This window comes from Herpetosiphonaceae bacterium, assembly GCA_036374795.1.
Lineage (GTDB): Bacteria > Chloroflexota > Chloroflexia > Chloroflexales > Kallotenuaceae > LB3-1.
Genome location: DASUTC010000094.1, coordinates 1 through 53827, shown reverse-complemented (window position 1 = coordinate 53827; position 53827 = coordinate 1). Strand labels below are relative to the sequence as shown.

General features: G+C 63.8%; 47 protein-coding genes, 3 tRNA genes and 1 riboswitch. Of the genes, 25 read left to right on the top strand and 25 right to left on the bottom strand.

What is annotated here, in order from left to right; genetic code table 11:
- The 7 genes from VFZ66_06965 to VFZ66_06935 all read left to right on the top strand — a co-directional run.
- The coding region (locus VFZ66_06965; protein HEX6288912.1) for a molybdopterin cofactor-binding domain-containing protein at positions 1-1904 on the top strand (1904 nt) is incomplete at its 5' end.
- A 1-nt stretch (position 1905) separates the two neighbouring features.
- Entirely contained in the window at positions 1906-3303 is a 1398-nt protein-coding gene (locus VFZ66_06960; protein HEX6288911.1) for an amidase, read from the top strand.
- Positions 3304-3356: 53 nt separating this feature from the next.
- Entirely contained in the window at positions 3357-3887 is a 531-nt protein-coding gene (gene tpx, locus VFZ66_06955) for a thiol peroxidase (GenBank protein ID HEX6288910.1), read from the top strand.
- Between the two features lie 14 nt (positions 3888-3901).
- Positions 3902-4798 (top strand): DUF2877 domain-containing protein, encoded by an 897-nt coding sequence (locus VFZ66_06950; protein ID HEX6288909.1) that lies wholly within the window; start codon positions 3902-3904, stop codon positions 4796-4798.
- A 5-nt stretch (positions 4799-4803) separates the two neighbouring features.
- Complete coding sequence (gene fdrA, locus VFZ66_06945) at positions 4804-6261, top strand: acyl-CoA synthetase FdrA (protein ID HEX6288908.1); 1458 nt, start codon at positions 4804-4806, stop codon at positions 6259-6261.
- Positions 6258-7649 (top strand): DUF1116 domain-containing protein, encoded by a 1392-nt coding sequence (locus VFZ66_06940; protein ID HEX6288907.1) that lies wholly within the window; start codon positions 6258-6260, stop codon positions 7647-7649. The genes fdrA and VFZ66_06940 overlap by 4 nt, the downstream gene beginning before the upstream one ends.
- Before the next feature lie 100 nt (positions 7650-7749).
- Positions 7750-8520, top strand: a complete 771-nt coding sequence (locus VFZ66_06935) for a cyclase family protein (GenBank protein ID HEX6288906.1) — start codon at positions 7750-7752, stop codon at positions 8518-8520.
- 288 nt (positions 8521-8808) lie between these two features.
- Here the strand turns inward: VFZ66_06935 and VFZ66_06930 are convergent, their stop codons facing one another.
- From VFZ66_06930 to VFZ66_06920, 3 genes are all read right to left on the bottom strand, one after another.
- Complete coding sequence (locus tag VFZ66_06930) at positions 8809-9564, bottom strand: succinate dehydrogenase/fumarate reductase iron-sulfur subunit (GenBank protein HEX6288905.1); 756 nt, start codon at positions 9562-9564, stop codon at positions 8809-8811.
- Between the two features lie 185 nt (positions 9565-9749).
- Complete coding sequence (locus VFZ66_06925) at positions 9750-11732, bottom strand: fumarate reductase/succinate dehydrogenase flavoprotein subunit (GenBank protein HEX6288904.1); 1983 nt, start codon at positions 11730-11732, stop codon at positions 9750-9752.
- 18 nt (positions 11733-11750) lie between these two features.
- On the bottom strand, positions 11751-12455 hold the full coding sequence (locus VFZ66_06920; protein HEX6288903.1) for a succinate dehydrogenase cytochrome b subunit: 705 nt from the start codon (positions 12453-12455) through the stop codon (positions 11751-11753).
- A 992-nt stretch (positions 12456-13447) separates the two neighbouring features.
- Here VFZ66_06920 and VFZ66_06915 point away from each other — a divergent pair.
- Together VFZ66_06915 and VFZ66_06910 are read left to right on the top strand one after the other, a co-directional pair.
- Entirely contained in the window at positions 13448-16102 is a 2655-nt protein-coding gene (locus VFZ66_06915) for a tetratricopeptide repeat protein (protein ID HEX6288902.1), read from the top strand.
- Between the two features lie 74 nt (positions 16103-16176).
- Complete coding sequence (locus tag VFZ66_06910; protein ID HEX6288901.1) at positions 16177-16359, top strand: mersacidin/lichenicidin family type 2 lantibiotic; 183 nt, start codon at positions 16177-16179, stop codon at positions 16357-16359.
- A 223-nt stretch (positions 16360-16582) separates the two neighbouring features.
- Here VFZ66_06910 and VFZ66_06905 read toward each other — a convergent pair whose 3' ends face one another.
- From VFZ66_06905 to VFZ66_06865, 9 genes are all read right to left on the bottom strand, one after another.
- The gene (locus tag VFZ66_06905) at positions 16583-17677 is read right to left on the bottom strand and encodes a DUF917 domain-containing protein (protein ID HEX6288900.1); all 1095 of its coding nucleotides are present in this window, start codon (positions 17675-17677) and stop codon (positions 16583-16585) included.
- On the bottom strand, positions 17668-19245 hold the full coding sequence (locus VFZ66_06900) for a hydantoinase/oxoprolinase family protein (protein ID HEX6288899.1): 1578 nt from the start codon (positions 19243-19245) through the stop codon (positions 17668-17670). Before VFZ66_06900 ends, VFZ66_06905 begins: the two co-directional genes overlap by 10 nt.
- A gap of 128 nt (positions 19246-19373) precedes the next feature.
- Complete coding sequence (locus VFZ66_06895; GenBank protein HEX6288898.1) at positions 19374-20378, bottom strand: oligopeptide/dipeptide ABC transporter ATP-binding protein; 1005 nt, start codon at positions 20376-20378, stop codon at positions 19374-19376.
- The gene (locus VFZ66_06890; protein ID HEX6288897.1) at positions 20375-21406 is read right to left on the bottom strand and encodes an ABC transporter ATP-binding protein; all 1032 of its coding nucleotides are present in this window, start codon (positions 21404-21406) and stop codon (positions 20375-20377) included. Before VFZ66_06890 ends, VFZ66_06895 begins: the two co-directional genes overlap by 4 nt.
- 6 nt (positions 21407-21412) lie before the next feature.
- A complete protein-coding gene (locus VFZ66_06885) occupies positions 21413-22318 on the bottom strand; it encodes an ABC transporter permease (GenBank protein HEX6288896.1) in 906 nt (301 codons plus the stop codon).
- The gene (locus VFZ66_06880; protein HEX6288895.1) at positions 22315-23334 is read right to left on the bottom strand and encodes an ABC transporter permease; all 1020 of its coding nucleotides are present in this window, start codon (positions 23332-23334) and stop codon (positions 22315-22317) included. Before VFZ66_06880 ends, VFZ66_06885 begins: the two co-directional genes overlap by 4 nt.
- A gap of 11 nt (positions 23335-23345) precedes the next feature.
- Positions 23346-24863 (bottom strand): ABC transporter substrate-binding protein, encoded by a 1518-nt coding sequence (locus VFZ66_06875; protein HEX6288894.1) that lies wholly within the window; start codon positions 24861-24863, stop codon positions 23346-23348.
- Between the two features lie 663 nt (positions 24864-25526).
- A tRNA-Ala gene (locus VFZ66_06870) sits at positions 25527-25602 on the bottom strand.
- 27 nt (positions 25603-25629) lie between these two features.
- A tRNA-Ala gene (locus VFZ66_06865) sits at positions 25630-25705 on the bottom strand.
- 196 nt (positions 25706-25901) lie between these two features.
- Here VFZ66_06865 and VFZ66_06860 point away from each other — a divergent pair.
- The 6 genes from VFZ66_06860 to VFZ66_06835 all read left to right on the top strand — a co-directional run bounded on the left by VFZ66_06860 (position 25902) and on the right by VFZ66_06835 (position 31993).
- Positions 25902-27287: a hypothetical protein gene (locus VFZ66_06860; protein HEX6288893.1), complete on the top strand. Its 1386-nt coding sequence runs from the start codon at positions 25902-25904 to the stop codon at positions 27285-27287.
- A gap of 4 nt (positions 27288-27291) precedes the next feature.
- Positions 27292-28575 carry a glycosyltransferase family 4 protein gene (locus VFZ66_06855; protein ID HEX6288892.1) on the top strand — a complete coding sequence of 428 codons (1284 nt, stop codon included), beginning with the start codon at positions 27292-27294 and terminating at the stop codon, positions 28573-28575.
- Positions 28572-29873 (top strand): hypothetical protein, encoded by a 1302-nt coding sequence (locus VFZ66_06850; GenBank protein ID HEX6288891.1) that lies wholly within the window; start codon positions 28572-28574, stop codon positions 29871-29873. Before VFZ66_06855 ends, VFZ66_06850 begins: the two co-directional genes overlap by 4 nt.
- Positions 29874-29980: 107 nt before the next feature.
- A complete protein-coding gene (locus tag VFZ66_06845) occupies positions 29981-30367 on the top strand; it encodes a DUF1801 domain-containing protein (protein ID HEX6288890.1) in 387 nt (128 codons plus the stop codon).
- A 124-nt stretch (positions 30368-30491) separates the two neighbouring features.
- A complete protein-coding gene (locus tag VFZ66_06840; GenBank protein HEX6288889.1) occupies positions 30492-30728 on the top strand; it encodes a hypothetical protein in 237 nt (78 codons plus the stop codon).
- An 8-nt stretch (positions 30729-30736) separates the two neighbouring features.
- A complete protein-coding gene (locus VFZ66_06835; protein ID HEX6288888.1) occupies positions 30737-31993 on the top strand; it encodes a hypothetical protein in 1257 nt (418 codons plus the stop codon).
- A 65-nt stretch (positions 31994-32058) separates the two neighbouring features.
- Here the strand turns inward: VFZ66_06835 and VFZ66_06830 are convergent, their stop codons facing one another.
- Together VFZ66_06830 and VFZ66_06825 are read right to left on the bottom strand one after the other, a co-directional pair.
- The gene (locus VFZ66_06830) at positions 32059-32346 is read right to left on the bottom strand and encodes a putative quinol monooxygenase (protein ID HEX6288887.1); all 288 of its coding nucleotides are present in this window, start codon (positions 32344-32346) and stop codon (positions 32059-32061) included.
- An 8-nt stretch (positions 32347-32354) separates the two neighbouring features.
- Entirely contained in the window at positions 32355-33131 is a 777-nt protein-coding gene (locus tag VFZ66_06825) for an MBL fold metallo-hydrolase (protein ID HEX6288886.1), read from the bottom strand.
- Between the two features lie 212 nt (positions 33132-33343).
- Here VFZ66_06825 and larC point away from each other — a divergent pair, with 212 nt between their 5' ends.
- From larC to VFZ66_06810, 3 genes are all read left to right on the top strand, one after another.
- The gene (larC, locus tag VFZ66_06820; protein HEX6288885.1) at positions 33344-34537 is read left to right on the top strand and encodes a nickel pincer cofactor biosynthesis protein LarC; all 1194 of its coding nucleotides are present in this window, start codon (positions 33344-33346) and stop codon (positions 34535-34537) included.
- Positions 34530-35330, top strand: a complete 801-nt coding sequence (gene otsB, locus VFZ66_06815; GenBank protein HEX6288884.1) for a trehalose-phosphatase — start codon at positions 34530-34532, stop codon at positions 35328-35330. Before larC ends, otsB begins: the two co-directional genes overlap by 8 nt.
- A 773-nt stretch (positions 35331-36103) precedes the next feature.
- On the top strand, positions 36104-36850 hold the full coding sequence (locus VFZ66_06810) for an STAS domain-containing protein (protein HEX6288883.1): 747 nt from the start codon (positions 36104-36106) through the stop codon (positions 36848-36850).
- A 121-nt stretch (positions 36851-36971) separates the two neighbouring features.
- On the opposite strand, the gene VFZ66_06805 is transcribed toward VFZ66_06810, so the two are convergent.
- From VFZ66_06805 to VFZ66_06785, 5 genes are all read right to left on the bottom strand, one after another.
- Positions 36972-37355, bottom strand: a complete 384-nt coding sequence (locus VFZ66_06805; protein HEX6288882.1) for a response regulator — start codon at positions 37353-37355, stop codon at positions 36972-36974.
- A gap of 17 nt (positions 37356-37372) precedes the next feature.
- Positions 37373-37750 carry a hypothetical protein gene (locus VFZ66_06800; protein ID HEX6288881.1) on the bottom strand — a complete coding sequence of 126 codons (378 nt, stop codon included), beginning with the start codon at positions 37748-37750 and terminating at the stop codon, positions 37373-37375.
- 169 nt (positions 37751-37919) lie between these two features.
- Positions 37920-38669, bottom strand: coding sequence for a C39 family peptidase (locus tag VFZ66_06795; GenBank protein HEX6288880.1), 750 nt, complete (start codon positions 38667-38669; stop codon positions 37920-37922).
- Positions 38670-38712: 43 nt separating this feature from the next.
- Positions 38713-39369, bottom strand: a complete 657-nt coding sequence (locus VFZ66_06790; protein HEX6288879.1) for a histidine phosphatase family protein — start codon at positions 39367-39369, stop codon at positions 38713-38715.
- A gap of 78 nt (positions 39370-39447) precedes the next feature.
- Entirely contained in the window at positions 39448-40413 is a 966-nt protein-coding gene (locus tag VFZ66_06785) for an A/G-specific adenine glycosylase (GenBank protein HEX6288878.1), read from the bottom strand.
- Between the two features lie 115 nt (positions 40414-40528).
- Here VFZ66_06785 and VFZ66_06780 point away from each other — a divergent pair, with 115 nt between their 5' ends.
- On the top strand, positions 40529-40753 hold the full coding sequence (locus VFZ66_06780) for a ChaB family protein (protein HEX6288877.1): 225 nt from the start codon (positions 40529-40531) through the stop codon (positions 40751-40753).
- A gap of 92 nt (positions 40754-40845) precedes the next feature.
- On the opposite strand, the gene VFZ66_06775 is transcribed toward VFZ66_06780, so the two are convergent.
- From VFZ66_06775 to VFZ66_06765, 3 genes are all read right to left on the bottom strand, one after another.
- On the bottom strand, positions 40846-41601 hold the full coding sequence (locus VFZ66_06775; GenBank protein ID HEX6288876.1) for a hypothetical protein: 756 nt from the start codon (positions 41599-41601) through the stop codon (positions 40846-40848).
- Between the two features lie 140 nt (positions 41602-41741).
- A complete protein-coding gene (locus VFZ66_06770) occupies positions 41742-43454 on the bottom strand; it encodes an iron ABC transporter permease (GenBank protein ID HEX6288875.1) in 1713 nt (570 codons plus the stop codon).
- Positions 43455-43616: 162 nt separating this feature from the next.
- On the bottom strand, positions 43617-44774 hold the full coding sequence (locus VFZ66_06765) for a thiamine ABC transporter substrate-binding protein (GenBank protein ID HEX6288874.1): 1158 nt from the start codon (positions 44772-44774) through the stop codon (positions 43617-43619).
- Between the two features lie 55 nt (positions 44775-44829).
- Positions 44830-44942: riboswitch (TPP riboswitch) on the bottom strand.
- A 115-nt stretch (positions 44943-45057) separates the two neighbouring features.
- Between VFZ66_06765 and VFZ66_06760 the strand changes: the two genes are divergently transcribed.
- The 4 genes from VFZ66_06760 (at position 45058) to VFZ66_06745 (ending at position 47907) form a co-directional block, all read left to right on the top strand.
- Positions 45058-45372: a helix-turn-helix transcriptional regulator gene (locus tag VFZ66_06760; GenBank protein HEX6288873.1), complete on the top strand. Its 315-nt coding sequence runs from the start codon at positions 45058-45060 to the stop codon at positions 45370-45372.
- A 212-nt stretch (positions 45373-45584) separates the two neighbouring features.
- Positions 45585-45661, top strand: a tRNA-Arg gene (locus VFZ66_06755).
- Between the two features lie 183 nt (positions 45662-45844).
- Entirely contained in the window at positions 45845-46690 is an 846-nt protein-coding gene (locus VFZ66_06750; GenBank protein ID HEX6288872.1) for an LLM class flavin-dependent oxidoreductase, read from the top strand.
- A gap of 425 nt (positions 46691-47115) precedes the next feature.
- Entirely contained in the window at positions 47116-47907 is a 792-nt protein-coding gene (locus VFZ66_06745; protein ID HEX6288871.1) for an STAS domain-containing protein, read from the top strand.
- Between the two features lie 49 nt (positions 47908-47956).
- On the opposite strand, the gene VFZ66_06740 is transcribed toward VFZ66_06745, so the two are convergent.
- The 3 genes from VFZ66_06740 to VFZ66_06730 are packed head-to-tail and all read right to left on the bottom strand — an operon-like array spanning position 47957 to position 50063.
- Positions 47957-48775 carry a carbon-nitrogen family hydrolase gene (locus VFZ66_06740; protein HEX6288870.1) on the bottom strand — a complete coding sequence of 273 codons (819 nt, stop codon included), beginning with the start codon at positions 48773-48775 and terminating at the stop codon, positions 47957-47959.
- A gap of 50 nt (positions 48776-48825) precedes the next feature.
- Positions 48826-49608 (bottom strand): serine hydrolase, encoded by a 783-nt coding sequence (locus VFZ66_06735; GenBank protein ID HEX6288869.1) that lies wholly within the window; start codon positions 49606-49608, stop codon positions 48826-48828.
- Positions 49605-50063, bottom strand: a complete 459-nt coding sequence (locus VFZ66_06730; GenBank protein ID HEX6288868.1) for an NUDIX domain-containing protein — start codon at positions 50061-50063, stop codon at positions 49605-49607. The genes VFZ66_06735 and VFZ66_06730 overlap by 4 nt, the downstream gene beginning before the upstream one ends.
- Before the next feature lie 287 nt (positions 50064-50350).
- Between VFZ66_06730 and VFZ66_06725 the strand changes: the two genes are divergently transcribed.
- Entirely contained in the window at positions 50351-52645 is a 2295-nt protein-coding gene (locus tag VFZ66_06725; protein ID HEX6288867.1) for an ATP-dependent helicase, read from the top strand.
- A 699-nt stretch (positions 52646-53344) separates the two neighbouring features.
- On the top strand, positions 53345-53827 hold a 483-nt coding region (locus VFZ66_06720), incomplete at its 3' end, for a hypothetical protein (GenBank protein ID HEX6288866.1).

The following is a 53827-nucleotide window of genomic DNA, read 5'->3' as shown; positions in this document are numbered from 1 at the left end:
CCGACAGCACGCTGGTGCACCAGGATCTTGGCTCGAACGTCGCGGCGCATGTGATCCAGACCAAGGGTGACTACGCCGCCGCCCGCGCGCAGGCCGATCTGATCGTCGCGCGGCGCATGCTCTACGATCGCGGCACGGCAGCGCCGATGGAAGGCCGGGGCGTCGTCGCGCACTACGAGCCGCTGGCGCGCCAGCTTACCGTGTGGGATTCGACCCAGGCTCCGATTCCGATTCGCAATGGGCTGGCGCGGATGCTGGGCCTCTCGGAGCGGCAGGTGCGGGTGATCGCCCGCTTTGTCGGCGGCGGCTTCGGACCCAAGATCATGATGTTCTACCCTGAGGAGACGCTGGTGCCGTGGGCCGCGATGCGCCTTGAGCGTCCGATCAAATGGATCGAGGACCGGCTGGAGAATTTTCTCGCCATGACCCACGAGCGCGGCCAGGTCCACGACGCCGAGATCGCGCTGACCCGCGACGGCAAGATCCTGGGCGTCAAAGATGTGTTTCTTCACGACACCGGCGCGTACGATCCCTACGGCCTGACCGTGCCGCTCAACACGCAGTGTACGCTGCTGGGGCCGTACGTCGTGCCGCACTACTACACCGAGTTCAAGGCGATCTTTACCAACAAAATGATCGTGACGCCCTATCGCGGCGCTGGCCGCCAGCATGGCGTGTTCGTGATCGAGCGGCTGCTGGACATCGCCGCCAGAGAGCTGGGCATCGATCCGCTTGAGCTGCGCCGCCGCAACCTGATCCCGCCCGACCAGTTTCCGTGGTGCAATGAGATTATCTTTCAGGACTTTACCAAGCTGACCTACGACAGCGGCAACTATGAGCCGGTGCTCGACAAAGCGAAGCAGATGATCGGCTGGGACGAGTTTCGCCGGAGCGAAGGGCCGCGCCTGCGCGCCGAGGGCAGGCTGGTCGGGATCGGGCTGGTGCTCTACGTCGAGGGCACCGGCATCGGGCCGTACGAGGGCGCGCGCGTGCAGGTCGAGGCGACCGGCAAGATCACGGTGGCGACGGGAGTCGGGACGCAGGGGCAGGGTCACTACACGGTCTTCGCGCAGATCGCCGCCGACGCGCTGGGCGTGCCGATCGAGCAGGTGCTCGTCTCGACGGGCGATACCGCGCAGTTCAACTGGGGCACTGGCACCTTCGCCAGCCGGGGCGCGACCGTCGCGGGCGCTGCGGTTCATGCTGCCGCCCAGCAGGTGCGCCAGAAAGCGCTGCGGCTGGCGGCGGAGGAGCTGGAGGCGGCGGCGGAGGACATCGAGCTGGTGGACGGCTACGCCCAGGTGCGCGGCGCTCCCGAAGCGCGGATCAGCCTCGCCACGCTGGCGGCGCGGGCCAACCCACTGCGCGGCGCGGTCCAGCCCGGCACCGAGCCCGGCCTGGAGGCCACGGCCTACTTCGGCCCGCCAATGGGCGCGACCGCCAGCGGCGCGCACGCGATGATCGTCGAGGTCGATCCCGACAGCTTCAACCTGAAGATCCATCGCTATGTGGTCGTCCACGACTGTGGCACGGTGATCAACCCGCTGATCCTTGAGGGCCAGGTTCACGGCGGCGTCGCGCAGGGCATCGGCAACGCCTTCTACGAGCAGTTGCTCTACGACGAGAGCGGTCAACTGCTCAACGCCTCGTTCATGGACTACCTGCTGCCGACCGCAACGGACGTGCCGCGTATCGACATCGGACACGAGGAAACGCCATCGCCGCTCAACCCGCTGGGCGTCAAAGGCGCGGGCGAGGCAGGCGCGATTCCGGTCGGGCCGCTCTACGCGCAGGCGCTGGAAGACGCGCTGGCCGGTAGCGGCATCGAGATTCTGGAGATTCCGCTCAGTCCCAGCAAGCTGTGGGAGCTGGTGCAGCAGGCTCGTCAGCAGGTGGGAGCGTGAGATGGATCTGACCGCGCTGACGCTGAAGCAGGCCGCCGATCTGATTGCCCGCCGCGCCGTCTCGCCCGTGGAGCTGACGGAGGCGCATCTCGATCGGATCGCGCGGCTCGATCCCCAGGTGCACAGCTTTATCACCGTCACGGGCGAGGCAGCGCTTGAGCAGGCGCGGCAGGCCCAGGCCGAGATCGGGCGCGGCGCGTATCGCGGGCCGCTGCATGGCCTGCCGCTGGCGATCAAAGATCTCTTCGAGACGCGCGGCGTGCGCACTACCGCCGGATCGAAGCATCTGGCCGCGTACATCTCCACCGCCGATAGCGCCGTAGTGGAGCGGCTGCGCGCCGCCGGGGCGATCCTGCTCGGCAAGCTGAATATGCACGAGTGGGCGATGAGCGTGACCTCGATTAATCCGCACTGGGGTACCTGCCGCAATCCGTGGAGCCGCGAGCATATCGCGGGCGGCTCGTCGGGCGGATCGGGCGCGGCGCTGAGCGCGCGGCTCTGCCTGGGCGCGCTCGGCAGCGATACCGGCGGCTCGATCCGCATTCCCGCCTCCTTCTGCGGCGTGGTCGGCCTCAAGCCAACCTTTGGGCGCGTCAGCATGCGCGGCGGGCTGCCGCTAAGCTGGAACCTGGACCACGCCGGGCCGATGGGGCGGCGGGTGCGTGACGTGGCGCTGCTGCTCCAGACGCTCGCGGGTGACGATCCCGGCGATCCGGCTTCGCTCGATATGCCCGCCGAGGACTACACGGCGCGGCTTGAGGCGGGCGTCCGGGGCTGGCGCGTGGCGCTGGCGCTGGATGGCTTTACCTCGGCCTCAAAGCCCGTCGATCCCGCTGTGGCCCAGGCGGTACGGCGCGCGGCTCAGGTCTTCGAGCAGCTTGGCGCGCAGGTACGCGAGATCGCGCTGCCGGAGGCGCAGGCCGCCACCCGGTCGACGCTCAACATGATCGTGGGCGACGCAGCGGCCTACCATCGGGAGCGCTTGCAGGAGCAGCCCGACGACTTCGGCGCGGATGTGCTTGAGGCGCTCCAGAGCGGCGCGAAGCTCACGGCGGTCGAGTATGCGCTTGCGCGGCGGATGCAGGCCACGTTTCGCCGGGAGATCGAGCGTCTCTTTGCCGACTACGAGATCCTGCTGACGCCGACGACGCCGGTCGCTGCGCCGTTGATTCACGAGTCGGAGGAGGCTAAATCGACGCGGCCTTCGCTGGTGAGCTTTACCGCGCCATTCAACCTGGCGGGCGTGCCCGCGCTCTCGCTGCCGTGCGGCTTCACCGGCGACAATCTGCCGATCGGCTTGCAGATCGTCGGGCGGGCGTGGGCCGAGGCTGCGGTGCTGCGAGCGGGCGCGGCCTTCGAGCAGGCGACGGAGTGGCATGAGCGGCAGCCGCCGATCTGAGCGTACGAGGCCAATGAACCTGATTAACAGCGCGCCAATCAAGGAGGATGGTCATGGAGGAGCGAACCAACGCCGCGTTTGAACTCAACGAGCACCTGACGGTCGTCGGCAGCAAGCTCAAGCCCGGCGATACCGCGCCCGACTTCACGCTGGAGCGCTTCGATCCTCAGGATGGGGTGATGCAGAGCGTGCGCCTCTCGGACTCGCCGGGAAAGGTCCGGCTGCTCAACGTGGTCAACTCGCTTGACACGCCGGTCTGCCATGTCGAAACGCGCCGCTGGGAAGAGCTGCGTGCCAATCTGCCCGCCGATGTGGTCGTCTATACGATCAGCATGGATCTGCCGTTCGCGCAGGCCCGCTGGCACATCGCCGAGAACGTCAACCATCAGTCGCTTTCGGCGCACAAGAGCGAGAAGTTCGGGCAGGACTACGGCGTGCTGATCAAGGAGTGGCGGCTGCTGCAACGGGCTGTCTTCGTGATCGACCGCGAGAATCGGATTGTGTACGCCGATTATGTCGTGGACCAGATGCGCGAGCCGGACTACGAAGCGGCGTGTGCTGCGGCGCGCGATGCTGCCGACTGATCCGGGCGGCAATAATGTCGGTAGGGACCGTGCGTGCGGTGTCGATCGATGCGCGGCTGGATGCGGCACGAGATCCCGGCAGGGTGATCGCGACACACCGCCGCACCTGCACACTCGAAACCGAGGCGGGCACGCTGATCACGCTTGCCGCGCCGGAGCTGGGCAACGGCCCGAACGCGGTGCTCGTCGCGCCGCGTCCGTGGCCGGTCGGCACGCGCTTCACGCCGCTCGATCATGGCCTGCGCTTCGCGGCAGGGCCGTCGCTCGATTGGAGCAAGGCGCGGCGCTGGTCTGCCGCCGACTCCGCCCCTTCCGCCCCGCCGACGATCGACAATGCTGCGGCGCTGGCGACGGCCCTGGAGCGCTATCCGATCGAGCATGGGCTGCTGCCGATCGTGCTTGGCAAAGCGCCGACATCGCCGATGCAGCGCGCGCTGGCCGCACAGGCTGGGCCGTCGATCGCCGCGCTGCCCGCTCCTGATGCGGCGCGCAGCCTGATCGGCCTTGGCCCCGGCGCGACTCCGGCAGGCGACGATCTGCTCGTCGGGCTGCTGCTGACGCTGCACTACGCGCGGCATCCGCAGGCTCAGGCGCTCCGCGAGCTTGCCCGAAGCGCCTACACAACCCGGCTCGGTCGTGCCTTGCTGCACTGGGCTGCGGACGGCCTGGCGCGCGAGCCTACGCTGCTGCTGCTGCGCGACCTTTTTACTCAGCCCGCGCCCGCCTGGCTGGACCGGATCGAAACCGTGCTACACTACGGCGCAAGCTCCGGAGCGGACACGCTCGCCGGGATCATGATCGGGCTGCGTCTGGTGGGCATGGGCGAAGCCGGAAGCGAGCACGGGGGTGTGGGGTGTCCCCCATCGATCTTTTCCTTCCCTAGAGGTTTTGTTAGGAACACTCAAGGATAGCCAGGATGGAGCAACACCTGCTGATCAAGCCCCACTCGTACTACGACTCGGTGACGCTGATGCGCATCAGCCAGCAGATTTCCGCGCTGCGCGGCGTCGAGCAGGCCGTGGTGGTGATGGGCACCGACCACAACAAGGCGCTGCTGGCAGGCGTTGGATTGCTCGCCGACGAGGCCAGCGCCGCGCAGCCCGACGACCTGATCGTCGCGATCCAGGCGCAGGACGCGGCGGCACTCCAGGCGGCGCTCGCAGCCGTCGAGACAACGCTCAGCCGCAGCAATGCGACGAGCAACGAATCCGGCGCACAGCCAGCGCCGCGCACGATTACTGCCGCGCTCAGGCAGTTGCCGGACGCCGATCTCGCGATTATCTCGGTGCCCGGCCCGTTCGCCAAACGCGAGGCGCTGCAAGCGCTGCGCAGCGGCCTGCACGTGATGCTCTTCTCCGATAACGTCGCGCTCGAAGACGAGATCGAGCTAAAGCAGCTTGCGCGCGCTAGCGGCCTGCTCTGCATGGGGCCGGACTGTGGCACGGCGATGCTTGGCGGCGCTGGGCTGTGCTTCGCCAATGTCGTGCGGCGCGGCTCGATCGGCATCGTCAGCGCCTCCGGCACGGGCGCGCAGGAGGTCAGCACGCTGATCGACCGCTACGGCGGCGGCGTGAGCCAGATCATCGGCACCGGCGGGCGCGATCTCTGGCCTGAGGTCGGCGGGCTGATGATGCGCGCGGGCATTGAGCTGCTGGCGCGCGACGACGAAACCGAGACGATCCTGCTGATCTCGAAGCCGCCCCATCCCGATGTGGCGGCGGCGGTGCTCGACGAGCTGCGCGGCTCCGGCAAGCGCGGGCTGGCCTGCTTCCTGGGCTACCGGGGCGACGCGCCCGCTGGCGTCGAGCTGGCGACCAATCTGCGCGATGCGGCGGCGCTGGCCGTTGGACAGGCCGCCATGCCTCAGGATGACACCGCGCTCGGCGAGGTAGCTGTGGCGCTGGCGGCGCAGATTCCGGCCACCGGCACGCGGCTGCGCGGCCTCTTTTCGGGCGGCACGCTCTGCGACGAGGCCAGGCTTGAGCTTGCGCAGATGGGCCTTACCGAGCAGGCCGAGCTGATCGACTATGGCGACGACCAGTACACCGTGGGCCGTCCCCACCCGATGATCGATTTCACGCTGCGGCTGCACAAGCTGCGCGAGGCCGCCGCCGATCCAAGCACGGCGGCTCTGCTGCTGGATGTGGTGCTGGGCCACGGCGCGCATCCCGATCCGGCAGCCGCGCTGGCTCCCGCGCTCAGCGAGATCGCGCAGCCGGTCGTGGTCTACGTCTGCGGCACCGACGCCGATCCGCAGCATCGCAGCCGCCAGGTCGCGCAGTTGCAGGCGGCAGGCGCGGTCGTCGCCGAGTCGAATCTTGAGGCCGCCGGACTGGCCGGGTTGATTTTGAAAGCCAGGGAGGCCACCAGATGATCGCCGAGCCGCGCATTCTGAACATCGGGACATCGCTGTTTGCCGACGCGCTCGCCGCTCAGGGCGCGACCGTCCTGCATGTCGATTGGCAGCCGCCGGGCGGCGGCAATCCCCGGCTGGCAGCGGCGCTGGCGGCGCTGGAGCGGCCCGACGTGGAGCAGGCCAACCGGCAGGCGATCGAGCGGCTGCTTCAGGCCAGGCCGGTGCTCGTCGGGATGGGCATCGCGGGCGAGATCATTCCCGGCATGACGCAGACGACGGTGCTGCACGCGGGACCGCCTATCCAGTGGGATCAGATGTCGGGGCCGCTGCGCGGCGCGGTGATCGGCGGGCTGATCTACGAGGGCCTGGCTCAGTCCGAGGAGGACGCGACGGCGCTGGCGGCGTCGGGGGCGATTCGCTTCGTGCCCTGTCACGAGCGCGCCGCTGTCGGGCCGATGGCCGGGGTGATCACCGCCTCGATGCCGGTCTTTATCGTCGAGAATCGCGCGGCGGGCAATCGCGCCTATGCCACGGTCAACGAGGGCCTGGGCAAGGTGCTGCGCTACGGCGCGTACGCTCCCGACGTGATCGAGAAGCTCAAGTGGATCGCCGAGCGCTTCTACCCGGCGCTGCGCGAGGCGATCGAGCGCTCCGGCGGGCTCGACCTTCAGGCGCTCATCGCGCAGGCGCTACATATGGGCGACGAGTGCCACAATCGCAACCGGGCCGGAACCTCGCTCTTTATCCGCGCGATCACGCCGCATCTGCTGGCAGGCTCCGCCGACCGCGAGACGGTGGCGCGGGCGTTCGCGTTCATCAGCGGCAACGATCATTTCTTCCTCAATCTGTCGATGCCCGCGATGAAGTGCAGCCTCGACGCGGCTCACAATATCCCCCGCTCGACGCTGGTGACGACGATGGCGCGCAACGGCACCGAGTTCGGCATTCGCGTGAGCGGCACCGGCGACCGCTGGTTTACCGCGCCCGCCCAGACGATCAGGGGCCTGTTCTTCCCCGGCTTCACCGAGGCCGACGCCAACCCCGACATCGGCGACTCGGCGATCACCGAGACGGGCGGCATCGGCGGCCTCTGCATGGGCAACGCTCCGGCGATCGTCGGCTTCGTGGGCGGCACGGCGGCGGACGCGCTGCGCTACACGCTGTCGATGTACGAGCTGACGCTGGCGGAGAATCCGGCCTTTACGCTGCCCGCGCTCAACTTCCGGGGCGCTCCCACCGGCATCGACGTGCGGCGCGTGGTCGAGACGGGCATCCTGCCAATCATCAATACCGGCATCGCCCATCGCGAGCCAGGCATCGGGATGGTCGGCGCTGGTCTGGTGCATCCGCCCCGCGAGTGCTTCGAGCAGGCGCTGCTGGCGCTGGTAGAAGAGCAAAGGCCGTGAGGCCGGGGCGGGTAGCCCCACCGTCTCCTTCTCCTCCTCTCTCACTGTGGTAAGAGAGAGGGGTGAGGGCTTGCAAAACTCAAACCAAGGAGCTGATAGCATGGCGCTGAAACTGTACGATCTGAGCATTCCAACCGGGATCGCCACGCCGGCCTGGCCGAGCTACGAGCCGCTGCAAGTCCACTACTTCAAGCGGCTGAGCTTCAACGGCGCGAACGGGCAGATCATCCGCTCCTCGAACCACGTCGGCACGCACCTCGACGGCCAGTGCCACTTCGTCACCGGAGGCCAGGACATCGCCTCGATCTCGCTGGAGCGGCTCTACGGCCCCGGCGTGATCGTCGATCTCTCCGATATGGCCGAGGACTACGGGATCTACACGTCGAAAGACATCGAGGCGCGCGTCGAGGTGCGCGAGGACGATATTCTCTTCATCTACACCGGCTACTCGCGCTACGGCTGGGATCAGCCCGACGCCGACGAGCAGCGCTATATGCTGCGCCATCCCGGCCCGACCCGCGAGTTCTGGGAGTGGTGCCTGAAGAAGCGGCTCAAGCTGCTGGGCGTCGACTGTGGCTCGCAGGATCATCCGTTCAACACCAAGATCCGCGACTGGCGGCCCGATGAGGCGCGCAAAGCCGATGCCTACCTGCGCGAGAAGCACGGCAGGAGCCTGGAAGAGATCTTCCCGACCGAGGATTACCAGGGCATGCACTTCAAGCTCTTCCCGTCGGGGATCATCCATGTAGAGTGCCTGGGCGGCGAGATCGGCAGGCTGCTCAACCAGCGCACCACGATCGGCGTGTTTCCGTGGAAGTTCAAGGACGGCGAGGCTGCCTTCTGCCGGGTGGTCGCGTTTCACGAGGAATAGGCCACGCGCCGATGTCCGGTCAAGCAAGGAGCCGCACCCTGATGACGGGTGCGGCTCGCCGTGTGGAGGATGAGGAGAACTGTTAATTGAACAATGGCAGAGAACACATAAACAGCGCCTCCCTCACCTATATAAGCGCAGTACGGATCGTAAAGGTTACGGCCTGCACCAAAATCATGTCAAAATCCGATTAACTTCGTCGGGGCGCATGCAATGATACGCCCCGACAAGCGATCGAAGCGCTTGATTGCTGGCACGGCCACGGCTGCGGCAACCCCGGCCCGACACCTAGCGCTTCTTGCGGCTCGCCAGCGACGCCTTGAGCAGATCGCGGTTGAGCATGGCGATAAAGTCCATGCTGATCTCCTTGGGACAGACCGACGAGCACTCGCCGATGTTGGTGCAGCCGCCGAAGCCCTCGGAGTCCATTCGCTCCACCATGTTCAGCACGCGGCTGTGACGCTCCGGCTGGCCCTGCGGCAGCAGGTTGAGATGGGCCACCTTGGCGGCGGTGAAGAGCATCGCCGAGGCGTTGGGACAGGCCGCCACACACGCGCCGCATGCGATACACGCGGCGGCATCCATCGCCAGATCCGCATTCTCCTTGGGCACCGGGATCGAGTTCCCTTCGGGCGCGCTGCCGGTCGAGACTGAGATATACCCGCCCGACTCGATGATCCGGTCGAACGAGCCGCGATCGACGACCAGATCTTTGATCACCGGGAAGGGCCTGGCCCGCCACGGCTCGATGTAGATCGTATCGCCGTCCTTGAAGTGCCGCATATGAAGCTGGCAGGTCGTCGTCGCCCGCTCCGGGCCGTGCGCCACGCCGTTGATCATCAGGCCGCACATGCCGCAGATCCCCTCGCGGCAATCGTGATCGAACGCGATCGGCTCCTCGCCTTTGGCGATCAACTCCTCGTTGATCACGTCCAACATCTCAAGGAACGACATGTCCGGGCTAATATCGCGCGCATCGTACTTGACGAAGCGGCCCTCGGACTTTGCGTTCTTTTGACGCCATACATGTAGTGTCAGGTTCATCTATTTCGCTCCCGCGAACGAGTTCAAAGTTCAAGGTTTTGAGTTCAAAGTTCAAAGTTCAAGGTTTCCCTTTGTGCGCCGGGTGCCATGCCCAGAGGGCACCCGCATGGCACCCGGTTCTTTGTTCTTTGTTTGGTTCTCGCCCCTTTGTTCCTTTGTTCCCTTGATCCCTTGTTCTTTGTTCGTTACTTATAGCTCCGCTGCGCCAGATGGACGTACTCGAAGTTAAGCGGCTCGCGGTGCAGCACGGGCGCTTTGCCAACGCCGTTGAACTCCCAGGCCGCGACGTAGGAGAAGTGCTCGTCGTCGCGCAGCGCCTCACCTTCGGGCGTCTGGCTTTCCTCGCGGAAGTGCCCGCCGCACGACTCGGTCCGATGGAGCGCGTCCAGACACATCAGCTCGGCCAGCTCCATGAAGTCGGCCACCCGTCCGGCCTTCTCCAGCGATTGGTTTAGCTCGTTGCCGTCGCCGGGCACCTTGACGTTCTCCCAGAACTCGGCCCGAATTTCCGGGATCTTCGCCAGCGCCTCGCGCAAGCCCTGATCGTTGCGCGCCATGCCGCACTTATCCCACATCAGTTGACCTAGCTCACGGTGAAACGAGTCGACGGTGCGCTTGCCGTTGATGCTCAGCAGCCGCTCGGTCCGGCTTGTCACATCGTGGAGCACCTCGTTGAACGCGGGATGCGTCGCGCTGATCTGGCCGGGCGTCACCTTCGTCAGATAATCGCCGATGGTGTAGGGCAGCACAAAGTAGCCGTCGGCCAGGCCCTGCATCAGCGCGCTCGCGCCCAGCCGATTCGCGCCGTGGTCGGAGAAGTTGGCCTCGCCGATCACGAACAGGCCGGGGATCGTGCTCATCAGGTTGTAGTCTACCCACAGGCCGCCCATCGTGTAGTGGATCGCGGGATAGATGCGCATCGGCACCTCGTACGGATTCTCGGCGGTGATGCGCTCGTACATATCGAACAGGTTGCCGTAGCGCTCGCGGATCACGCTTGTGCCCAGGCGCTTGATCGCGTCGCCGAAGTCGAGATAGACGCCGAGGCCGCCCGGCCCCACGCCCCGCCCTTCGTCGCAGACGGCCTTGGCATTGCGCGAGGCCACGTCGCGCGGCACCAGATTGCCGAAGCTGGGATACCTGCGCTCCAGGTAGTAGTCGCGCTCCTCCTCCGGGATCTGCTCCGGCGGACGCTGATCGCCCGCCTGCTTGGGCACCCAGATCCGCCCGTCGTTCCGCAGCGACTCGCTCATCAGCGTGAGCTTGGACTGGTACTCGCCATGCACCGGGATACACGTCGGGTGGATCTGCGTGAAGCACGGATTGCCGAAGAACGCGCCTTTGCGATGCGCGCGCCAGATCGCCGTCGTATTACAGCCCTTGGCGTTGGTCGAAAGATAGAACACATTGCCGTAGCCGCCGGTCGCCAGCACCACCGCGTCGCCGACATGCGTCTCGATCGTGCCCGTCACCATGTCGCGGGTGACAATCCCCTGCGCGCGGCCATCGACCACGACCAGATCAAGCATCTCGGTGCGCGGAAACATCTTGACCTTGCCCGCCTCGATCTGACGGCAGAGCGCCTGGTACGCGCCCAGCAAAAGCTGCTGGCCGGTCTGGCCGCGCGCGTAGAACGTGCGCGAAACCTGTGCGCCGCCAAACGAGCGGTTGTCGAGGTAGCCGCTGTACTCGCGGGCAAAGGGCACGCCCTGCGCCACACACTGATCGATGATGTTGACGCTGATCTGCGCCAGACGATAGACGTTCGCCTCACGCGAGCGGTAGTCTCCGCCCTTGACGGTATCGTAGAACAGCCGATAGATGCTATCGCCGTCGTTTCGGTAGTTTTTCGCGGCGTTGATGCCGCCCTGCGCCGCGATACTGTGCGCGCGGCGCGGGCTATCCTGGTAGCAGAAGCTCTTGACGTTGTAGCCCAGCTCGGCCAGCGACGCCGCGGCGGATGCGCCCGCAAGGCCGGTGCCCACGACGATCACGGTGTACTTGCGCTTGTTGGCCGGATTGACCAGCTTCATCTCGAAGCGATGCGTATCCCATTTCTCGGCGATCGGCCCCGCCGGAATGCGCGCGTTCAGCACGCTCTCGCCGAACGGCTGCCCGCGCCGAGTCCCGGTATCGACAGCCGGAGCCGTTGTTGTATCGATTGCCATGACTATCCTTCTCCCAAGCTAGCGCAGAATGCCGGTCAGCACGGCGATCGGGATCGAAATATTGCCCAGAACGACCGCCAGCGCCGTGACCATCGCCAGACCGCGCAGCAGGCTGTTAAACTTGACGCTGTTCAGGCCTAGCGTCTGGAACATGCTCCACACGCCGTGGTACAGGTGCAGCCCGACCGCGCCCATCGCGACGATGTAAAAGAGCGATACCAGCGGATTCCGAAATCCGTTCACGACGTTGGCATAGACCTGAAAGCCGTTGTTGGGATCTTCGTGAAGATACTGGCCCGCGGCAAAGCCCACCTGGCCCAGCGTGAGGTGCAGAATATGGTAGATGATGAACAGCAGCACGATGACGCCGCCCCAGCGCATTGTGCGCGATGCATACGTGGCCTGCACAGGCTTGTGGACGGCGTAGCGCTGCGGACGGCTGGCCCGATCCTGTATCGTCAGTTGGGTTGCCGCCGTAATATGCAGCACAACCGAAACCAGCAGCACGATGCGAGCGACCCAGAGCAGCGCCTCGCGCGGGAAGAGCGGCTCGCCGACATCGCGCAGAAAGCCAGCATAGGCATTGATCGCCTCAGCGCCCAGAAACACCTTGAGATTGCCGACCATATGCGCGACGACAAAGCCGACCAGAATGATTCCTGTGACGGCCATCACAACTTTTTTGCCAATCGACGTTCGATATAGCGTGAGTGCCGAAACCATCGTTTCTTCCTTTGTACTAGGCGAACGAACAAGACCCACCATGCCGATGAATCGATACCGGCGCAGCGGCGCATGCACGTCGCTGGTAGCACTATACTATGTGAATCGTGATCACAGATTGTCGGGAACACAGGGCGAGCGGCTGCGCTATCCGTTCTGGTGTGGTGGCCGATCCAGCAGCGCGTGGCCCGCATTCTTAGCCACAATCACTTATGTGAAGTTGAACGGCACATCGATAATTATACTCCACTGCTCCACAGCGAACAAACCGCACAGCGCCCTAAGGTATACGCTGTAGATGGCAAAATGCGCTCTCCGATGGTAACGCCAGCGAGTAACAAATCAGTTCGTTGATGAAGCAGAACACAGGACAAAGAACAGAGGGGAGAGCCAGTAGGAGAGGGGCCGGAGGCTAAGGCCGCAATGCCACACGCGAAACTTAAAAAAACGATGGAACGTCTCCGTGCTAGACGTTCCATCACATCATCTTTTTAGTTCTCATTGTGGAGCGTCTCCGTGCCAGACACTCCGGCGTAGAACTCCTCCTGTTGGTGTGCGAGAAACTGATGATGGGTTTCTCACAGCGCTAAACATGCATCATCCACGTAATCGCCCTGGCGGACTCTTCCGATCAACCGCCACGATCACCGGATCGCTGATCCGCTCCTGAGTCTCGATGCTGCAACCGACGATGCGCTTGCTCGCATCTTCCTCATCCAGGTAACACAGACCAAAGATGGGGGGTGATCTTGCTGTCTTGGGTGTCGCGTATGCTCAGTAGACCTCCTGCAAGACTGTAAGTGCCTACTCAAACCGACATCTGTATTAAAGCAAAGATCCCGTGTCAGGGTAAGGTTTAAGCGGTACAATAGAGCGATACAGTAGCGATACATCTTTACCATGCGACCGATCACAGCGTAGACAGAAGCTTGAACCTGAAGCACCCGTGAACTTCCCTCGCAGGGTGTCACCCCTATCAGCGCGGAGGCGCGATGCAAGGGCCAATCTCATTCGGTCGCTGGCTGAAACAGCGGCGCAAAGCTCTTGAACTTACCCAGGATGACCTGGCCCGGCTGGTGAACTGCTCCGGGATTACGATCCGCAAAATCGAGGCGAACGAGCGGCGACCATCCAGGCAGATCGCCGAGCTGCTCGCGGATCGCCTGGAGATTGCGCCGAGCGACCGTGCGGCATTTCTCCAGTTTGCGCGCGGCGAGGCCGACGAGCAACGCCACGCCGAGCAGCCAGCGGACCAGCAGCGGCATCCTGCTCAGTGGCGCGCATCGCAGCGTCCGACGAATCTTGCCCGCCCGCTTCACCCGCTGATCGCTCGTGCCCAGGAGATCGCAGCGCTACGCCAGCTCTTGCTGCATGGCGATGCGCGCCTGCTGACGATCACCGGGCCGGGCGGCATCGGGAAGACCCGTCTGGCGCAAGAGGTGGCCTACCATCTGCTCGACGATTTCACTGACGGCGTGTTCCTGGTCGCCCTGGAAACCCTGAGCGATCCCTCCCAGGTCGCCGCGACCATCGCGCAAACCCTGGGCATGGTCGACGCCAGCCCGCAGCCCGCCCGCGCGCGGCTGCTCGATCACCTCTGCGACAAACACCTGCTGCTCGTGCTGGATAACTTTGAGCATCTGCTCGCCGCCGCGCCCCTGGTAACAGACCTCTTGACAACATGCCCGTGGTTGCATATCCTGACTACAAGCCGAGCGCCGCTGCACCTGCGCGGCGAGCGCCAGTTTAGCGTACCACCGCTGCCGTTGCCGGAGCCGCAGCAGACCGTAGACTTCGAGGCGTTGGAGCACTTCGGCGCTGTTGCGCTTTTTAGCGCACGGGCGCAGGCCGCGCGTCCCGGCTGGACGCTCACCGAGCAGAACGCGCCCGCAGTTGTGGCGCTGTGCGCCCACCTCGACGGCCTGCCGCTGGCGATCGAGCTGGCAGCCGCCCATACGCGGCTGCTCTCGCCGCACGAGATGCTGGAGCAAATCCGTGGCAAGCCAGCCATGCTGAGCGGCGGCTTCCGCGATCTGCCAACTCGCCAGCAGGCGCTCCGCAGCACGATCGACTGGAGCTACAACCTCCTCGATCAGCAGACCCGGCATATCTTTGCGCGGCTGGCGGTTTTCAACGGCGGGTGTACCCTTCAGGCGGCGCTGGCCGTCTGCGACGACGGAGCGCAGGCTATACACAACCTGCTCGACCAGCTTTCGATTCTGGTCGACCAAAACCTGTTGCAGCGCGAAGAAATGCCCGATGGCACGTCGCGCTTCGTGATGCTCAACACGATCCGCGAGTATGCCCGCGAGAAGCTGGCGGCGGACAACCAGGCGCACGATATGCAGGAGCGCCATCTTCAGTACTTCTTGAGCGTCGCCGAAAGCGCCGAGCTATGCCTGCGCGGGACGGAGCAGGTGGCGTGTGTTGCGCTGCTTGAGCACGAGCATAACAACTTCCAGGCGGCGCTTGAGTGGTGCCGCGCAGCGCCGGAGCGGGCCGAGGCCGGGCTACGCCTGGCGGGCGCGCTGGGCGAGTTCTGGGCCATTCACAGCTACCTCTCGCTGGGACGAAGCTGGCTCGAAGCCTTCCTGACAGGGGATCGTGGTGCGCCGGACGTCGTGCGGGCTAAGGCGCTGCGCTATGCAGGCATCCTGGCAAGCATGCAGGGCGACTCCGCTCAGGCGATGGTCTGGGACCAGGAGACGCTGCATCTGTGTCGCCAACTGGGCGATACCTGGGGCATGTGCTACTCGCTGGCCGATCTGGGCTGGGTCCAGGTCTGGCATGATTGCGAGCCAGAGCAGGGCCGCGTGCTGTTGGAGGAGAGCCTGGCGCTGAGCCGTCAGGTGGGCGATCCCTGGCTGATCGCGCGGGTTGCCTGGCGCGTGGGCATGTACTGCTACTACTTCGGCCACGACCCGCAGCAGGCCCGTGCGCTGTTGGAGGAGAGCCTGGCGCTGTCGCGGATGGTCGGAGACACGTGGAATATAAGCAACGTGCTCGTCCATCTCAGCAACGCACTGTGGTCGCAGCAGCAAGATCGGCGGGCCATCCAGTTGGCCGAAGAAGCGCTGACGCTCGCTCAAATGGTCGGAAACCAGCGCAGCATCGCCAGCGCCTACAATATGCTGGGCACCGTCGCGCTGGCCGATGGCGATTACGAGCAGGCGCACGCCTACCACGCCAAAAGCTTGCAGCTTGCCCAGGCGCTCGGTCTGCCGCTTCAAATCATCACAGCCCGCTACCTGCTGGGACGTGTCGCGCTCAGCCAGCGCAATTTTCCTGAGGCTCAGGTATACTTCATGCAGTGCGTCGGCGCGTGCCAGGAGCTAAACGATAAGCTACGGGTGGCGATGTGCCTGATCGCCTTAGCTGGCGTGGCGCAGGGGATGGCGCAGACCCGGCGTGCCGTCCGCCTCCTGGGCGCGACGATCACCGTGCTGGAGCTGATCGATGCCCGCCTGGAGGGTGCCGACCGCAAGGACTACGAGCGCTATCTGGCCGCAACCCGCGCACAGTTGGACCATACCAGTTGGGCAGATGCCTGGGCCGAGGGCCGGGCGATGTCGTTCGATCAGGCGATCGTCTATGCGCTGGAAGATACCAGCGAATCGATCGCCGCCGCGCTGCTAGAGCTGGATTGAGCCCCTACACACGCTACGCTTCATCTCCGAGAGCAGGAGATTCAGATTCCATTCATTATCCACGGAGGACAGCTATGTCGGCAATCAACGTTATTCGGGCCTGGAAAGACGAAGACTATCGGATGAGCTTGAGCGAGGAGCAGCTGGGGCTGCTGCCCGCCAGCCCTGTCGGCACGATCGATCTGTCGGATGAGGATCTGGATGCTATCGGCGCGCCATACACCACCATGAGCACCGCGCCGATGGGCGATCTCTAGCTCCGCACGGCACCCTAATCAGCTAGTCACCTGCACCCGCCATTCTGAACGAGAGCAGCCCGACTCCTGACGATCACCAGCACGCGGCGAGTGAGCGCGAGATCGCCGCGTGGCTGAACCTCAGCCCTCGATCCACGGATCGGACCCGCCTTTCGTTCTACAATCCCGCCTCTGCTCTCGATGACGTAGCCTTCGCGGTAGCTAATCCTACCGCGAAGGATTTTTATTGCCCGCGCCGCGCGGCAACGCGGTCCTCAAGCGGCACGTACGCAAAATCGTAGCCGAAGTACTGCGGCCCGACCAGCTCCAGGCCCCTGGGCGTGCGCCAGCGTCGGTCGCAGGGAATGCCCAGCACGTCTACCCGAAAGCCGTAGCGCAGCGCCTCGGTGGTGATCGGCTCGCCCGTCTCCGCGTCCAGAATCGTGATCAGATCGGGCGACGACGCCAGCACATCCGTCGCGGTGCGCGCCACCAGATACTCATTCTGGAACTGGATCTGGCACTCCTGCTCTGCGTAGCCCTCGCCGCCGGTGATCAGCGCGTCGCCGCGCGTAAAGCCGCGCACCGTGCGCCGCTGGATGTCGGCGATCTTGCCCCGAAACAGGCGATACCCGCCGGTCACGCCCAGCACGGCATCGATCGGATTGTGCTTGCGCTGGTGCGCCTCGCGGATCGCGCGTCCAATCCGCTGGCAGAGCGAGATCGTGCCCGGCACCGCCGATTGCTTCAGTTGCCGACCGGTCATCGGGAAGCAGGCCAGCATCGCCGAGCAGCCCATCTCGATCGACGCCGTGCGCGCGAAGCGCTCGGTCCAGTGGTTATCGCTGGTGTTGATCACCAGGGTATTGCCCTTTTCGTCGGCCAGCGTGAACGGCGACGCCGAGATACCGTCGATGCCCAGCGTCACCATCGGAATTTCGGGAAACGCCCGGCCCATGCCGTCGGCGTCGACCAGCGGCAGGCCAAGTGCCGCCGCCAGGCTGAACGGCGTGGTCGAGTTCAGGCCCCCGGCCTCGATCGACATCGTCGCCGTGATCTTACGCCCCAGGAAGTGCTCCATGGTCTGAAACGCATGGATGATCTCATCGCCGCGCGGTATCTTCTCCACCATCACCGAGGGCGCGCCCATCATCGCGGTCGGCACGATCAGATCGTCGTCATCCAGCGCATCGACATCGAGCAGCCTGACCGGGCCGTGCCGCCGGATCGCCTCGATCGCCAGCAGCTTGCCGATGTAGGGATCGCCGCCGCCGCCCGTGCCGAGCACCGCCGCGCCCAGCGCGATCTCTTCCAGATCCGCTGCCGTAATCATTCGCATGATGAGACTCCTTCGCGCACAATCGCCAGATCGCCGGCGGCTTTGACCCGAATGCGGGTGGCGTTGGATGGAAGATAGGCCAGCGGCACGTCCTCGACATCGACGATCTGCACCGAATTGGCGTAGGCTCCGGCGGCCACAGCGCGGCTGATCGCCTCGGCTTTGGCCTGCGCCAGCGCGGCCTCGCGGGAGAGCGTGTCGAGGCTAAAGATCCGATCGACCTCGCCTGAGATCTGGCCGATTGCCGCGCCGACCGCGTTGGCCGCCTCGAAGTGCTCCGGCTTGATCGTCTGCGACACGCCCTTGAGCGGGCGGTCGATCAGCACCGAGCCGCCGCCGACCAGCACCACCGGCAGATCGTCGGCGACGACCTTCATCCGATCGATCGCGTCCTCGGTCATGACATGAATCCGCTCCACCGCAGCCGCCACCAGCTTTCGATTGAGCGCAGCCAGCTTCGAGCGCGCGCCGTCCATTGTCGGCAGGTCGAAGTAGCCCGCAGCCACCGCAATATCGGTCGCCGTCAGCACCTCGCCGCCGAAGCTCAGCGCCTGTTGCAGCAGCTCGTAGCCCACCGATTGCGGCCCGATCGCCAGCGGCTTTGCCCGCACGATGCTGCCGCCGCCCAGCCCGATCGACAGCACATCCGGCATCCGAAAGTTGGTGCGCACCCCGCCGACGCGCACCGCAACCGAGGCCTCGCGCGGAAAGCCCTGGATCAGCGCGCCGACATCCGTGGTCGTGCCGCCAATGTCGACCACCATCGCATCTTTAAGGCCCGACAGAAACGCCGCGCCGCGCATCGAGTTGGTCGGGCCAGACGAAAAGGTCAGCACCGGATAGCTCGCCGCGTACTCCGCGCTCATCAGCGTCCCGTCGTTCTGGGTGATGTAGAGCGGCGCGCGAATCCCAACCTCGACCAGCGCTCCCCGGAACGCGCCGATGGTGGTCGCGGCCAGATCCTGCAAGCAGGCATTGAGGATCGCCGCATTTTCGCGCTCAAGCAGCCCCATCCGCCCGATCTCATGCGACAGGCTGATCGCAGCATCGGGCAGCACCTCGCGGATCAGCTCCGCCGCCTGCTGCTCCGCTGCGCTGTTGACCGTGGAGAAGACCGCCGAGATCGCTACCGAGCGAATGCCGCGCCGCATGATCTCGCGAGCAACCTCGCGAATCTCATCGGCCTGAACCTCCGCGAGAGGCCGCCCGTCGTACTCGTGGCCGCCCCGCACCAGAAAGCGATGATCGCCGAGCGCCGCGCACAGATCTGTCGGCCAATCGACCATCGGCGGCAGCGCTGCCGTGGCGGGTAATGCCACCCGCACCACGGCTGTCGGCTGGAGCCGACGCCGCTCAATGATCGCGTTGGTAAAGTGCGTCGTGCCGATCATCACCGCGCTCATGCGGTCCAGCGCAGCAGGCTCGCGCTCGATCAAAAATCGCAGCGCCGTGACGATCCCGGTCATCACATCGGGCGTCGTCGGCGTTTTGATCTTCGCCAGTACATGATTGCCTTGCATCAAAACGGCGTCGGTGTTCGTGCCACCAACGTCAATACCAATTCGCATGTATCTTGCTCCTTTGGGAACGGCGTATAGCGGATCTGTGTGTTCTTGGCAGATGACCGGGATCATCGGCGGCATAGAGCGGCGATGTCACTTCGCTATGGATCGCTGGAGGGATCCAATCGAATGAGCTATGGCAGCTCACCTGCCAGCGCGCGGTGGCATGCAACCAGATGCTCGGCCTCAATTGGGCGGAGCGGCTGAGGCAGCTCGCGGCATGCGCTCGTCGCGTACGGGCAGCGGGAAGCAAGGCGGCAGCCCTGGGGTGGGTTGATCGCCGAAGGGATCTCACCTGCCAGCACGATCCGCTGGCGCGGCTGCTCCGGTGTCTCGCTCGGCAGCGCCGACATAAGCGCTTGCGTGTAGGGGTGGCGGGGGGTGGCAAACAATGCATTACGAGTACCAATTTCTACAATCTGGCCCAGATACAAGACCGCAACGCGGGCAGCCAGATAGTTGACGACAGCCAGATCGTGAGAGATGAACAGATAGCTCAGGCCAAGATCGGCCTGAAGCTGGCCCAGCAGATTGAGCAGCTTCGCCTGCACCGAAACATCCAGCGCCGAGGTCGGCTCGTCCAGCACCAGCAGGCGCGGCCCGGTCGCCAGCGCCCGCGCGATGCCGACGCGCTGGTTCTGCCCGCCCGAAAGCTGGTGCGGGTAGCGATTGAGGTAGACCTGCTTCAGGCCAACTTTGGCGAGCAGATCTTTAGCGCGCTCGCTGGCCTCGCGGCGGGAGCAGAGCTTATGCAGCAGCAGCGGCTCCGTCACCAGCTCGCTCACGGTCATGCGCGGGTTGAGCGCGTCGTAGGGATCTTGAAAGACGATCTGCGCATGACGGCGCATCGCCCGGAGCGCTCGTGGCGCGAGGCCCGTCACCTCCTGGCCCGCAAACCAGATGCGGCCCGCCGTCGGCTCCTCCAGCCGCAGGATGCAGCGCCCGATCGTGGATTTGCCGCTGCCGCTCTCGCCGACCAGGCCCAGCGTCTCGCCGGGCCGGATCGTGAACGAGACGCCATCCACGGCCCGCACATAGACCCTGGCACGCATGCCTTTGCGCACCGGATAATATTTGGTCAGGCCCTCTACCGTGAGCAGCGCCTCGGCTGTCTGCGTCGCTGGCTGCGCTGCGATCATGCGGCTCGCTCCCAGTGATGACAGGCCACCTCGTGACCCGCGCCGATCGTCTCTTTGCGCGGCACCGTCCGCTGGCAGACCTCGGTTGCAAGCGGGCAGCGCGGGTGGAAGCGGCAGCCGCTCGGAGGCCGCAGCGGATCGGGCACGTTGCCGGGAATCACCGGCAGCATGTCCGTCTGGCCCAGCTTTGGACGCGAGCGCAGCAATCCCTGGGTGTACGGGTGGCGCGGCTGCGAAAAGATCTCGGCCACGGTCGCCAGCTCGACGATCTCGCCCGCGTACATCACCGCAATGATGTCGCATAGCTCGGCGGCCATGCCCAGGTCGTGGGTGATCACGATCTGCGCCGTGCCGCGTGTCTCGCGCAGCTCCTTCAGCAGGCGGACGACCTGATACTGCGTCGTCACGTCCAGGCCGGTCGTCGGCTCGTCGGCGATCAACAACTGCGGATTGCACGAGAGCGCCAGCGCGATCATCACCCGCTGGCACATGCCGCCCGAAAGCTGGTGCGGATAGGCCCGCATTCGTAAGGCAGGATCGGGGATGTGAACGCTGTTCAGCAGCCGCAGCGCCTCCTGCCGCGCCTCGGCAGCGCCCAGCCCCCGGCGATAGCGCACCACCTGCGTCAGCAGCTCGCCGATCGTCAGCAGCGGATTCAGCGCCGCGCGCGGATTTTGAAAGATCATCGCGATCTCTTTGCCGCGCACCTCGTCCATCGCCGCCTCGGAGAGCGCCCGCAGGTTGCGCCCGCCGAGCCAGATCTCGCCGCCGACGATCTTGCCGGGCTTTTTGAGGATGCGCAAGATCGATGCGCCCGTCACTGACTTGCCGGAGCCGGTTTCGCCCACCAGGCCCATGATCTGCCCCGGCAGCACGTCGAAGCTCAGGCCGTCCAGCACCTTGACGATGCCCCGGCGCGTCGCGAAGTGCGTCTGCAAGCCCCTGACAGACAGCAGCGGCGCGGTGGTTAGCGCAGGCGCGGGCAGTGTGTCCGCCGCAGCGCCCGGTATTCGATCGATCTCTAGCATGAGCACCTATGACCTACGTCGTGGGTCGAGTATATCTTGCAGCCCGTCGCCGATCAGATTAAACGCCAGCACGGTCACGCCGATCGCCAGGCCGGGGAAGGTATAGACCCACCAGTGACCCTGCAAAAACTCTTGCAGCCCCATCGCGATCATCACGCCCCACTCGGCGGTGGGCACCGCCACGCCCAGCCCGATAAAGCTAAGCCCTGCCGCCTCCAGAATCGCCCAGCCCGATTGCAGCGTGGATGTTACCAGAATCGGCGCGAGCGCGTTCGGAAACAGATGGCGAAAGAGCACGCGCGGCCCTGAGTTGCCAACCGCCACCGCTGAGAGCGCGTACTGCGTCTGCTTGAGGCTCAGGATCAGGTTACGCATCAGCCGCGCGTAGCCCGGTATGTTCAGCGCCGCCGTTGCGACGATCACCGTGGTCAGCCCCGGGCCGAGCGCAAACGCGATGCCCATCGCGAAAATAAAGCGCGGAAACGCCTGAAGCATGTCCATAACGCGCATCAGCGCCTCGTCCACGTACCGCCCGACGTAGCCTGAGATGCCGCCCAGGACGCTGCCGATCGTGGCGGAGGCCGCGACCGACGCGACCGCGATCAGCAGGTCGAGCCGCGCGCCGTAGAGCACCCGCGAGAAGATGTCATGCCCAAACTGGTCGGTGCCGAACGGATGGCTGCCGCTCGGCGGCAGGTTCGCGCGGGCAATGTCGAGCGCGTACGGATCGTATGGCGCGAGCAGCGGCGCGAGCAGCGCGGCCAACACGATCACGCTCAATAACACCAGGCCAACCATGCTGGTGGCGTTGTGGCGCAGCGACCACCAGGCGTCGGCCAGGCGCTCCTGCTGCGGCGCGAGATCATCCTCGTCCAGCGGCGGCGCGGCCGGCAGCGTGTTAATGTTGCTCATGCGTACTCCACGCGCGGATCGATCGCCGCGATCAGCAGGTCTACCAGCAGGTAGATGAGCACATAGGCCACGGTGATCAGCAGGATAAAGCCCTGAATTGCAGGAAAATCACTCGACAAGATCGCGTTGTACGAGTACGTGCCCAGGCCCGGCCAGGCAAAAACCAGCTCGACCAGCACCTCGCCGCCCAGCGCGTAGCCATAGACTCCGGCGATCATCGTCAGGATCGGGATCAGGGCGTTTTTCAGGGCGTGCTGGAAGATAATCACCCGCCGGGGCAGGCCCAGCGCCCGCGCCGTGCGAACATAGTCGGACTCAAGCGCGTCGATCATCGCGGCGCGAGTCATGCGCGCCAGCGGAGCCAGCGCCGTAAACGCGATGATCAGCACCGGCAGCGTGAGATGCGCCGCCGCCGAGGCGAAGACCTGCCAGTCGCCCACCAGCGCGGCGTCGATCAGCAGCCAGCCGGTAATCCGCTCCGGCTCCACCAGGCTGGTCGAGAGACGGCCCAGCGGCGCGGGTGCCCAGCCCAGGTTGACGAAGAAGACTTGCAGCAGGATCAGGCCCAGCCAGAAGACCGGCATCGACACGCCGATCACGCTGATCACGCGGCCAAGCTGATCGATCCAGGTATCCTTCGCCACCGCGCTGGCAATCCCGATCGGCAGCGCCAGGCCGATCGCCAGCAGCATGCCGAGCGTGGTCAGCTCAAGCGAGACGGGCAGGCGCTCGCGCAGATCCTCCGCCACCGGCTGCGCCGTAGTGTAGGAGACGCCCAGATCCTGGTACACGACCAGATCGCGCACGTACAGGTAGAACTGCTCGACCACGGGCCGGTCCAGCCGCGCCTCGCGCTTCATCTGCTCGCGCTGCTCGGCGCTGACGTACGGCCCCGCCACCCGATCGATCGGGTTGCCGGGCAGAATCCGCGTCAGGAAAAAGGTAATAAAGGTGATACCCAGCAGCACCGGGATCACCCACAGCAGACGGCGGACGGCATAGCCAGCGAAACGCATAGCACTCCCTTCTACTGCTTATCCATGTAGAAGAAGCGCGGCAGCTCGTCGTTCAGGTAGGCGTAGCCCTGCACGTTTTTGCGCATCGGCACGTTCCAGTTGGGCTGCACCAGATACACGTGCGACACCTCCTCGGCCAGGATCTTCTGGATCTCGCTGGCCGCCTCCAGCCGCGCCTGCTGGTCGGTGCCCAGCGTATGCTCTTTGATCAGCGCGTCGACGCGGTCGTTCTTGTAGCGGCTGTAGTTGGTCGGGCTGTCGGAGCGCGCCAGCCACGAGAGATGATAGAAGGGATCGTTGACCCACGAGATCCAGTTGTCGACGAAGAACTGGAGCTTGCCCGCTTGCTGCTGCTCGTTGAACGCGGCAAAGGCCAGCTTCTCGATCGTTACGTTCATGCCGATCTGCTTGAGGTTATTGGCGACGATCACGGCGGTCCGCTCGTCTTCCTCGTTGCCGATCCGCACCGACAGCTTGATCGGCGGCAGGCCCGCGCCATTGGCGAAGCCAGCCTGCGACAGCAGCTCTTTGGCGCGATCCAGGTTGGTATTGTAGGTCCAGAAGGACGGATCGTGGCCGGGCATGCCCTTGGTGACAAGCGACATCGAGCGGATCGCGTAGCCCTTGTACACATCGTTGACGATCGAGTCGTAGGGCACGGCATAGGCAACGGCCTGCCGCACCAGCTTGTTATCGAACGGCGCGATCGTGTTGTTGAGCTGGAGATGCACCGAGCGCGTCGTCTCGATCGAGAGCACGCGAATATTCGGATCTTGCTTCAGCGCGTCCAGCTCTTTGACCGGCGGCTCCTGCACCATGTCCACATCACCGGTCTTCAGCAGCAGCAGCCGCTGCGTCGCATCCGGCACGATCTTGAGGATCACCCGGTCGAGCCTGGGCTTGCCCTGGTAGTAGTTGGGATACGCCCGCAGCACGACTCGATCGCCTGGGTTGTATTGCTCGAAGACGAAAGGGCCATTACCGGGAGCCAGGGTTTTCTTAAGCTCTTGTTTGGCCCAGGGATCGTTCTGCGGCGCAACTTTTTTGAGGTAGTCGGGGCTGATCGACGATGTGTTGTGCATCGTGTTGTTCATGAACACCAGCGCGTTGGGCGAGTCCATGCGCATTGTCACCGTTTTATCGTCAGGTGCCGAGAAGTAGTCGGCGCTCATGACGCCGCCCATGTTCAGCAGGAAAAAGGCGCTGCCTCCGGCCTCGAAGATTCGTCGATAGCCGCCGACAATATCGTTGGCCGCAACCGCCTTGCCGTCGTGATAGGTAATGTTGTCGCGCAGCTTCCAGGTGACGGTCTTCCCATCGTCGGAGACGGTTCTGCTCGCCGCTAGCATCGGCTCGATCATGTTGGTATCGGCCACCCAGTATGTATAGCCGTCCGCCGTCGTCTTTTCGACGAGCTTATACTGCTCCAGCTGGTCGAATGTGTTCTGAATGGTGGTCTGCGATGTGATGCTGCCTGCGGTGAACGCCGGATCGAAGGTGTCGATGTCGCCGGGAAGCGCGACGATCAACGTTTTCTGCCCAGTTCCATTGGAGGCTGCGGGCGCTGGCGTGCCACATGCGGTAAGTAGTACCAGTACTGCTGCTACGAGCAGCAATGCAGCGTGAAATGTGCGGAGACGCGGTACGGTCATCGATGCAAAACCCTTTCACAAACGAGGGCAACCAGACTGTTGTTTCCAGAGCTACCTAAGAGTATACGGTAACTTTGGAGCATAAGACACGGGGCTTTGGCCGTAAAAGAGGCGTAGGAATTTCTCCCTTGCTATGACAGGGGCCACGCGACGACGTTATTTCATCGCTGAGAAGAATTGGCTGTAGTATAGTGTACCCCCCAGGCGGCGTCAACGCTATGCCAGAGCGATCTATAGACATACTGACGCTGTTAGCCGGGTCATGGTTGCGGCTGGTGATCGCACCTGATCTCACCTACCCCTCGCGCGATCAGTCCGTGCGCCAGTGCGTCCAGGTAGCGCCGGATCGAGACGCTGCACCGCCGTCCTGAGGGTGGCGAGCGGCACGTTATATTTTTCCGCCGCCTCGCTCAACGATAAGAGCTGCCTATCGGCCATAATCCGTTCCTGAACACGAAAAAGCGCCTGTGCCGATTATTCTACACAGGCGCGCATAAAAACAAAAACGACCAGGAGTTGGAACTCCTGATCGTCTTACGGTGGTGGAGCTGAGGGGGCTCGAACCCCTGACCCCAACACTGCCAGTGTTGTGCTCTCCCAGCTGAGCTACAGCCCCACAAATGCATTTCGCTGTAAAGGGTTCTGGTGGACCTGGGGGGATTCGAACCCCCGACCTCCGCATTGCGAACGCGGCGCTCTCCCAACTAAGCTACAGGCCCTTGCCCCGTGACGGGATGGAAGTGTATCACGCGGCATCGCTGTTGTCAAATCGATTGGCGGGTCGCTTGACGGTCAACCTTGCTTGCTCTACCATGCCCATGATGTCGCAGCATGTTCATCTCGCTCAAGCCAACGTCGAACATCGACATGTTGGGCTCAGAGGCCGACGATCGATCCTGCGATACAAGGATTGCCATGAAACCAATCGGTTCAATCATTCTTTTGCTCATGATCGCGCTGCTCACGGCCTGCGGTGGTGCAGGCCCGGAGATCGGCGCGGCGGCGACGCCCAGCGCGACGACAGGAGCCGCTCCCACCACGCAGCCGACCGCGACACCTGACGCTCCCACCGCCACGTTCGTGCCGACGCCTGTCGCGGCAGTTGCGACGGATACACCCGCGCCCGCGACGCAGACCACAGCGGCCTTAGCCACGCCGACCGCCCAGCCGACGGCAGCAGCCACCAGCACCGCAGTGCCTTCGGCAACCGCAACGCCGGGGCAGCCCACGCCGCTGCCAGCCCCAGGCACCACACCGGACGGCATCGCGATCCGGCCCGACCTGAGCGGCACGCTGGCCTTCGTCCGCGACGGCGATATTTACGCCTACCAGCCACAGACCGGCGCGGTGCGGCGGCTGATCGAGAACGGTCGTGATGTTCAGTTCTCGCGCGACGGCACCCAGATCGCGTTCATCCGCGACGATGGCCTGTATCTCGCGGCGGCGGACGGCAGCAACATTCGGCGGATTGCAGAGCAATCGGGGATTGTCTCGCCACAGTGGGCCGATGACGGCTCGAAGATCGCGTTTGAGCGGGGTGACGATCCCGCGCGGCGCGGCAGCGGCGAGATCTGGACGGTTGAGCTGCCAGGCGGCACGCCGCTCAAGATCGCCACGGGGGCCGATCCGGCGTGGGCACCCGACAGCAAGCGGCTGGCATACGTCACCGAGGCTACCGGCGATCCCCGGCGCGGGCAGGTGCGGCTCACCAACTGGCTCGGACAGAACGACTGGGGCGTGATTCGATCGCTGCCGCCGGGCCTGCCGCCGATCGGCATTCCAGGCGAAGAGATCCCGCCCGATCGGCTGGAGCATCTGCTCTTCACGCCCGTGTGGGACGCGACCGGCGCGTTCATCTACGCGCCCGCCTTTGTCGGCTACCAGGCGCTCACCGACTTCAGCATCTGGCAGCGCGCCGACGCGCGCAACGGCGGCTCGACCTTCCTGGGCCAACTGCCGGGCGTCATGGATGCCTTCGCCTCGCCGAATCGCCAGGCGGTCGTTTTTACGGTCGGCAGCGCGCGCGGCGATATAACACTGCTCACACGGTCGCTCGACCCGAACATCGAGCAGCAATACGCCTGGGCCGAGTACCAGGAGCTTGCCAACAGCGATGCTCCGGCGTGGTCGCCGGGCAGCGACGCGCTGGCCTTCTTCCGCTGCTCGTTCGAGCCGCCCGATCGCTGCGATCTGGTCGTCGCACAGCCGGGCCGGAGCGAGCCTGCGGCCCTGATCCCGGATGTCTTCGGCGGGAAGGGGCCTGATCGCGAAGATGGCCTTGCGCTGAGCTGGGGCCGCTAGCATCATGGGAGAACAGCAGCCGATTCGCGTGCTGATGCTGGCCCGCGCGGTCTATCCGCTGCATGGCTTCGGCGGCATCGAGCGCCATGTCTTCCATCTAGTCACGCATCTGGTCCGCCAGGGCGTCGAGGTGATGCTGGTAGCCGGAGAGCCGCCCACGCCCGACGACGAGCATACGGGCCTGCAACGGATTCTGGATGCCGCCAGGCTGGACACCACGGCGCTCTCGCTAACCTTTTTGCGCTACGATCGCACGTCGCCGCTGCTGCGGCCCAACGCGATCGTCGGGCGGCAGATCAACTACCCGCTCTTTGCGCTCCACGAGGGTCGGCTTGCGCGGGCACGGATCGACGCGGGCCAGGTGGATGTGGTGCATACGCAGGGACTCTGCGCGCTGGGCTTTGGCGTCGAGCGGCGACGACATACCGATCTGCGGCGGGTGCCGTTCATCGCCAATCCGCACGGCCTGGAAGAGTACCGCACGCCCGACTGGCGCAAGCGCGCGGCCTATGCTCCGTTTCGGGCGCTCTACTCCTGGGGCCACCGGCAGGCCGACCGGGTGATCGCCACCGATGCGTGTACGCAGGACGATCTGCCGCGCTATCTGAACGTCAATCCGGCCAAAGTTGTCGTGATCCCCTCGGCGATCGATGTGGATGAGTGCCTGGGCTTTGTCGATCCGCAGCAGCGCGCGGCGCTCTGCACGCGCTTCGGCCTGGATGCCGCCGATCCCGTGCTGCTGAGCGTCAGCCGCCTTGAGCGCAACAAAGGCTATCACATCCTGCTCGACGCGCTGGCGATGGTGCGAGACGTGCTGGGAGAGCGCTGGAGGTGGCTGCTGGTGGGTACGGGCAAAGAGGCCGAGGCGCTCAAGCAGCAGGCTGCGCGTCTGGGCCTCGCAGAGCACGTCGTCTTCGTCGGCGGGCTGAGCGATACGGAGCTGCACTCGCTCTACGAAGAAGTCGATCTCTTCGTGCATCCGACGCTGTACGAAGGCTCGTCGCTGGTGACGTTGGAGGCGATGATCCACCGGCTGCCGATCGTTGCCAGCGCGGCGGGCGGCATTCCCGATAAGGTCTTTCCGGGGCGCAACGGGCTGCTCGTGCCGCCCGGCGATGTCGCCGCGCTGGCGCAGGCGCTCCGCACGGCGCTGGATCTGCGCGCACACTGGCAGCGCTGGGGCAATGACGGCGTCGGCATCGTCGAGAAAACATTTGCCTGGCCGATCGTCGCAAAGCGCACCAAACGGGAGTACGAATCGATGCTTGCAAAGAGGCAACGCTCATGAATCGCTCGGCTGACGCCCACGCCGATCGCACGCTGCTGGCTGCGCGCCAGGCTGCGGATCGCCGGATCGCCGCCGCCACGAAGCTGGTCTGGCCGCTGCTGGTAGGCACCATCATGATGGTCGTGGGCGTGCTGATGCGCCTGCCGACAGCCTACTACACCGGCTCCCACGATCAGCGCAGCTTCAACAACTATATTTTTCAGTTTACCGGCGCGTACTCGGATATTACGTCGCTCTATTTCCGCGACAAGCTGTGGCTGCATCCGGTGCCGTACTTCGGCTACTACGTCGAGTATCCGGTTGGCATGGGCTGGCTGGTCTGGCTGATCAACTTCGTCCATCATGGCGTGATGCCGTACTTCTACGCCACGGCGGCGGTGATGATCATCTGCGGGCTGCTGGTCTTCTGGCTCGGCAGCGCGTTCGATGAGGCCAATCTCTGGCTGCTGGCGCTCTCGCCGACGCTGCCGCTCTACGTGGTGCTCAACTGGGACATGTTCGGCATCCTGCTGACGATCGGCGCGCTGCTGCTGTTTCGCCGCGACCGCGACGGGTGGGGCACGCTGCTGCTGGCGGCTGCCGTCTGGACCAAGTTCTTCCCGATCGTGCTGGTGCCGCTGGTCGTCTTCGAGCGCGTGCTCAAGGGACGCTGGCGGGATGCGATCACGATCGGCGCGGGCTTTGGCATCGTCAGCGTAGCGATCAACGCGCCCTTCGCGCTCCAGATCACGCCGCAGGGCTGGCACATCCGCGATAGCTGGCTGCATTTCTTTCGCTTCAACCAGCAGCGTCCGCGCGAGGTCAACTTCTGGAACTTTTTCGATTCGCTGCAACTGAGCGTCAAGGAGATCAACCTGTTCAGCGCGATCCTGCTGGCGCTCGGCGTCGGCGCGATCCTGCTGCTGATGGGCTACTCGTGGCTGCGCGGCGCTGGAAAAGCCCGCGATCTGCTGCTGCCCGCGGCGCTGGCGGCGATCGGCTGGTTCTTCTTCATCAACAAGGTCTACAGCCCGCAGTACAGCCTGTGGCTGGCCGTGCTGATGGCCTTGCTCGCCGCGCCGCCGACGCTGGTCGTCGCCTTTGCCGCCGCCGATATTGGCTACTTCACCACCAGCTTTGTGTCGCTGCACCTGTCGTCCTCGCAGAACCCTGCGGCGCGCTGGTTTTTCGCCGATGTGATGATCCCGTCGATGGTCTTCCGCGAGGCGATCATCCTGGGAATCATCGGCTGGGCGCTCTGGCGGCTGCTCCGTCCGGTTGCATCATTCGATCCAGATCGGACGGTGAGATCCGGATAATAGCGTGAGCACCTGCTGATTTTTCACCGCTTGACCGTGCTTCCACGCAGAAGCTATAGTTGGGCTGTTCAGGATGAGTTCGGACTCTGATGAAAGGAGAGCGAGCTATGAAAACCGATCAAACAGCCCCCAAGACAATAGACGAATATATCGCGGGCTTTCCGGAGGATGTGCAGGCTATTCTCGAAAAGATACGGATGACGATTAGACAGGCGGCACCCGAGGCGCAAGCGACAATCAAGTATCAGATGCCGACCTTCACGCTGAACGGCAATCTGGTTCATTTTGGTGCTTTCAAAAACCATATCGGGTTTTACCCTGTGCCGACCGGAATTGAGGCATTCAAGGATGAACTTTCTGTGTATGAGGGAGGAAAGGGATCGGTGCAGTTTCCTTTAGATAAACCGATTCCCTTCGACCTGATCAGCAGAATTGTGCAGTTTAGGGTCAAGGAGAATCTGGAAAAGGCAGCAAAACCGAAGAAGCGGACGTGAACATTAGCCATCATGTGCTGCACGGGCGGCTGCTGAGGACATGGGTGCAGGCGAGCTTGATCGATAGCCGGTAGCTCGCGGCACCTTTCCGGCGCTGCTGCCCCACTAGCCGATCGTTTACCCGGTGCTCACCGAGGCGTACGCCACGCAGATCGTCAGGGAGTGGAACACCAAAGACACCGCATCGGGCTACGTCGGCCACGTCACGCGCTTTCAGGTGCGCACGGCCTTTCTGGATCGGTATAATATTCAGGTAGCCGGTAGCTCACAGCACCAGGAGTACAGGATTCCTGCCGAAGACCTGAATGAGTTCCGGAAGCATATCGTCGGGAAGATCGAGATCATTGCCGAGTTTCATTGAATCAACACATGACAACCGCTATGAACGATTTTAGCTTAGGCGCAACCTACTGGCCGCGACGCAAAGGTTCGCTCCTGTGGGCGAACTTCGATCGTGGCGAGATTCGAGAAGAGTTTCAACAACTGGCGGCGATCGGCCTCAACACGATCCGCCTGCCGCTCCACTGGGAAGAGTTCCAGCCACGGCCCGAACGAGTCGCGGTTGGCGCGCTGCGGATGCTTGAGCAGACATTGGCGCAGGCCAGCGATGCGCGGCTGCGCGTAGTGCCGCAGCTCTTCCCGCTGAGCGTGGCGGGCGCGATCCACCTCCCCGCCTGGACCACCGCCGCCAGCTATGCCGCCGACCTGACGCTCGCAACCAAGTTCGGGCCGCTGCTGATCGTGCGCAGCGAGACGCGACCGCCGCTGGTCTGGGAGCGCACCAGCCACGAGACAGAGGTCCGCGACCTGTGGACCAATCCGGCGATGCGCGCGGCGCAGCGCAAGCTGATCGAAGAGGTGATCGGCAACTTCGCCGACCATCCGGTGATTCGCGGCTGGGAACTGGGCAGCGGCATTGAGCTAGCCCGCACGCCCTCGTCGTCGGATGCGGCTGCCGAGTGGCTGGGCGAAACGTTCGACGTTGCCCGTCAGCACGGCGCGCGCGGCGCGCTCTTCTACAGCGCGCCGCTGCGCTCGCTGGTGCGGCGCGAGGGGCCGCGTCCCGAAGCCATCACGCAGGCGGGCGGCACTCCCGCGATCAGCCTGGTACCCCCGGAGCCAGCCTTCACCGGCCAGCCGCTCACGATCGAGCTGCTGCGCTTCGTTGCGGCGCTGACCTACTCGCTGGGTCGCGCAGCGCCGGTACTGGTCGTAGGCGCGCCCGCAGTTGTCAACGCCGCAGGCAAGGTCTTCGCCGATCGAGCCTACGGTCGCGCGGTCGAGCAGCCGCTGCTCGATCCCGATGCCTACGCCACGTTAGTCGAGACGGCGCTGCCGGAGCTACGCGCAGCGGGCGTGCCGGGCGTGTGGTTGAGCCATGCCTTCTGCTACGGCGAGCCGTTCGTGCCCGCCGAGGCACACAGCCGCCGCGAGCAGATGATGGGCCTCTTCGACATCGGCGGCGACGAGCTGCCGGTCGGCAAAGCGGTGCAGCGCTTTGGGCAGCAGCCGGGCACCCAGCAGGAGGCCAGATTGCCGCTGCTCGACACCGAAGATTACTGGCAGGACCCGGCGGCGAACTTCAGGCGGCTGTGGCAGCAGTGGCAAACGCCCGACGAGTCGTAACATAACTGCCCCGCTCCTGCTGCGAGAGGAGCGGGGCAGCGCGCAAGCGATAGGGTCAGGACATCCTACTCCACCAGATCGAACGAAACCGCCTCGGCGCGCTGGCGAAACCATGTCCTGACCTGCGGCCAGAAGCTATTGAAGAAATCGCTGGTGCGGTAGGCGTCCAGCGCCGCTTTGCTTTCCCACACGCTCCAGGTCGCGAACGACGCCGGATCATCGGCCTGCCGCAGCAGTTGCACGCTGATACAGCCGGGCTGCTGCGCGATCTTGGGCCGAAGCTGCTCATAAAAGGCCAGAAACTCGTCGACTTTATCGGGCTGAAAATACATTCGTACAAGCCGCGTTAGCATCAAAGCACCTACAGGCTATACACCTCAAGCTCACGAACCAGCGACACATCGCCGGTGAAGCCAGCGGCGCGCACCTCGGCGACCGTCTGCTCCTCCGGCAGCGTGTACTCGGCGCTGTAATGGATCAGCGCCAGCCGCCGAACGCCGCAGCGCACCGCGATCTCGCCCGCCTGATGCGGCGTCGTGTGATTATAATTGTTGACTGGATCAGTCACCGTCGCCTCGTGGATCAGCGTATGGACGCCCTGCGCGAACTGCTCTAGCTCCGCGCACGGCTCGGTATCGGACGAGTAGACCACCGTCTGCTGCTGCTCACGATCGACGATCTTCACCGCCAGCGTGGGCCGACTATGCCGAACCGGCGTGGTCGAGACGGCGTAGGCGTCGGTGACGAGCACCTCGTGGTCGGCGGTTTCCGGCAGCTCATGCCAGCGCGTGGCGCACATATGGCCGTGCTGCTCCAGCTCAAGCGCCTCGCACAGCCGCCGCGCCATCGCCAGCGTCGACGGATTAGCGTACACGTCGAACGTGCCGGGATACTGCGCCAGCCACAGGTGGAACAAGAAGGCGGGCAGGCCATAGATATGATCGGGGTGATTGTGGGTCAGCAGCGCGCCGCGCAAGCTCTTCGGATCGATGTCGGCGCGGAGCAACTGCTGGTAGGCGCGGCCAGCGCAATCGATCAGCAGCCCACCGGCGGGCGAGTCCCAGACCAAAAAGGTATTATCGCGGTCGCGATCGGGCAATGCCGTGCCCGCGCCCAAGATGACTAAGCGTTGAGTCATAGCGGATGCTCCTGATACGGATGCCAGCGAGTATAAAAGCGGCGCGGTATCGTGTCAATCGGGAGCGGCTGGCACACCGTTTGATGAGCACCGCAGCAGCGACGAGCGCCCGCGCTGTTTGAAGAGCTGGCACATGCCTCCGGATTCAAGCTCGGTTTGATGAGCACCGCAGCAGCGACGAGCGCTCACGCGCTTACTAAGTGGAAAGATCGATGACACGTATTGCATATTTCGACTGTTTTTCGGGCATTAGCGGCGACATGACTCTCGGCGCGATCGTCGATGCAGGGCTGGATCTCGCGCAGCTTGAGGCCGAGCTGCGCAAGCTGAACGTTCCAGGCTGGGAAATTGCCGCCGAGCGCGTGGTACGCTATGGCATGGCCGGAACCCGGCTGCACGTTAGCACCACGGAGCAGCAGATCCACCGACATCTCGGCGACATCGCAGATATTCTCGCGGCCAGCGCTCTCGAATCGGACGTTCGGCGGCGGGCGCTGGCGATCTTCACGCGGCTGGCTGACGCGGAGGCTGCCGTGCATGGGACCAGCCGCGACGAGGTGCATTTTCACGAGGTCGGCGCGCTCGACGCGATCGTCGACATCGTCGGCGCGGTGATCGGGCTGAAGCTCCTGGGCATCGAAAAGGTCTATGCCTCGGCGCTGCCGCTGGGATCTGGCTGGGTCAAGGCCGCGCATGGGCAGATCCCCGTGCCCGGCCCGGCAGTGCTGCGCCTTCTGGGAGCGGTCCAGGCCCCGATCCAGCCCGACGCGACGCCCTTTGAGCTGGTAACGCCAACCGGAGCGGCGCTGCTGGCCGAGCTGGCAACCTTTGAGCGTCCGGCGCTAACGCTGACCGCTACCGGCTACGGCTTCGGCGGGCGCGACATTGGACGGCTTAACGCCGTGCGCGTCTGGATCGGCGAGGCACGCGACGAGCGGCAGAGACAGCCGACAGCGCCGGAGCAGGCGCAGGATCAGGTGGTGCTGCTGGCAACCAACATCGACGATCAGCCCGCCGAGCAACTGGCGTACGTCGCCGAGCGCCTGATGGACGGCGGCGCGCTCGACGTGTGGTGGACGCCGATCGGCATGAAGAAAGGCCGCAGCGCGCTGATGCTATCGGCGCTGGTCCGCCCGGCGGATGAGGCCGCCGCCGTCGAGACGATCTTCCGCGAAACGACCAGCCTTGGCATTCGCCGACAGCCGCTTGAGCGCTGGATCTGCTCACGGGCCGCGCGGCAGGTCATGACCCGCTGGGGAGCGGTGCGGGTCAAAGAGCAGCGCTGGCAGGAGCAGCTTCTTGGCGCTGCGCCCGAATACGACGATTGCGCCAGGATTGCGCGCGCGCACAACATCCCACTACGCGCGGTCTATGCGGCAGCTCAGGAGGCGATCGGCCATGACTGAGACGCTGCTCAGGCAGATGGTGGCACGGCGGCCCTGCGGCCTGCTGACCGACATCGACGGCACGCTCAGCCCGATTGCGCCCACGCCCATGGCGGCCAGGGTAACGCCTGCGGCTCGCCGCGAGTTGCGGCTGCTGGCCCAAAAGCTCGATCTGGTCGCCGCGATTTCTGGACGCGCCGCCGCCGATGCCGCAGCCCTCGTCGACCTGCCCGATCTGATCTATATCGGCAATCACGGGCTGGAGATCTGGCGTGGCGGCGCAGCCGAGCCACTGCCCGAAGCCGTGAGCTATGCCCGAGCGGTCGATGCCGTACTGCGCGCGGCTCAGGAGCGTATCGCGCTGCCGGGCATGATCTTCGAGAACAAAGGGCTGACGGCGTCGATCCACTATCGCCTGACCGACGATCCGGCGCTGGCGGAGACGATGCTGGGCGCACTGCTCCACGCGCTTGCCGAGCAACACAATGTCGTGCTGACGCAGGGGCGGATGGTCTGGGAGATTCGGCCACCGCTGGCAACCAACAAGGGCACCGCCGCGCGCTGGCTGGTCGAGCAGTACGGGCTGCGCAGCGCGATCTTTATCGGCGACGATCGCACCGATGCCGATGCGTTTCAGGTGTTACGCGAGCTGCGCGAACGCGGCGCGTGTAAGACGCTCAACGTGGGCGTGGCCGCGCTTGAGACACCGCCGATCGTGCACGCGCTGTCCGATATGATGGTCGAGGGCGTAGCCGGAGTCGAGCGGCTGCTGGCACAGTTCAACGCCATTTTTGCCGCCGAGCCTCTGTCTTAAGTTGGATGACGGCGTGAAAGAAACAAATATACTAAAGCAGGCTCTACTCACAGCGCGACGACCAAATCTACGCAGGCTCCTTTGATTCGGGGCTGTGATAAAAGCAATAAATGATGCATTCTTCTTAGTGGGGCCACTTTGAATCATCCGGCCATCGCTCACACAGGGGGCATATCCCATCGAGTACTTGTCGTGTAAGACATACTGCCATCTAGCAGGAGCCCACCCAGGATCGATTATTCTTTCTGTAGGTCGCACCAGCACAGGGTCGAAATATCTTCAGGCAGGGCAGTGCCATGCGTCGAGCCTACCTACCACCACTATCATCCTGTAACGAATAGACCAACAGCCGGAGTCTCAATACGACCATAGTACCAGGGATTCTTGACGGCAATAGTGGTAAACCTTTGGTGGGTAGAATCACCATCGCTGGGTCGATCCACATGGGCGTATTGCCGATTATAACCACACCCCCCTTTCGAAATCAGGTGTTACTGATCCATCGTTGTTTCTAAACACTTGAATAGCGCGTGCTATCTGCCGTGTCGAATAGCCGATGCGTTCACTATCATCACATGCATCGACCATCGCACGAACGACTCCCGAAGCAACACGAAACTTTAGGCTTTTCACAAAGGTAACAATAGCAAGGGGTGAAGGCAATGTCAGTTAACGGGGCTGTTGTTGATCGTTTTCAAGGCACCATCAGCGGTTTAGGCACACAGGTTGCGATCGATCTCCTGACAACGGTCGTAGGAACGATCGATCAAGGCGTGCTTGTCGTAAATCCCCAGAGTCAGGCGCTCTTTTGCAACAAGCAATTTCTGGATATCTGGCATATTCCCGGCGCTCTGGCAGACGATAACCAGGCAATGATGTCGTTCGTTCTGGATCAGCTTACGCAGCCCGATGACTTTATCTCAAAAATTATCACCATCAATAGCGATCCCCACGCAGTTATCCGCGACGAGGTGCCGCTGAAAGATGGGCGAGTGATCGAGCGCTCCTCGCAGCCCAGCCGTGGCGCCGATCATGAAATCCACCGAGTCTGGTGCTTTCTCGACATCACCAACCGCAAGCACGCCGAAAACGAGCTGGTCGGTCAGCAGCAGCTCGTCAGCCAGCAGCAGCAGCGGATCATCCAGATGCAGCAGGCGGCGCTGGCAGAGCTATCAACGCCGCTGATCCCGATCAGCGACACCGTGCTGGTCATGCCGCTCATCGGCGCGGTCGATACGCAGCGTGCCGCGCAGATCTTGGAGGCGCTGCTGGAGGGCGTGAGCGAGCGACGGCCCAAGGTCGTGATCATCGATATTACGGGCGTTGCAGCTGTCGATACGCAGGTCGCGAGTAGTCTGATCCAGGCCGCTCAAGCGGTACGGCTGCTAGGCTCGCGAGCCGTGCTCACCGGTATCCGCCCCGATGTCGCGCAAACGCTCGTCTCGCTTGGCGTGCAGCTCACCGGTATCCGGTCGTTCAGCACGCTCCAGGACGGCGTGGCATTTGCACAGCACGCCTGATCCACCGCACAGCACGCGGGATCGTGATCGTTCCGGGCTAGCCAAAGACGTGGAAAGATGAGCTTGCGCGGCTTGTAGAGCCAGTACGCAAAGATGCGCCGCGCCTGCGGGAGGTAGAGGCTCAGGATGGCTGCGTCCGTAGCATGCTGTAGACCGCTTCTTCCAGAGCCTCGACCATAAACGGCTTAGACAGGAAGCGATCCACTCCGGCAGCCCTGGCGGCTTCGCGCAGCTCTGGCGTCGCATACGCGGTAATCATGATCACCGCGCTTCGCCAGCGCGCCTTAAACTCGCGCGCCAGCTCAAGGCCATTAATGCCGCTCAGCATGTAATCGGTGATCAGCAGCGCGCACGGATGCTGCGACGCCTGGGCGAGCGCGCTCAGGCCATTGTCGACGGTGATAATATCGTGCTCCAGCTGAAGATCGTGGAGGACGCGCCGCAGCACAATCAAAATGTCGGGAGCGTCCTCGACGACGATAATGGCAGGAAAAGGACCAGGCACAGCTAACTCCTCGTACACTAAACCTTGCCATCGCCTGAGGCCCCGATCAAGCTCTGGAGCAGATCGGGCAGCTCACGCGAGAGCTTGCCGCGTGTCACCAGCCGGTCGCAGCCAGCAGCGACCGCCGCGCGCGATGCCGCGACATCCACATGCGAACCAAAGGCCAGCACCGGCACCTGCGCCGTCGCAGGATCGGATTTGAGCACACGCACCGCGCTCTGCCAATCCGATCGCTCCTGCGTGTCGAGCACCACGCCAGCCGTGCCCTCTCGCGCCGCCGCCACCAGCGCATCGGCGTTCGCCACATCGCGCGTCTGATAGCCGAGCGCCCGCGCCGTATCGGCGACTTTGACGCTAAAGAACAAGTCGGGAATAAGCAACAGTAATGGCTGCATAGCTTCGACACCATCTCGTAATCGCTGGTGGCTCATCTGCCACAGGCTCATGCGCCGTCAGGCCGGGGTGGAGGAGTGGCTTCCACACATTCCCTGTTCCTACGGCCAGATCAGCGCATGTCTGTCTGCACATCATCCTTGATGCTCCATTGAGATCATTCTACCACCGTCACACCACGCGCCAAAGATCGATCGTGCCGGTCAGCAGGCTGGAGACAACCGCGCCGAACACGGGAATCTGTGCCGCCGGACGGATATGCTCGCGATACCAGCGATCGTGCTCTTCCTGCGTGGGAAAGACCGGAAAATAGATACCGGTTGGATAGTCGAGCAGAAACAGATCGCGCGGGATCGTGCGATTGCCGGGATGCGGCTCGGCCACGCCATCGCCATCACGATCGACATCGTTGGTGTGCAGGCCAAACGCGCTGGCATCGATCGGAGTCGGGTACTGCGCATCGACAACGTAATATTCTTCGTGCTGCTGGCCGCTGGCATCGGTGTAGGGGTTACTGTAGCCTACCAGCACCACGGAATGCTGACCGTAGATCTTGAGCGGACCCCACTGGTTCGCGCCCAGCTCCACGATCACCGGCACACGGCGATCGATCAGGTCGCGCAGCACCACCTCTGCATCGGTCTTGCGCAGCGAGCCGAAGTGCGTGCCAAAGCCCTGGCGTTTGATCAGCCAGCCGCTGATCGGCGAGGGCGAGCCGCCGAGATTACGCTGGAAGAACAGCCCGGCCTCGCGTAGAAATTGATCTTTGTCGTAGCGGCGCTCTCCGATTAGCAGATTGAGCGCATTGGCCGGAGCCGTACAGCCGCACTCGTTGATCCCCTGCTGCTGGATCGGCCAGCGCTCCGCGTCTGCATCAGCCACAATGCAGTGAACATAGTCGGGAAACATGTTGCGCGTCATCTCGCACCTCAAGCATACGGAATCCGCCCAGGCAATCCCTGCTCTATGATGATACGACAGCGCTCTCGTTTTGTGGAGACAGCATATCGGGCGCTTGATCGCCGTCCAGATGCGCCAGATCGTTGAGCCGCACGATGCGCCACACGCCGCCTTGTACCTCCAGCTCCGTCAGCGAGGTATTGCCGATGAAAGGGAGCGACGGCGGATCGGGCTGGCCCTGCAACAGCGCCACATACTGGAGCATACTCCGAATCGTGCCGCCATGCGTAACGATCGCCAGCCGCTCGCCGGGATGCCGCTGCGCGAGATGCACCAGCCCCTCGCCCACGCGGTCCCTGAATGCGTCGAGGCTCTCGCCGTCGGGAGAATGAAAAAAGCCGGTAAACGCGCCGGGAAATCGCGCCATAATCTCAGTGCGCGTCAGGCCGCTCCATGAGCCGACGTTAATCTCACGCAGCGCCGGAAAAGGATGTACCGGCATCCGCAGCGCCGCTCCAATCGCCTGAGCCGTCTCAAGTGCGCGACTCAGATCGCTGGCATACAGATGATCGAAGGTCGTGCCCTCGTGCTTCAGGCGACGGGCCAGGGCTTGTGCCTGCTGCCGTCCGTCTTCGGAGAGCGGCACATCGGCCTGGCCCTGCCAGCGTCCACTCCGATTCCACTCAGTCTCGCCGTGACGAATAAGAACGATTGTTGTCATGTGCTTAGGATACCGAATATCGACAAAAGCGCCAGGGTTTCGTCGATTCGTCGGGGTGAAGGGATAAGCGAAGGAGGCTTAGGGCAGACGCGCCTGCTGCGCCGCTTCGTCCAGCTCGATCAATCCGTCGGCGGCCAGGCCCCGCAGCAGCGTGATCAGCCAGTCGTGCTCGTCGGGCGTCCAGCCGGGCTTGACCAGCGGCCCCAGCTCGGCCAGCGGCAGCCACGCATGGTGCGGAAGCTGGCGCAGCGCATCGACGACGCGGCCACGGAAATAGCGCGATGTGCTGGTAAATGGCGTGCGGCGCTCGGCCACGGCGCGGGCGGGTCTGGGCGCGGGCGTGTAGGTAAACACCGCCTCATCTGCGGCGCGCCACGCGGCGTAGGCGCGGCACTCGCTGCGGAGCGGGCAGATCTGGCAGCGCGGCCTGGCGGCGGTGCAGATCAGCGCGCCCAGCTCCATGATCGCCTGATTCCAGGCCCAGCCCTGGCCCTGCGGCACGGCAGCCTCGGCGATCGACAGCAGCGCCCGATCGCTACTCTCAGCCGACTCATCCGGCCCGACAAAGACGCGCCGGATCACGCGCCGAATATTCGTGTCCATGAAGGCCACATCGCGCTCGAAGGCGAAGCAGGCAACCGCGCCTGCGGTATACGGCCCGATGCCGGGCAGATTGCGCAGCGCTTCGGGCGTGTCGGGGAAGCGACCATCATGCTCGCTGAGCACTGCCTGCGCGGTGCGCTGCAAGTTGAGCGCGCGGCGGTTATAGCCCAGACCGGCCCATGCGCGAATAACATCGCCGGGCGTGGCGGCTGCGAGCGCCTCAAGTGAGGGAAACTGCTGCAAGAACGCCGCATACTTGGGCCTGACCCGATCGACCTGTGTCTGTTGCAGCATGATCTCGGAAACCAGCACATGATACGGATCGCGGGTGCGTCGCCACGGCAGATCGCGGCCATGCGCGTCGAACCAGGCGATCAGATGTTGCTGGATGCGCGCAAGCTGCGCGCGGTCGAGGACGAGCGGCGCAGACGTGGATGTCATCGTGGGCTCAGTGCTATTCACAAAACTATTGTACCAATAATCCGCTCGTCTGTGCAGCCGAGACGAATCGCGGCAAGCGTCGTGCTACTGTTTGAGGCAGGTAAGGAGGAGCGGCATGCCCTATCAACATCTCAGGGATCTACCAGAGAGCGTGCGCGAGCATCTACCCAGACACGCGCAGGAGATCTACCGCGCGGCCTACAACAGCGCGTGGGACGAGTACGACCACGACGAGGAGCGCGCGCATCGCGTGGCGTGGGCGGCGGTGAAGCACACGTACGAGAAGAACGAGGAAACCGGCGATTGGGAGGCGAAAGCCGAGCAGGAGCGCGGCAGGTAGCAGGATACCTGAGCGACGCGCCGCGTACAGCCTCAACGTCCGCTGCGCACTAGATCGTCAAGCAGCATGCTAACGGCGCGTCTGCAACGAGCTTAAACCTTCAAGTTTTCTTCGATGATCACGTTCGTGATCCAGCCCACGACCGGCTCGTGCCTGGTTCCGCCCGCCGTTACAAACACATCCTGGCAGTTGGGCGTCTTCCCCATTGCGTCCTTCGCGTCGGCCAGCGTGCCGTCTGCTCTGATGAGCGCGAAGCTTGTTTTGAGCTTCTCGCCAACGTCGCGATCGTCCAGTAGATCCTGTAACGTGAGCGTGTTGAGCGGTTGAGCGCCCCCGCTTAGCGATTTATTGGTAATGAAGCGCTCGATAAAGCTGCGGTGGACGACATATTCGGGGCAGCCATTTTCATCCAAGATCGGAATACGATTGCCCTTTTGGGCCTGGATCAGCCTGCTCAGCATCTCGATCAGGATGATCTGATTCGCGGGATTCGCGGCGGTGATTGCCTCAACATGCATATCCGCTTTGCCGATCATCTTGTCTCGTACCGGAATAGACATTAGCTTTTCTTGCGGCGTAAGCTGGTTGACGACCTGTGTCACAGCGCGATTCGCCGCCTCAAAATTCTCCCGTGTAAAATAGAACGCTAGAACCGTCCCGACCCACGTGCCAAGCAGCGGCAGGACGGCATTAAAAACCGTTGTGGCTGTTTCAGACGTGTTATCACTATTCCAGATAGTGATGCCTCCTAAAGTTGCGATTACCGCAAAGGAGAATAAGCTAACGACCAGCGCCAAATACTCTTGAAAGATCGATCGTTGAGGTGGGATATTATTACCATCGGCCATACTGACACCTCCACTACATGATTTCAAGCTAATCTCGATTATATGATCAAACGCAAGCGATTAAGCCTGTCATTGTACGGAGGCTTATTTCGACTGTAGCGGCGTAGCAGCTCTGAAGATTTCATTCGCGGAACTGATACTTAGAACTCGCCGATGTCGCCGATGCGTAGCCGCTCGATCGCGATAAAGCCAAGCGCCGTCACCAGCATCAGCAGCGTGGACATCGCCAGCGCCTGGCCGTAGTTGGCAAGGCCGGGCTGCCCGATGAAGCGATAGATCACCAGCGGCATCGTCGGATACTCCGGCAGATAGAGCAGCAGCGTCGCTCCGAACTCGCCCATCGAGACGGTGAAGGCAAAGACCGCCCCGACCACGATCGCGCGCGCTACGATCGGCACGTCCACCTCCCACAGCACCCGCAGCGGACCAGCGCCCTGGACGGCGGCGGCCTCGCGCAGCCGTGGATCGATGCCGCGCAGCACCGGCAGCACCGCCCGCACGACGAACGGCAGCGCGATCAGCGTGTGCGCCAGCGGCACCAGCAGCGGCGATGTGCGCAGATTGAGCGGCGGCTCGTCCAGCGCAATGATATAGCCGAAGCCGAGCGTCACCGCCGACGTGCCCAGCGGCAGGATGAAGAGCGGATCGAGGATCGCCCGCAGCAGACGTTGCCGGAGCGTCAGCAAGTAGGCTGCGGGAACGCCCAGCAGCAGCGCCAGCAGCGTGGTCGCGCTCGCGAACATCAGCGAGTTGCGCATAGCGGTCAGCGGCGGCACGAAGAAATACGAGCTGCGCTGGTTCTGCTGCAACAGCCGGTAAAAGCGCAGCGACCACTCGCCGCCGAGCGCGATCGAGCGGTAGGCCAGCGCCAGCAGCGGCGCGAGCAGCAGTACCAGCATCACGCCGAGCACCACCCCTACCAGCAGCCTGCGCCGCCATCCGATCACCGGACGCTGTAGTGTCGCCTGGGGCCGCAGATCGAGGGGCAGCGATGCGCGCTCCTGCAGGCGTGTGTAGACGATCGTCAGCGCCAGCGTAGCGACGATTTGCAGCACCGACAGCGCTCCGGCGATCGGCAGATTGAAGAAATCGACGGCCTGCCGGTAGATCTCGACCTCGACTGTCGCGAAGCGCGGCCCGCCAAGGATCAAGATCGTGCCGAATGCGGTAAAGGTGAAGAGAAAGATCAGCAGCGCCGCCGCGCCCAGGGCAGGCATCAGCAGCGGCAGCGTTACCTCGAACCAGACGCGCCGACGATTCGCGCCGAGCACGCGAGCCGCATCCGCGATGCGCGGATCGAGATTGGCCCAGAAGCCGCCGACGATCCGCAGCACCACCGTAAAGTTATAGAAGACGTGCGCGATCAGAATCAGCGTCAGCGTGTTGTCGAGCCTGAGCGGCGCGTCGCGGCCAAGCAGACCGCCGAGCGCCGTATTCACCAGGCCGTTCTGGCCCAGCAGCGCCGCGAACGCCGCCGCCACGACGACCGTCGGCAGCACGAACGGCACCGTCGCCAGCGCCCGCAGCAGCGTCTTGCCCCGAAACTGGTAGCGCGCGAAGACATACGCCGCCGGAAGGCCAAAAGCCAGCGTCAGCGCGGTCGAGAGCGTGGCCTGCCAGACGCTAAACCACAGCACCCGCAGGTAGTAGCTGTCGCGCCACAGGGCCGCCATGCCAGCGACCGATTGCTCGGCGGAGGTGAAGCTGAGCCGCAGGATCGCGGCCAGCGGGTAGAAGTAGAAGAGCGCGAAGAAGATCAGCGGCAGGCCAGATAGCGCGACGCGCAGCAGCGCCAGGCTGCCGCGCACGGCGAGTCGCCACCGATGATCCCCATTTCGAGTTTCGAGTTTCACGCTTCCAGTTTCACGTTCAGGCCCTCACCCCCGGCCCCTCTCCCGCTGCGGCAGGAGAGGGGGAGAGAGTTTCCTCTCGGTTCTTGGTGCGCCGGGTGCCATGCGGGTGCCCATGCCCAGAGGGCACCCGCATGGCACCCAGTTCTTTTGTTCTTCGCTCGGCTAGCGCAGCACGGCCTCGGTCCACTCCCGAATCCACGTATCGCGGTTCTGGGCGATCGTCTCAGGATCGAGCGTGGCGGGCGCTTGCGGCACCGGCGCGAACTGCTGATAGACCTCCGGGATCTTCGCTGTGGGCAGCACGGGATAGACGACCATCTGCGGCATGATGTCGTCCTGCACGCGCTGCGAGAGCATGTAGTCCATCCATTTCTCGGCCAGCGCGCGGTTCCTGGTGCCCTTGAGAATGCCCGCGAACTCGATCTGGCGGAACGAGCCTTTGGGCGGCAAGATGTTTCCGGTCGGCGGCTCGGTGAGCTTGCCCTCGGAGAAAGCTACCTCGGCGGCAGGAGAAGTCGCGTAGCTCACGACGATCGGCTGCGGCCCCTGGCCGGACGAGCCGCTGAAGTTGGTGTAGTAGGCTGTCTCCCAGCCATCGACTACCACCACACCGTTTTCCTTCATCTGCCGCCACCAGTCCAGCCACTTCTCCTGCCCAAAGTAGTCGACCGTCGCCAGCATGAACGCCAGCCCAGGCGAGGAGGTCGCCGGATTCTCGACGACGACCTTGCCCTTGAATTCGGGACGGGTCAGATCCTCAAGCGGCAGTTGCTCCGGCTGCGCCTGATCTTTGAAGAGATCGCTGGATTTATCGTAGTTGAGATTGACAAAGCCATAGTCGATCGGGATCAGGCGATCCTGCGGGTCCAGCCTCAGATCAGCGGGGATCTGGTCGAGGCCCTGAGGCGCGTACGGCTCGAAGGCATCCGCGCTGAGCGCCCGGCTGAGAAAGGTGTTGTCGACGCCGAAGAACACGTCCGCCAGCGGATTGCCCCTGGTCAGCAGCGCGCGATTGAGCGCCGATCCGGTATCGCCCGCCTTTAAGAACTGAAGCTTGACGTTGTTGGCCTTCTCGAACTCGGCGATGACCTCGGTGCTCAGATTGAAGCTGTCGTGCGACATAACCGTCAGCGTGTTGGGGTAGGTTTCGCCCGTCACCGTCTGGGCCTCAGCCGGGCCGCTGTCTGTTGTTTCCGCCGTCGTCTGCGTGGCCTGAGCCGTCGATCCCGGCTGCGCGCCCTCCGCGCCGGTTCCCACACTGCCGCCGCAGCCCGCCAGAATCAGCAGCGCCAGCAGCAGCCCGATGATATTCCGTAGCATAGTGGCTACTCCTTAACGAGCATAAAAAAAGCCGCCGCGTAAGAAAACGCAGCGGCAGTTTTGCCTCTTGCTTCCCTACGCTGGTATAACCCAGGTCAGGTTCAAAGGGTCATTGGCATTGCGGGCCAACCTCTCAGCCGGACTCTTCCGGCCCCCCTAGCACACATGGTGATTTGTCGCCGGTGATCGTAGCACACGTGGCCTTACGCTGTCAATGCGAGTTGCTTGCACAGCCAGAACCTCGTATACTTGACGGTAGCACAGACATAAGCGAGGAGCGTATATGGCTACGATGAGACTTCGCCTGCGTGAGCTGCTGACCCAACGCGAGAACCAACTGGATCGCCGGATTCGCCTGAACGAGGTCGCTCAGGAGACGGGTATTTCGGCGAACACGCTGACCGCAATGATCAACAACCAGTCGGATCGGGTTTCGCTCCAGGCACTGGCGAAGCTGTGCGAATATTTCCACTGCACTCCCGGCGAGCTATTCCGCTATAGCGCCGAGCCTGAGGGTATCGCCGACGTGATCGATGCGCGCGACATCGTGAGGAGCTGGGAGCAGCAGTACGGCGCGGACGAGCATCCGCCGCGCTAGTGCAGCGTGAGGCCGGGAGTTTGGGGGAGTCCCCCCAATATTGCTCTTGCTGATGCAGAATCGCATACCCTGCTGCCCAGCCCTGCGCCGTGCTGCTGCGCTACGGGGCGGCGCGGCGCTGGTGGCGCGCATGCCGCGATGAGCATGAGTGCACCTGTCGAGCACAGACTTGCATCGAGCGCGGTTGCGTGGTATATTGCAGGACGTTCTACGACCCCGTAGCTCAATCGGATAGAGCGACAGCCTCCGGAGCTGTAGGTTGGAGGTTCGAGCCCTCTCGGGGTCGCCAAGACGTAGACTGTAGTCCTGAGCAGATCGCCCAGGACTTTTTCTTTGCCCAATTTCCTCCTGCCGCACCGTTGAATCAGCACGTTATGACCGTAGCTGTCACAGGCTGGCGTTAAGCTGGTCTGTCTTGACCTCAGGCGATTCGACGTACTCGCCGCGCTCCAAAACACACGAGGAGGTACAGATGCGCTCCGGTATTGTCCTGGCAAGTGCCGGCACATATGGCGACGCGCGTACACTGGCCGAGCTGGCTCATCTGGCGGAAGCCACAGGATGGGATGGCATCTTTCTCGAAGACTACATTTTTCACTGGCACCAGGATCACATCACCTACGATCCGTGGATTGCGCTGGCGGCGATGGCGCTGCGGACGGATCGGATTCGGCTGGGCATCACCGTCACGCCGCTCTCCCGGCGACGAGCCTGGAAGCTGGCGCGCGAGGCCGTCACGATCGATCATCTCTCGCATGGGCGGCTGATCGTGGGCGTGGGCATCGGCAACGGCAGCGACGCCGATTTCGCGAAGCTAGGCGAGATCACCGATACCAGACAGCGATCCCAGATGGTCGACGAGGCGCTCGACGTGCTGGCGGGGCTGTGGAGCGGGCAGCCGTTTAGCTATCACGGCGCACACTACCGGATCGATGATGTGACGTTCTTGCCGCAGCCCGTGCAGCAGCCGCGCATCCCGATCTGGGTCGGCGGCGGCTATCCGCTTCAAGGGCCGCTGCGCCGCGCGGCGCGCTGGGACGGCAGTTGCATGTACAAGCACGCGCCCGACGCCTGGCAAGACATGACACCCGGCGACATTCGGGCGCTGCGGGCGTTTGTCGAGAGTCAGCGCGGCGCATCAGCGCCCTTCGATATTGTGGTCGGCGGGCGGGAGCGCAGCGAGGATTGGGAGCAGGAGCGCGCCTACATCCGCTCCGCTGCCGAGGCGGGCGCAACCTGGCGGATCGAGCACGTTCCGCCGAGCGACCTCGATGTGCTGCGAGCGCGTGTGGAGCGAGGCCCGCTGCGGATTGATTAACCAAGTCTAGACATGATCGGACGTATCTATCGTAACGTACCCTGCGTTGTATTAAAAGTGTGACGGGACTTTTCCCAACACCTGATGGGCCGTATCTGTGGGCGGGGCAACTCATGGGTACGGCTCAATCACGCTAGCAAGAGGTATGCCTTCGAGGGCGTGATCCGACGATCAGCCGCATGCACAATCTTGCGCGCTATCCGCCCGCCCTACCACGACAATCTACATCCTCATCAACAGTACCGCTGAGGCTGTCACAAGCCCATCTGCTGCACTACGATGTGCTGTGCTCTGGCTGGCTGCATTGATACGCTCTGTGTGCTGATCATCGTATCAACACAGACAGGCTACGGCACCACGCATGGTATGAGACAGCAGCCACGGTATCCTATTTTCTACGCGAGATCCTAGAGGTATTTGGAACAGTGTTTATTTCACAATTCTTAAGTTGGCTCTTCACCATTCAATCATCAGACACAGAGATCCAGCGACGGGCACGCCTGGCTACGATCCTCAGCGCGGGCCTGGCGCTGACCATCACACTCGCGCTGCCCGATAGATTCGCTGGCGGAAATTTTAGCACCTTTATTTCCAACAGCCTGACACTAGCCATTATGGCATTGCTCAGCTTTTTAGGCGCTAAGACGATCGACGAAAGCCTGCATACTGCGATGACAGCCCAGCGCAACGCAGAGATGACAGCGCAACAACTGATCAACATCAACGCCGAACTCGAGCAGCGCATCATGACGCGAACTGCGGATCTACAAACGGCGCTCACAGAAGTCGAGGCTCGCGCCCAGGCGCAGCTCTTAGCAGAAAACGAGCAGCAGCGCGTAACCATTCGTGAATTGAGCGTGCCGGTTATACCGATCGATGCCACCACGCTGATTATGCCGCTCGTCGGCGCACTCGATACCGGGCGGCTGCATATCCTGAAGGAAGAAGCGCTGCAAGCGGTTGAGCGCACATCCGCGCGCACCTTGATCATGGATATTACCGGCGTGCTGGTCGTCGATAGCCAGGTTGCCCAGGGATTGATCAACGTCGTGCAGGCGGCCAGGCTCCTGGGCGTGGAGGCGATCCTGGCAGGCATCCGGCCAGAGGTCGCACAGGCGATTGTTGCGGCGGGCATCAATCTGTCCGAGCTACGTACCGCGATGAGCCTCCAGAGCATCTTGAGCGGCACACACCAGCGAACGGTCGCCGCGCCATGATTCAGCAGCGCAAGCGACCGCTCGCATCCCAAAGCGCCTGCTAGCCGGGCTACTCGTCGCGGATCACCGGCATGGCATCCAGGGCATACACCTCTGGTCGTCGATCGCGGAAGACCGGCAGGAAGCTGCGGACCTCGTCGAGCAGATCGAGGTTGAGCGCCGCAAAGAGCAGCCCCGGCATGTCGTCTGCCTCAACCAGCACCGAGCCGCGCGGATCGATCGCTGCCGAGCGTCCGCCAAACGTATTGGCGCGATCGGCGCCGATGCGATTACAGGCGACGATAAAGCACTGATTTTCGATCGCGCGAGCCTTGAGCAGCGTGCGCCAGTGCTCGATCCGCTGGACCGGCCACTCAGACGGCAGCAGCACCAGGCCAGCGCCATCCAGCGCGTAGCGGCGGAACAGCTCAGGAAAGCGCAGATCGTAGCAGATCGCCAGCGCGCCCTGGCCCCACGGCAGATCGAGCACGGGAGCGGCATCGCCCGCGCCCAGGTAGCGATCCTCATCCATCAGCCCGATCAGATGAATCTTGCGATACGTCCCACGCAGCGCGCCATCGGCGTCGTAGAGCGTCGCGGTGTTGTACGCCCGCTCGGTTTCGGGGTCCCACTCCAGCAGCGAGCCGCAGATCGCCAGACGGTGATGACGCGCCAGCGAGGCCACCGCCGAAAACAGGCCGGTGTTCAGCTCGTCGGCCAGCTCCGGCGCGCGCTCAAGATCGTAGCCGCTGCCCCACAGCTCCGGCAGCACCAGCAGATCGGCGTTTCGCTTGGCGGCCTGCGCGGCCAGGCTCTGCACCGTGCGTAGATTGGTTTCGGGATCGCCCAGCGCAATATCCATTTGCCCGATCGCAACACGTAGCTCCATCTTGATACTCCTATTGAACATCGCCGTCCGGTCGCTCGCCGACTGAACGGCTACTGCGCCGGTTGATCCGGCACGGCACTCGTCATCAACTCCCAGATCAGCCGCGACGCCTGCGCGATCGTGTGCCGTCCGCTCTCCACGTCGGGCAGCTCCACACTCAGCGCCGCGACGATATACGGCTCGTGTGGCGCGAAGACGATCCCCGCATCGTGCTCGACGCCGGGTAGATCGCCGACCTTATGCGCCAGCGGCGTACCGGGCGGCAGACCGGCTTCGAGCTTCTGATCGCCGACGGACTGACCGAGGAACTCCAGCACCTCGGCGTAGCGCTGCTGGACCAGGTGATAGAAGATCGCGCACATCTCGCGGGCTGTGGTGGTGTTATCGCGACCGGCAGCCAGCGCCGCGAAGTCCATGAACTTGCGCCGCAGCCGCGTTTCCAGCCCCAGTTGCCCGATAAACTGGTTGACCTGCTCGAAGCCCAGCCGGTCGATCAGCAGATTCGAGGCGGTGTTATCGCTCTCGATCAGCGCATGTGCTACCAGCTCGCGCACGGTTTTGATCGTTCCTGCGGGCGCGCGATCGAGCGAGCCCTCGCCTTCGACCCGATCGGCCTCGTTGAGCGTGAGCGCTGTCTGCATCGCGAAAGCTGGCATCGACTCCTGGGCGGCGTACACCGCCATCGCCAGCGGCACCTTGATCAGACTGGCGGCAGAGCGCACGATGTCTTCCTGGTAGCCGTAGAGCTGCGCGCCGCGTGCGCTCCAGACACACACGCTATAGTCACCGGGCGCGGCGTTGAGCAGCGCCGTGATGTCGCTCCACGCGCTCATGCGGGTAGCTCTCGCTCAACCTGAGTCACCAGATCGATCGCGCGGCGGCCCAGATCGCGCACATCGATCGACACTTCGGGCGCGTCAAGCTCCTGCCAATCGTACCAGCGCCAGCCGTGGCTCTCCTCAGGCGCGTGACTGACATCGCCGGAGAGGACGCGCGCCACATAGATCAGATCGATATGCTCGTGGTCGGACGCGATCGTTTCGAGCAGCATGCAGAGCGGCTGCGCCAGGCGGCGAACCGTGCCCAGCGGCTCGCCGGCGTCGAGCAGCGCGACCATCAGGCCAGTCTCCTCCTCGACTTCGCGTAGCGCGGCCATATCGGGCAGCTCGTGGGGATCGATGTGGCCGCCCGGCGGCAGCCATTTATCGAGCTTGCGATGGTGCAGCAGCAAGGTCTTGCCCTGATGCACCACAAACGTCGTCGCGGCCCAGTCCCGTGTGATCGTCATCGTGCCTCTGCCTCCGGTAGTCTCCGCCACATCTTAGCGTATAATCGATCTCCTACCGCCGAGCGCCGCGCGATTGACGGAACGGCGCGCTCGATCCATACTTGGTTCAAAGTTCCAAGTTTCACGTTCCAAGTTCCAAGTTTCAAGTTTCCCTGGTTCTCGGTTCTCAGTTCTTGGTTCTCGTTTTGTTCCCTTGTTCCTTTGTTCCTTTGTTCTTTGTTCTTTCTGCCGATTGTAGCGGATCGATCCGACCCGATGCAAACACCAGTTAAGCGTGAGATACACCTATGCCGCTCAACCCACAGCAACAGACAGCCGCTCAAGCAGCGCACGACGCGCCGCTCAAGATTATCGCCGGAGCGGGCACCGGCAAAACCGAGACGCTGGCCGGGCGTTATGTGCAGCTTGTGCGTCAGGGAATCACGCCGGAGCGCATCGTGCTGCTGACCTTTACCGAGGACGCCGCCGCTGAGATGCGCGCACGGGTGATGCTGCGGCTGCACGAGGCCGGGCTGATACTGCCGCCGCACCGGCTGCTGCACCTGTGGATCGCGACGTTCCACGGCTTTGCGATGCGGCTGCTGCACGAGTACGGCTTCGAGGTTGGGCTGCCGCCGACGCCGCGCCTCCTGAGCGAGGACGATCAGCAGGAGATCTGGCAGACGATCCGCGAGGCGGTCGAGGCCGAGCCGCAGCTTGGAGCGGGCTACGTGCCGCTGGATCACAGCGCCTACCGCTGGGATACCGACGAAACCTGGCATAAGGTTATGGCGGTGGTGACGGCGCTGCGGCGCGGCGGCGGCACGACGGACGAGCTAGAGCCGCATCCGCAGCTTTACGCGCAGCAGACCAGCACCTTTGCCGCGCACCGGGCGCAACTTGTGCCGCTGATCGAGCACTGCTTCAGCGCCTACACCGGCTCTCTGCAACGGCGCGGCGTGCTCGACTTCGACGAGCTCTTGCAGGCCGCGCTCCGGCTGCTGCGCGCCACGCCGACGATCCGGTCGCGCTTCGACGTGGTGATGATCGACGAGTTTCAGGACACGAATCGTCCGCAGCTTGCGCTGCTGGAGCAGCTTCAGCCAGCCTTTGCCCGCACGACGGTGGTCGGCGATCCGCGTCAGGCGATCTACGGCTGGAACTCGGCGCGCGCCGAGAGCATTTATCGCTTTCCCTTCACCGGCAGCGGCAACGAGCACAGCCTGAGCGAGAACTACCGCTCCGATCCGGCGATCGTCGCCATTGCCAACGCGGCGCTCCACGGCAGCGAGCTTGGCAGCCTGGCCGAGCTCAGCCCATCCTCCGATCGGCGGGCACGCACTCATCCGGCGCTTGCGGCTGAGCCGGTGGTTTCGCTGCATCTCGTGCCAGGCGTCGCCGACGAGGCCGTGGTGATCGCGGCTGAGATTCGACGATTGCACGAGCGCGGCGTGGCGTATCGCGACATGGCCGTCTTGCTGCGCTCGCGGACCAACCTCACGGCCCTGATGGACGCGCTCCACGCGGCGGGCGTGCCATTCGAGATCAGCGGCGGCAGCGGCTTTTATCTCCACTGGGCCGTTCGAAGCACGGCGTCGCTGCTGCGGCTGCTGGCCGATCCGGCGGATCGTCCGGCACTGGCGCATGTGCTCGAAAGCCCGCTGATCGGGATACCGCCACACCTCCTGGCGCTGCAAGATCCGGCGCACGCCAGCGCAGACACCGCTGCGAGGCAGCCCGCGTTCGTCGCCTGGCTGGACGATCCGACCGCCGTGCCCGCCGATGTGCCGGAGCGGGCCGCGATCGTCGAGCGGCTTGAGACGTTTGGGCGCTTCTTCGGCAGCGCGCGGTCGCGGCGGGGCCTGCTTCAGCCAGCGCCCTACCTGGAGTGGCTCTGGCAGGCCAGTGGCCTGCTGCGCCATCTGGCCGCCACGAACGATCTGCAGGCCCAGCTGACGCTCCAGCAACTACTACGCGACGCCGACGACTACACGGCGGCGCATCCCGCCGACGGCATCGCCGGATTTACCGCGCTCCTGCGGCAGCGCGTGCAGACGCAGCCACGGGTAGCGCTGCCGACCGCGCCAAGCCTCGACGCGGTCGAGATCGCAACGGTGCATCAGGCCAAAGGCCGCGAGTGGCCGGTCGTCTGGATCTTCAATACGGCGCTGCCCAGCAGACGGGCCGGGCAGGTCGACAGCGTGCTGTGGGACGAGCAGTGGAAGCTGGTGATCGGCGATTCGAGCACTGCCAGGTCCGGCTCCACGCGCGGCGATGCCGACCCGCTGACGCTGCTGCGCGATGACCTGCGCCGCCGCAAGCGCAACGAGGAGCGCTCGATCTGGTACGTCGCGCTGACGCGGGCACAAGAGCGTCTCTACATTCTGCACAGCGGCTGCCCGCTCGACGGCACGAGCTTCGCCGATGCCACAGAGAAGCTCGCGCGCCAGGCCGAGGGAGCAGCGCCCGGTAAGCAGGACGAGGCGGTGCATTTTTTCCATGAGCTATGGCAGCATGTCCAGCGCCAAGGCGACAGTCCGAGCGCACGGATCGTCTGCCTGCCGCCTGCCGAGCCGCTCAAGGACGAGAGCACGCAGCCATAGGAGTCATACGATGGACTGTCGTTATGCCACCTTTGACTTTTTCGGTCAATGTTGTTAGTATGCTCGATATAATAACGCTCCCATGTAGTAGCGTTGTTGTGTTATTTCCGTGTCGAAACAGGAGCACATGAGCCTATGTCTGCACGACGCCCCTGTGCGTTGGCGCTTACATTCGCGACTTTGCCCGGTACCTTGTCTGTGCCAAAACTCAGCCTTGCGGCTTGCCTTCCGGTTCTCTTTTCTCCAGCCGCCTCCTACCAATCCTTTGGGTGCCTTCCAAAGCTGCGATTACGTCGCTTATACCGAGACTCGCGCCGGGTCGTCGAGGACGACGCCGGACGCTGGCGCGCTGCCTTCGACGGGCGCTTCCATCCGCTCGGATACGCAAACTTCCTGGCTCGAACAGCCGCGCTTGATGGCGCATACGGCTTGATCGGGGCTGCATGCTTGTGCTGGCGAATGGGGCTATACGCTATGACCATAGGCCCGACCGCCGTTCTCCGGCCAGGCTAGACATAAGAAGGACAATCGAGGATTGCCGAACGTATCGGCACCATGTAGGATCGACCCGTTACTGTTTGGAAGTGCCATTCCCCTTGTCGCGAGTGGTACAACAGTGAAGAACGCATACACGTCGAATACGGCCAGGATGCCGTATTCAAATGCTGTTCAATCCCATGCTGGAAAAGGAGCTGCCCTATGTCAGCACAACGCCAAGCCGCGTTGCATCACTCTCTCGTTACCGCCCGTTCGCGGTACATTTCTTCAAGCCTGATTAAGCTTGCCTGTCTCATCCTGAGCGTTGCAAGCTTGAGCCTGCCCCACCGGATTGCGCTGGCGGCGGGCGATGGCCGAACCCTCTACGTCCCTATAGTTTCGACGCTGCGCGCTGCGCCAACCTGGAAAACGGTGAAGCAGGGCGTCTTCGTGAACGCGCCGAAAGATACGAGCGTGGAAACCGTCGCGGCCAAAGCCAGCTTTGTCGTGCTGATGCGCACCGGCACTACCTACCGCAATACCCTGCGTGCCAACGGCTACACCGGCAAGGTCGTCCAGTACTTCGTCGCCAACGCCGTCCTCGGCCCCGGCCCCTACGCTAATTCCTCGGCGGCCTGCGATAGCAGCTTCGTGCCGCCTATCAATCAGGTCGCCCATCAGACCGGCGATTTCTGTAAGTACATT

What these genes read in the sequence shown, in the direction of transcription:
- VFZ66_06880 (HEX6288895.1), bottom strand. Translation starts at nt 23,334, where the DNA reads ATGCGTTTCGCTGGCTATGCCGTCCGCCGTCTGCTGTGGGTGATCCCG.
- larC (HEX6288885.1), top strand. Translation starts at nt 33,344, where the DNA reads ATGACACGTATTGCATATTTCGACTGTTTTTCGGGCATTAGCGGCGAC.
- VFZ66_06765 (HEX6288874.1), bottom strand. Translation starts at nt 44,774, where the DNA reads ATGCTACGGAATATCATCGGGCTGCTGCTGGCGCTGCTGATTCTGGCG.
- VFZ66_06855 (HEX6288892.1), top strand. Translation starts at nt 27,292, where the DNA reads ATGGGAGAACAGCAGCCGATTCGCGTGCTGATGCTGGCCCGCGCGGTC.
- VFZ66_06910 (HEX6288901.1), top strand. Translation starts at nt 16,177, where the DNA reads ATGTCGGCAATCAACGTTATTCGGGCCTGGAAAGACGAAGACTATCGG.
- VFZ66_06780 (HEX6288877.1), top strand. Translation starts at nt 40,529, where the DNA reads ATGCCCTATCAACATCTCAGGGATCTACCAGAGAGCGTGCGCGAGCAT.
- VFZ66_06830 (HEX6288887.1), bottom strand. Translation starts at nt 32,346, where the DNA reads ATGCTAACGCGGCTTGTACGAATGTATTTTCAGCCCGATAAAGTCGAC.
- VFZ66_06900 (HEX6288899.1), bottom strand. Translation starts at nt 19,245, where the DNA reads ATGCGAATTGGTATTGACGTTGGTGGCACGAACACCGACGCCGTTTTG.
- fdrA (HEX6288908.1), top strand. Translation starts at nt 4,804, where the DNA reads ATGGAGCAACACCTGCTGATCAAGCCCCACTCGTACTACGACTCGGTG.
- VFZ66_06740 (HEX6288870.1), bottom strand. Translation starts at nt 48,775, where the DNA reads ATGGAGCTACGTGTTGCGATCGGGCAAATGGATATTGCGCTGGGCGAT.
- VFZ66_06725 (HEX6288867.1), top strand. Translation starts at nt 50,351, where the DNA reads ATGCCGCTCAACCCACAGCAACAGACAGCCGCTCAAGCAGCGCACGAC.
- VFZ66_06835 (HEX6288888.1), top strand. Translation starts at nt 30,737, where the DNA reads ATGACAACCGCTATGAACGATTTTAGCTTAGGCGCAACCTACTGGCCG.
- VFZ66_06750 (HEX6288872.1), top strand. Translation starts at nt 45,845, where the DNA reads ATGCGCTCCGGTATTGTCCTGGCAAGTGCCGGCACATATGGCGACGCG.
- VFZ66_06915 (HEX6288902.1), top strand. Translation starts at nt 13,448, where the DNA reads ATGCAAGGGCCAATCTCATTCGGTCGCTGGCTGAAACAGCGGCGCAAA.
- VFZ66_06950 (HEX6288909.1), top strand. Translation starts at nt 3,902, where the DNA reads ATGTCGGTAGGGACCGTGCGTGCGGTGTCGATCGATGCGCGGCTGGAT.
- VFZ66_06925 (HEX6288904.1), bottom strand. Translation starts at nt 11,732, where the DNA reads ATGGCAATCGATACAACAACGGCTCCGGCTGTCGATACCGGGACTCGG.
- VFZ66_06795 (HEX6288880.1), bottom strand. Translation starts at nt 38,669, where the DNA reads ATGACGCGCAACATGTTTCCCGACTATGTTCACTGCATTGTGGCTGAT.
- VFZ66_06935 (HEX6288906.1), top strand. Translation starts at nt 7,750, where the DNA reads ATGGCGCTGAAACTGTACGATCTGAGCATTCCAACCGGGATCGCCACG.
- VFZ66_06960 (HEX6288911.1), top strand. Translation starts at nt 1,906, where the DNA reads ATGGATCTGACCGCGCTGACGCTGAAGCAGGCCGCCGATCTGATTGCC.
- VFZ66_06730 (HEX6288868.1), bottom strand. Translation starts at nt 50,063, where the DNA reads ATGACGATCACACGGGACTGGGCCGCGACGACGTTTGTGGTGCATCAG.
- VFZ66_06775 (HEX6288876.1), bottom strand. Translation starts at nt 41,601, where the DNA reads ATGGCCGATGGTAATAATATCCCACCTCAACGATCGATCTTTCAAGAG.
- VFZ66_06760 (HEX6288873.1), top strand. Translation starts at nt 45,058, where the DNA reads ATGGCTACGATGAGACTTCGCCTGCGTGAGCTGCTGACCCAACGCGAG.
- VFZ66_06735 (HEX6288869.1), bottom strand. Translation starts at nt 49,608, where the DNA reads ATGAGCGCGTGGAGCGACATCACGGCGCTGCTCAACGCCGCGCCCGGT.
- VFZ66_06850 (HEX6288891.1), top strand. Translation starts at nt 28,572, where the DNA reads ATGAATCGCTCGGCTGACGCCCACGCCGATCGCACGCTGCTGGCTGCG.
- VFZ66_06860 (HEX6288893.1), top strand. Translation starts at nt 25,902, where the DNA reads ATGAAACCAATCGGTTCAATCATTCTTTTGCTCATGATCGCGCTGCTC.
- VFZ66_06890 (HEX6288897.1), bottom strand. Translation starts at nt 21,406, where the DNA reads ATGCTAGAGATCGATCGAATACCGGGCGCTGCGGCGGACACACTGCCC.
- VFZ66_06905 (HEX6288900.1), bottom strand. Translation starts at nt 17,677, where the DNA reads ATGCGAATGATTACGGCAGCGGATCTGGAAGAGATCGCGCTGGGCGCG.
- VFZ66_06825 (HEX6288886.1), bottom strand. Translation starts at nt 33,131, where the DNA reads ATGACTCAACGCTTAGTCATCTTGGGCGCGGGCACGGCATTGCCCGAT.
- otsB (HEX6288884.1), top strand. Translation starts at nt 34,530, where the DNA reads ATGACTGAGACGCTGCTCAGGCAGATGGTGGCACGGCGGCCCTGCGGC.
- VFZ66_06845 (HEX6288890.1), top strand. Translation starts at nt 29,981, where the DNA reads ATGAAAACCGATCAAACAGCCCCCAAGACAATAGACGAATATATCGCG.
- VFZ66_06895 (HEX6288898.1), bottom strand. Translation starts at nt 20,378, where the DNA reads ATGATCGCAGCGCAGCCAGCGACGCAGACAGCCGAGGCGCTGCTCACG.
- VFZ66_06800 (HEX6288881.1), bottom strand. Translation starts at nt 37,750, where the DNA reads ATGCAGCCATTACTGTTGCTTATTCCCGACTTGTTCTTTAGCGTCAAA.
- tpx (HEX6288910.1), top strand. Translation starts at nt 3,357, where the DNA reads ATGGAGGAGCGAACCAACGCCGCGTTTGAACTCAACGAGCACCTGACG.
- VFZ66_06920 (HEX6288903.1), bottom strand. Translation starts at nt 12,455, where the DNA reads ATGGTTTCGGCACTCACGCTATATCGAACGTCGATTGGCAAAAAAGTT.
- VFZ66_06940 (HEX6288907.1), top strand. Translation starts at nt 6,258, where the DNA reads ATGATCGCCGAGCCGCGCATTCTGAACATCGGGACATCGCTGTTTGCC.
- VFZ66_06785 (HEX6288878.1), bottom strand. Translation starts at nt 40,413, where the DNA reads ATGACATCCACGTCTGCGCCGCTCGTCCTCGACCGCGCGCAGCTTGCG.
- VFZ66_06885 (HEX6288896.1), bottom strand. Translation starts at nt 22,318, where the DNA reads ATGAGCAACATTAACACGCTGCCGGCCGCGCCGCCGCTGGACGAGGAT.
- VFZ66_06930 (HEX6288905.1), bottom strand. Translation starts at nt 9,564, where the DNA reads ATGAACCTGACACTACATGTATGGCGTCAAAAGAACGCAAAGTCCGAG.
- VFZ66_06790 (HEX6288879.1), bottom strand. Translation starts at nt 39,369, where the DNA reads ATGACAACAATCGTTCTTATTCGTCACGGCGAGACTGAGTGGAATCGG.